At 42.9% G+C, this 57,671-nt stretch carries 52 protein-coding genes (1 of these 52 running past the window's edge); 13 read left to right on the top strand and 39 right to left on the bottom strand.

The genetic code is table 11. The annotated features are described in order from the left end of the window. The 8 genes in view from G588_RS0110490 to G588_RS0110455 are tightly spaced (at most 46 nt apart) and all read right to left on the bottom strand, a layout consistent with a single transcriptional unit that may run on beyond the window. Window positions 1-1,267, bottom strand: the 5' portion of a protein-coding gene (locus tag G588_RS0110490) for an oligosaccharide flippase family protein (RefSeq protein WP_022778694.1). It extends 158 nt beyond the left edge of the window; the window shows 1,267 of its 1,425 coding nt (coding positions 1-1,267); the start codon lies at window positions 1,265-1,267; its stop codon lies off the left edge, out of view. Beyond that, window positions 1,267-2,142 carry an ATP-grasp fold amidoligase family protein gene (locus G588_RS19890; protein ID WP_022778693.1) on the bottom strand — a complete coding sequence of 292 codons (876 nt, stop codon included), beginning with the start codon at window positions 2,140-2,142 and terminating at the stop codon, window positions 1,267-1,269. Before G588_RS19890 ends, G588_RS0110490 begins: the two co-directional genes overlap by 1 nt. 31 nt (window positions 2,143-2,173) lie before the next feature. Beyond that, window positions 2,174-3,469: an O-antigen polymerase gene (locus G588_RS0110480; RefSeq protein ID WP_022778692.1), complete on the bottom strand. Its 1,296-nt coding sequence runs from the start codon at window positions 3,467-3,469 to the stop codon at window positions 2,174-2,176. Window positions 3,470-3,504: 35 nt separating this feature from the next. Further along, complete coding sequence (locus G588_RS0110475; protein WP_022778691.1) at window positions 3,505-4,488, bottom strand: putative nucleotide-diphospho-sugar transferase; 984 nt, start codon at window positions 4,486-4,488, stop codon at window positions 3,505-3,507. A gap of 25 nt (window positions 4,489-4,513) precedes the next feature. Further along, window positions 4,514-5,632, bottom strand: a complete 1,119-nt coding sequence (locus tag G588_RS0110470; protein ID WP_081644316.1) for a glycosyltransferase — start codon at window positions 5,630-5,632, stop codon at window positions 4,514-4,516. Window positions 5,633-5,678: 46 nt separating this feature from the next. Beyond that, window positions 5,679-7,145 (bottom strand): B12-binding domain-containing radical SAM protein, encoded by a 1,467-nt coding sequence (locus G588_RS0110465; protein ID WP_022778689.1) that lies wholly within the window; start codon window positions 7,143-7,145, stop codon window positions 5,679-5,681. Between the two features lie 8 nt (window positions 7,146-7,153). Then, the gene (locus G588_RS0110460; RefSeq protein ID WP_022778688.1) at window positions 7,154-8,224 is read right to left on the bottom strand and encodes a glycosyltransferase; all 1,071 of its coding nucleotides are present in this window, start codon (window positions 8,222-8,224) and stop codon (window positions 7,154-7,156) included. 38 nt (window positions 8,225-8,262) lie between these two features. Next, complete coding sequence (locus G588_RS0110455) at window positions 8,263-9,003, bottom strand: sugar transferase (protein ID WP_022778687.1); 741 nt, start codon at window positions 9,001-9,003, stop codon at window positions 8,263-8,265. Window positions 9,004-9,541: 538 nt separating this feature from the next. Here G588_RS0110455 and G588_RS22750 point away from each other — a divergent pair. Then, the gene (locus tag G588_RS22750; protein ID WP_196804972.1) at window positions 9,542-9,682 is read left to right on the top strand and encodes a hypothetical protein; all 141 of its coding nucleotides are present in this window, start codon (window positions 9,542-9,544) and stop codon (window positions 9,680-9,682) included. A 98-nt stretch (window positions 9,683-9,780) separates the two neighbouring features. After that, entirely contained in the window at window positions 9,781-10,482 is a 702-nt protein-coding gene (locus G588_RS22745) for a DUF6884 domain-containing protein (RefSeq protein ID WP_022778686.1), read from the top strand. A gap of 21 nt (window positions 10,483-10,503) precedes the next feature. Here the strand turns inward: G588_RS22745 and G588_RS0110445 are convergent, their stop codons facing one another. The 6 genes from G588_RS0110445 to G588_RS0110420 form a co-directional block, all read right to left on the bottom strand. Next, the gene (locus G588_RS0110445; protein WP_022778685.1) at window positions 10,504-10,764 is read right to left on the bottom strand and encodes a phosphoribosyltransferase family protein; all 261 of its coding nucleotides are present in this window, start codon (window positions 10,762-10,764) and stop codon (window positions 10,504-10,506) included. Between the two features lie 58 nt (window positions 10,765-10,822). Further along, entirely contained in the window at window positions 10,823-11,143 is a 321-nt protein-coding gene (locus G588_RS0110440; RefSeq protein WP_022778684.1) for a rhodanese-like domain-containing protein, read from the bottom strand. A 187-nt stretch (window positions 11,144-11,330) separates the two neighbouring features. Beyond that, window positions 11,331-12,635, bottom strand: coding sequence for an ATP-binding protein (locus G588_RS0110435; protein ID WP_022778683.1), 1,305 nt, complete (start codon window positions 12,633-12,635; stop codon window positions 11,331-11,333). Window positions 12,636-12,757: 122 nt separating this feature from the next. Beyond that, window positions 12,758-15,229: a glycoside hydrolase family 2 TIM barrel-domain containing protein gene (locus G588_RS0110430; protein ID WP_022778682.1), complete on the bottom strand. Its 2,472-nt coding sequence runs from the start codon at window positions 15,227-15,229 to the stop codon at window positions 12,758-12,760. Between the two features lie 179 nt (window positions 15,230-15,408). Further along, window positions 15,409-16,110 carry a sugar transferase gene (locus G588_RS0110425; protein WP_022778681.1) on the bottom strand — a complete coding sequence of 234 codons (702 nt, stop codon included), beginning with the start codon at window positions 16,108-16,110 and terminating at the stop codon, window positions 15,409-15,411. Window positions 16,111-16,339: 229 nt separating this feature from the next. Next, on the bottom strand, window positions 16,340-17,641 hold the full coding sequence (locus G588_RS0110420; RefSeq protein WP_022778680.1) for a hypothetical protein: 1,302 nt from the start codon (window positions 17,639-17,641) through the stop codon (window positions 16,340-16,342). A 186-nt stretch (window positions 17,642-17,827) separates the two neighbouring features. Between G588_RS0110420 and G588_RS0110415 the strand changes: the two genes are divergently transcribed. The 3 genes from G588_RS0110415 to G588_RS0110405 all read left to right on the top strand — a co-directional run bounded on the left by G588_RS0110415 (window position 17,828) and on the right by G588_RS0110405 (window position 21,555). Then, the gene (locus G588_RS0110415; RefSeq protein ID WP_022778679.1) at window positions 17,828-19,006 is read left to right on the top strand and encodes a hypothetical protein; all 1,179 of its coding nucleotides are present in this window, start codon (window positions 17,828-17,830) and stop codon (window positions 19,004-19,006) included. Between the two features lie 159 nt (window positions 19,007-19,165). Next, window positions 19,166-20,506: a histidine-type phosphatase gene (locus tag G588_RS0110410; RefSeq protein ID WP_022778678.1), complete on the top strand. Its 1,341-nt coding sequence runs from the start codon at window positions 19,166-19,168 to the stop codon at window positions 20,504-20,506. A gap of 179 nt (window positions 20,507-20,685) precedes the next feature. Next, a complete protein-coding gene (locus G588_RS0110405; protein ID WP_022778677.1) occupies window positions 20,686-21,555 on the top strand; it encodes a Uma2 family endonuclease in 870 nt (289 codons plus the stop codon). A gap of 17 nt (window positions 21,556-21,572) precedes the next feature. On the opposite strand, the gene G588_RS0110400 is transcribed toward G588_RS0110405, so the two are convergent. Together G588_RS0110400 and G588_RS0110395 are read right to left on the bottom strand one after the other, a co-directional pair. Continuing rightward, complete coding sequence (locus G588_RS0110400) at window positions 21,573-22,094, bottom strand: cysteine hydrolase family protein (protein WP_026668711.1); 522 nt, start codon at window positions 22,092-22,094, stop codon at window positions 21,573-21,575. Window positions 22,095-22,180: 86 nt separating this feature from the next. Continuing rightward, the gene (locus G588_RS0110395; protein ID WP_022778675.1) at window positions 22,181-22,927 is read right to left on the bottom strand and encodes a hypothetical protein; all 747 of its coding nucleotides are present in this window, start codon (window positions 22,925-22,927) and stop codon (window positions 22,181-22,183) included. Window positions 22,928-23,164: 237 nt separating this feature from the next. Here G588_RS0110395 and fucO point away from each other — a divergent pair, with 237 nt between their 5' ends. Beyond that, entirely contained in the window at window positions 23,165-24,313 is a 1,149-nt protein-coding gene (gene fucO / locus G588_RS0110390) for a lactaldehyde reductase (protein ID WP_022778674.1), read from the top strand. 167 nt (window positions 24,314-24,480) lie between these two features. Further along, complete coding sequence (locus G588_RS0110385; RefSeq protein WP_022778673.1) at window positions 24,481-24,996, top strand: hypothetical protein; 516 nt, start codon at window positions 24,481-24,483, stop codon at window positions 24,994-24,996. Between the two features lie 63 nt (window positions 24,997-25,059). Here G588_RS0110385 and G588_RS21550 read toward each other — a convergent pair whose 3' ends face one another. From G588_RS21550 to uxuA, 3 genes are all read right to left on the bottom strand, one after another. Next, window positions 25,060-26,040: a zinc-ribbon domain-containing protein gene (locus G588_RS21550; protein ID WP_022778672.1), complete on the bottom strand. Its 981-nt coding sequence runs from the start codon at window positions 26,038-26,040 to the stop codon at window positions 25,060-25,062. Between the two features lie 162 nt (window positions 26,041-26,202). Continuing rightward, complete coding sequence (locus G588_RS0110375; protein WP_022778671.1) at window positions 26,203-27,819, bottom strand: mannitol dehydrogenase family protein; 1,617 nt, start codon at window positions 27,817-27,819, stop codon at window positions 26,203-26,205. Between the two features lie 33 nt (window positions 27,820-27,852). Next, window positions 27,853-28,929 (bottom strand): mannonate dehydratase, encoded by a 1,077-nt coding sequence (gene uxuA / locus G588_RS0110370; protein WP_022778670.1) that lies wholly within the window; start codon window positions 28,927-28,929, stop codon window positions 27,853-27,855. A gap of 129 nt (window positions 28,930-29,058) precedes the next feature. Between uxuA and G588_RS0110365 the strand changes: the two genes are divergently transcribed. The 3 genes from G588_RS0110365 (at window position 29,059) to amrA (ending at window position 32,317) form a co-directional block, all read left to right on the top strand. Further along, entirely contained in the window at window positions 29,059-29,952 is an 894-nt protein-coding gene (locus tag G588_RS0110365) for a helix-turn-helix domain-containing protein (protein ID WP_026668709.1), read from the top strand. Window positions 29,953-29,954: 2 nt separating this feature from the next. Further along, window positions 29,955-30,794, top strand: a complete 840-nt coding sequence (gene amrS / locus G588_RS0110360; RefSeq protein WP_022778668.1) for an AmmeMemoRadiSam system radical SAM enzyme — start codon at window positions 29,955-29,957, stop codon at window positions 30,792-30,794. Between the two features lie 116 nt (window positions 30,795-30,910). Beyond that, a complete protein-coding gene (amrA, locus tag G588_RS0110355) occupies window positions 30,911-32,317 on the top strand; it encodes an AmmeMemoRadiSam system protein A (protein ID WP_022778667.1) in 1,407 nt (468 codons plus the stop codon). Window positions 32,318-32,328: 11 nt separating this feature from the next. Here the strand turns inward: amrA and G588_RS0110350 are convergent, their stop codons facing one another. The 5 genes from G588_RS0110350 to G588_RS0110330 form a co-directional block, all read right to left on the bottom strand. Then, window positions 32,329-33,150, bottom strand: coding sequence for a YhfC family intramembrane metalloprotease (locus G588_RS0110350; RefSeq protein ID WP_022778666.1), 822 nt, complete (start codon window positions 33,148-33,150; stop codon window positions 32,329-32,331). Window positions 33,151-33,162: 12 nt separating this feature from the next. Continuing rightward, window positions 33,163-33,360, bottom strand: coding sequence for a PTS ascorbate transporter subunit IIC (locus G588_RS0110345; RefSeq protein ID WP_022778665.1), 198 nt, complete (start codon window positions 33,358-33,360; stop codon window positions 33,163-33,165). Continuing rightward, window positions 33,360-34,409, bottom strand: coding sequence for an SPFH domain-containing protein (locus G588_RS0110340; RefSeq protein WP_022778664.1), 1,050 nt, complete (start codon window positions 34,407-34,409; stop codon window positions 33,360-33,362). The genes G588_RS0110345 and G588_RS0110340 overlap by 1 nt, the downstream gene beginning before the upstream one ends. 181 nt (window positions 34,410-34,590) lie before the next feature. Continuing rightward, window positions 34,591-35,634 carry a 16S rRNA (cytosine(1402)-N(4))-methyltransferase RsmH gene (gene rsmH, locus G588_RS0110335; protein ID WP_022778663.1) on the bottom strand — a complete coding sequence of 348 codons (1,044 nt, stop codon included), beginning with the start codon at window positions 35,632-35,634 and terminating at the stop codon, window positions 34,591-34,593. A gap of 66 nt (window positions 35,635-35,700) precedes the next feature. After that, on the bottom strand, window positions 35,701-36,702 hold the full coding sequence (locus G588_RS0110330) for an asparaginase (RefSeq protein ID WP_022778662.1): 1,002 nt from the start codon (window positions 36,700-36,702) through the stop codon (window positions 35,701-35,703). A gap of 155 nt (window positions 36,703-36,857) precedes the next feature. Here G588_RS0110330 and G588_RS0110325 point away from each other — a divergent pair, with 155 nt between their 5' ends. Beyond that, window positions 36,858-37,799 (top strand): AEC family transporter, encoded by a 942-nt coding sequence (locus G588_RS0110325; RefSeq protein WP_081644314.1) that lies wholly within the window; start codon window positions 36,858-36,860, stop codon window positions 37,797-37,799. Between the two features lie 13 nt (window positions 37,800-37,812). Here the strand turns inward: G588_RS0110325 and G588_RS19875 are convergent, their stop codons facing one another. From G588_RS19875 to G588_RS0110285, 8 genes are all read right to left on the bottom strand, one after another. Next, the gene (locus G588_RS19875) at window positions 37,813-38,700 is read right to left on the bottom strand and encodes an MFS transporter (RefSeq protein WP_242830358.1); all 888 of its coding nucleotides are present in this window, start codon (window positions 38,698-38,700) and stop codon (window positions 37,813-37,815) included. A gap of 345 nt (window positions 38,701-39,045) precedes the next feature. Continuing rightward, the gene (locus G588_RS0110315; protein WP_022778660.1) at window positions 39,046-39,309 is read right to left on the bottom strand and encodes a hypothetical protein; all 264 of its coding nucleotides are present in this window, start codon (window positions 39,307-39,309) and stop codon (window positions 39,046-39,048) included. Window positions 39,310-39,374: 65 nt separating this feature from the next. Continuing rightward, entirely contained in the window at window positions 39,375-40,190 is an 816-nt protein-coding gene (locus G588_RS21545; RefSeq protein ID WP_022778659.1) for a CPBP family intramembrane glutamic endopeptidase, read from the bottom strand. Window positions 40,191-40,202: 12 nt separating this feature from the next. Continuing rightward, window positions 40,203-40,616 (bottom strand): CPBP family intramembrane glutamic endopeptidase, encoded by a 414-nt coding sequence (locus tag G588_RS0110305; protein WP_022778658.1) that lies wholly within the window; start codon window positions 40,614-40,616, stop codon window positions 40,203-40,205. Window positions 40,617-40,637: 21 nt separating this feature from the next. Beyond that, window positions 40,638-41,384, bottom strand: a complete 747-nt coding sequence (locus G588_RS0110300; RefSeq protein WP_022778657.1) for an ABC transporter permease — start codon at window positions 41,382-41,384, stop codon at window positions 40,638-40,640. Continuing rightward, complete coding sequence (locus G588_RS0110295; RefSeq protein ID WP_022778656.1) at window positions 41,381-42,112, bottom strand: hypothetical protein; 732 nt, start codon at window positions 42,110-42,112, stop codon at window positions 41,381-41,383. Before G588_RS0110295 ends, G588_RS0110300 begins: the two co-directional genes overlap by 4 nt. After that, window positions 42,109-42,954, bottom strand: coding sequence for an ABC transporter ATP-binding protein (locus tag G588_RS19865; RefSeq protein WP_022778655.1), 846 nt, complete (start codon window positions 42,952-42,954; stop codon window positions 42,109-42,111). The genes G588_RS0110295 and G588_RS19865 overlap by 4 nt, the downstream gene beginning before the upstream one ends. A 25-nt stretch (window positions 42,955-42,979) precedes the next feature. Next, window positions 42,980-45,145 carry a M13 family metallopeptidase gene (locus G588_RS0110285; RefSeq protein ID WP_022778654.1) on the bottom strand — a complete coding sequence of 722 codons (2,166 nt, stop codon included), beginning with the start codon at window positions 45,143-45,145 and terminating at the stop codon, window positions 42,980-42,982. Window positions 45,146-45,587: 442 nt separating this feature from the next. Here G588_RS0110285 and G588_RS0110280 point away from each other — a divergent pair, with 442 nt between their 5' ends. Next, window positions 45,588-48,956, top strand: coding sequence for a hypothetical protein (locus G588_RS0110280; RefSeq protein WP_155830781.1), 3,369 nt, complete (start codon window positions 45,588-45,590; stop codon window positions 48,954-48,956). Window positions 48,957-49,083: 127 nt separating this feature from the next. On the opposite strand, the gene G588_RS0110275 is transcribed toward G588_RS0110280, so the two are convergent. From G588_RS0110275 to G588_RS0110245, 7 genes are all read right to left on the bottom strand, one after another. After that, entirely contained in the window at window positions 49,084-50,049 is a 966-nt protein-coding gene (locus tag G588_RS0110275) for a carbohydrate kinase family protein (RefSeq protein ID WP_022778652.1), read from the bottom strand. Between the two features lie 3 nt (window positions 50,050-50,052). Continuing rightward, complete coding sequence (locus tag G588_RS0110270) at window positions 50,053-51,534, bottom strand: glycoside hydrolase family 32 protein (RefSeq protein WP_022778651.1); 1,482 nt, start codon at window positions 51,532-51,534, stop codon at window positions 50,053-50,055. An 8-nt stretch (window positions 51,535-51,542) separates the two neighbouring features. After that, window positions 51,543-51,683 carry a hypothetical protein gene (locus tag G588_RS22495; RefSeq protein ID WP_022778650.1) on the bottom strand — a complete coding sequence of 47 codons (141 nt, stop codon included), beginning with the start codon at window positions 51,681-51,683 and terminating at the stop codon, window positions 51,543-51,545. Beyond that, a complete protein-coding gene (locus G588_RS19860) occupies window positions 51,676-52,377 on the bottom strand; it encodes a hypothetical protein (RefSeq protein WP_022778649.1) in 702 nt (233 codons plus the stop codon). The genes G588_RS22495 and G588_RS19860 overlap by 8 nt, the downstream gene beginning before the upstream one ends. 52 nt (window positions 52,378-52,429) lie before the next feature. After that, the gene (locus G588_RS0110255; protein ID WP_022778648.1) at window positions 52,430-54,082 is read right to left on the bottom strand and encodes an ABC transporter substrate-binding protein; all 1,653 of its coding nucleotides are present in this window, start codon (window positions 54,080-54,082) and stop codon (window positions 52,430-52,432) included. A 69-nt stretch (window positions 54,083-54,151) separates the two neighbouring features. Next, window positions 54,152-55,066, bottom strand: a complete 915-nt coding sequence (locus tag G588_RS0110250; RefSeq protein WP_022778647.1) for a carbohydrate ABC transporter permease — start codon at window positions 55,064-55,066, stop codon at window positions 54,152-54,154. 12 nt (window positions 55,067-55,078) lie between these two features. Next, complete coding sequence (locus tag G588_RS0110245) at window positions 55,079-55,999, bottom strand: ABC transporter permease (RefSeq protein ID WP_022778646.1); 921 nt, start codon at window positions 55,997-55,999, stop codon at window positions 55,079-55,081. 239 nt (window positions 56,000-56,238) lie between these two features. Between G588_RS0110245 and G588_RS0110240 the strand changes: the two genes are divergently transcribed. After that, complete coding sequence (locus G588_RS0110240; RefSeq protein WP_022778645.1) at window positions 56,239-57,291, top strand: LacI family DNA-binding transcriptional regulator; 1,053 nt, start codon at window positions 56,239-56,241, stop codon at window positions 57,289-57,291. Window positions 57,292-57,671: the final 380 nt, after the last annotated feature.

Below are 57,671 nucleotides of genomic sequence, written 5' to 3'. Positions count from 1 at the left end.
TTCCAGAAATCAAGTACGGAACTGATTTTCTAAGGTTTTCCCCAATTTTGGCAGTTTTATATACATATGCCGCTTGAACAATACAAACCATAGCCTCTGCAGTAAGCGTTCCTATTGCTGCTCCAATAGACTCATACTTAGGTATTAGAATTATATTAAGTATTAAGTTGATAATAGCTCCTGAAAACAACGATAAAACAAATAGTCTATCTTTTTTCCTAGGTAATAAATATTGTGTCCTTATCACGTTGGCAAATGCTAAGAATATGCAACTAGGCAAAATGATCAGAAAAATCTTGTTACACTTTTCAAACCCTTTTCCAAAAAATACCTGCACAAATTCCTTTGATACAGTCATAATTCCAAAACAAATAGATGATGAAATGAACATATCAAAAACAATCGATTTACTAAATAAATCTTCTGTTTCTTTACTAGATTCTTCATTTGATAACATATTAGATATCCTTGGAAGCATTACAGTTCCAAGAGCAGTTATAAGCGCAAGAGGAACCATAATTACATTCTCACTTGCATGATAATACCCTAATTCTTTATCATTTGACATTGCACCAAGCATTATTTTATCCATAGTCTTATATATACTTACTGCTATTGTAGGCAAAAAAAGAATCATATTTGATTTGATATGTGATAATACTCCAGAAACCGTAGGCTTTATAAAATGAACCTTTCTCATAACAATTGGCAATGATATTAACTGCCTGAAAAAAAAACTCGAGCAATATATTAAAGAATATTTCCAAACATCATCTGAATTCTTCACGAACGCAAATACGCACACTGCCGCACCTATTTTAGTTAATACATCTCGAACAGATGTAAGTCTGAATTCTTCAAGACCATATAGTGCCCATGTTAAATCAATTCCTCCACTTAACACTATAAATGCCGAAATGAAAGCAAGTTCTTTATTTATAGCAAATAAAAAGCAGTACCCCAGATAAATCGCTGTTATTACTATCCCCATGAAAGCTTGAAACACATACAGCTCAAAAAACACTCTTGAAAGAGCAATCTCATCATCCTTGATATACGCTATTGTTCGATTCCCATAACTATGAAGGCCAAGTCTTATAAAAATATAGAAATAATAAGCCACAGAATATGCGAAAGAAAACTCTCCAAGCCCTCCAGCTTGTATTGTTCTAGTTAAATATGGCAGTGTTACTAACGGAATAATTATCCCCGATAGCTCATAAATAGCATTGAATATGAAGTTTGTTTTAATTCGTGTATTTATCATTATATTCCCGAATTTAGATTCCACTGATCACCAAGAATTCTATCAAATTCATCGGGTTCAAACTGACACAATCCACCCGCATTAGTAAATGTCATTTCTCCAAAATACACCTTGCCGCCAATATTATACAAATCTACCCGCACGTGAGAAAAACCAAAAGACAGCTTTTCTGCCAATTCAACCATTAATTCATAATTTTTTGGTTTCTCCAATTGCTTTGTTAAGGGGGCATAATCGCTTCTATGGTACGGCATTAGTTTATAATCTCTATCAAAGAATCCTAATTTCCCATCTGAATGATTTGTATATTCTGTTCGTGTATATGAACAGAATACTTTTCCTCCAAAACAAAAAAACTTGTAATCCGGCATATCAATCATTTCATCCGACAATAAGTTCTCCTCAATATATATCTTGGGCTTTATATCCTTATACTGTAGTTCAAAAAGTGTATAGGCATAATTGCATGATAACCAACCATTCAATTTCTTTTTGACTTTTCTAATATTCACGGTCTCGTTATCATTTACTATTATATTGAAACCACTTCCATTATTAGTCTTTATAACGTATCTTTGAGGCAAGCTATCAAATCTTATATCATCAGCATTAGTGAAAACATCTCCTATAGTCGGAATTAAATATTCCTTACCTATTCTATTTGCTACCCATTCCCTTACAGCTACTTTATCTGTTAACGTCGTCAACAATTCATTTCGCCTATAAAGTTTTGCCCATTGCATCTTTTCAGTATACTTAACTGGATTTTTCAGATTGCATCGTACACCAAATACCTGTTTGTATTTATACTCTATGTACAATGGATATAGTATTTCTGGCATTGCTTTTTTTATATAAAAACTAATCTTCTCCATTCTTTCGAACAATACTCCAAGCATTTGGTTATCAACTATTGTTTGTTATGGTAAACTTTATTCTATTACATAGAAAAAAGGCATATATGAAACATAAGATATAAGGCATAAAAGAGAAATGCCATCTAACTATCGAATATACAAACGAGACAGCGAATAATCCACCTAATATCATTTTTCTTTCAGAATCTTTTCTTTTAAACCATACTTGCTCTATACGATATGTCATTCCTCCATAGAATATGCAACCAACTATTATTCCTACCCACCTAAAATCTAAATACAATTCGTAAAACAAGGTTCCATACGCATTAAAATATACCTTTGGCGCCACATATCTAAAAACTTCTTTTTGATTGAGTATTTTTTCTACAAATAAGCATATATCAGATTTTTTCATTCCCAGCACTACTCTAAACGCATTTATTATCCTTATTATCGGGTAAAAAGCCGCTGCACCATATGTTGTTATTTCTCGTTTGTCTGCATCTTTAATGAACATATCTAATAAAGATATTGGTCCACTTGCATACACATATAATGACCCCAATCCTTTAAATGCTTTATAAACGCCGACCTTCCTATTTCCAAAACTCATATATGTAAGTATCAACACAATAGCTAAAATCATAAAAATAGCTATATAAAAATAAAACTTTTTCTTTTGGTTGATTTCATCAAAGTACACAAAGAAATAAACAAATGCAAAAATCATAATATTAAAAATAGTTGCACGGCTAGCTGTATACAGCATATATGCAACCATATCAACTATATACAAAACGTATACTGAAATCCGAAATCGCCTTTTTGAAAAAAGTGAATAAATGATAACGCATGTAAAAACCATAATCCAAGGGCTAACAAAGTATGACCAAGCTCTGTGCATACCTTGGCCTGTATAGAATCTTACAGAATCATCATATCCTTGGAATATTGCTCTTATCTGACCCAGACTATATCCACTAAGAATAAATGGCACCATTCTACTAGCATATATAATATTGATTACAGTATGTACAATCATTACCCCGAAAAGAATCGGTTCATTTACTACACTTCTAGATTCTATTTTTATACCTACAAAAGAAATTCCACGTAATCGAAATAATAGAATATAACCAATGTTGAAACATACTACGCCAAGAACCAAAATCCAATATGTTCTTATCTCGATTTCATAAAAATTGCATAAATTAAGCCATCTTAGTAATGCCATAATGAACCACATGCCATTAAATGAAACAATCATATTTATCCTAAATCTGCTTAATGTTAGGACGACAATAAAATGAACCCCTAATATTGCTATAGCTAATAGTTCCATAATAAGAAAACCTCTATTATGCTTAAATCATTTCATCATATAAATGGTTCAATAACTAATCGTAGTATTCTCTCTATTCCTTCATACAACACTCTAGCTCTAATTTGTAATAATCTTATAACCTTAAACTGATATGATCCCAGAACTCTATATGCAGCACAATCGTCAGCTATAATATATACATTTTTAAAACCACTTTTTGGATTATTTATGATTTCTAGCAATTCTTTTGAAAACAGGCCTGTTTCCTTATACTGCATAAATAACTGATAATCACATAAACCATATGGCACACTCATCCTTATATCTCCATGTTTATGTCTTGGACTATAGCCAACATAGTGGATAATCTTCGCATTGTGAATATAATTAATCCCTGTATCAACCTGCACATTCCACTCTCCTGGCAACTCTGTGATTATGCCATCGAAGTCAAAATTGGCTTCATTTAAACTAGTTTGGTCAGTAAATATTTTCTTCTTAACAGAATACAAATATAATTCTTTCCACCTTTTAAAAAAATGTCTAGATTCTGCAGTGTCATTTACCCAAAACACACCACTATTATAATGTTTTCCTTGATATCCGACAGAAAACCCCAATCTTTCAGCGTTTTTATAATAAAACTGCTTGTTATAGTACAAATCTATACTTGTATGTTTATCAAGAACCATTCCTATATCGGGAATATCACGAAAACTATCCGCTTCAATTTTTTCACAAAAGACAGTATCAGTATCCACATATAAAAAAGAACCTTCAATCAATTCTCTGATTGACGTTTTCAGTACTCTACTTCTAATTCTTTTTTTGACACCACTTTCAAACGGCAAATGCTTAATTATAGCATACTTCTTAATCTCACTTCTTTTCCCTATTAACCCTTCAAAAGTATCATCGTCCATAACCACGAATATTTCAGCATCTATTTTATTCGTTTTTATCGACTTTATAGAAATCATGCATTCTTCATAATATATATCTTCACTATCTGATACCAAAACATATACAATTCTCATAAGTACAATCCCTATAAAATATTGCTCAAATTCCTGCCATGTATATTCTAGCCAATTCATCTACTTGTAATTCGACATCATACCCAGATCTTCGGACAATACCAGCATACTCCAGCCTATTTCTCTTTCTAGCAGGCTTGTTTAAAATGGAATCTGCGCAACCAGAAACATTCCTAATATCAATATAATGCAAGTCATCAATTATCTTTGCTTCATTCGTAATTGTATCTGACAAGAAACATTCTAATCCAGAGGCCTGTGCCTCAATAGACGTTATTGGGTTCCCCTCAAATAATGATGGCAAAATAAAAATATCTGCAGCAGACATATATTGTTCAACTTTTGGCGTAGTTCCAACAATAATCACTCTGTTTTCTATATTATTATCCTTTATTTTTTTTAATATTGCCTCTTGTAATTCCCCCTCACCAATCATAAATAAATACGCTTCTTGTTTTTGTATGATTTTTTTAAATACATCAAGTAAAAACAGCTGATTTTTTTGATAATTAAATCGTCCGACATTCAAATAGATTATCGTGCTTTCATCTATATCATACATTTTTCGAATTATACGTCTGTCCATTTCATTAAATTGAAATCTATCTGTGTCAACAAAGCATTTAATGATCTTGACATTTTTCTGGTTTTTCTTTGTAAATAGCCATTCACTCGCCATTCTAGAGCAAGCAATTCTTTCATCTGCATATTTTTGGAATATATATTTCCCACCCTCGTGTCCAATTCGCTTTATAATACGATGTCCATCACCAAAATCCGTGTTATGGGAATGAACTATTACATTTTTTACACCTGCTTTCTTTGCCAAATATGCATATAAAAACATTGTTCCATTTGACGCATGGATATGAAGAACATCAGGCTTTATATCTTTCATTGCATTTTCAAAGCTCAATAGCCCTGAAATAACACGCTTTATAGGATCATCATATGCTTTCTCTGAAAGTACTTGTACGCATCCACAGTTTTTTTCGATTTCATCCAAGAACATTGATGTTTTAACTTGCGTTGTCAAGACTACACAAGAGAAAGCATTTATATCAATCTTAGTTGTTATGTCTGATATATATTTTGAGATGCCTCCAGCTACCCAAACATCAGTAAACAGCACTATTTTCATCATTTTTCTCAATTTCAATAAATCACAACAAACAATTGTCGTTTACTATTCACGCTCTCTTGAATAAAAATTCCTTAAACCGTCCGAACGCCTTCAAGCTTCTCTTCATATCATCAAGGCTCTTTACACTCATCCACATCCTATGCCCGATATACCAAGGTCTCAAGTAGAATTTTCGTCTGCAATAATTGCAGAACTCCACCAGTTCCTCTGCTGAAATATCGTCTATGTGCATGCTTGTATTATGGTTGCCATCTTCTTTCAGATAATCTGTATACTTTCCACTTAAATAACCTTGTGATACCGCCCAGTCATAGGCTTCCGTTCCGGGAAATGGCATTAATGGATAAAACTGTGCCGTATCAAGTTTAAGTGTTAATGCGACATTCAGGGTTTCTTTCATTGTATTTCTTGTTTCACCCTTGTTGCCAACTATAAAACAGCCATGCACTTGCATACCGGCTTTTCTGGCATTATCAACAAATGGCTTGAACTGCTCAACTTTAGTACCTTTTTTGATATTGTTAAGAATTTGCTGGCTTCCACTTTCAAAACCTGGCAAAAGCAACCTACAACCAGCTTTTTTCATGAGCACCATAGTCTCATAATCTAAAGTAACTCTGGAATTACACATCCATCTGATTTTCTTGTTGATTCCTTTTTCTCTAATCAGAGAACAGAATTTCTTTACTCTGTCTACATCAGCTGTAAAGGTATCATCCTCGATTACAACCTCTTTTACCTCAGGAAAGTTTTCTACTATGTATTCGAACTCTGCTACAATATTCTGTGGACTTCTATATCTGTATTGATGTCCATGCATTGTCTGAGGATACAAACAAAAGTTACAGTAAAACGGGCATCCTCTTCCAGTAAAAATCTGGATTTCTGGATATGTTGCCACTGGCTGAAAATAATCTTTCACATCCAAATGGCTTTTGATAAACTCTGAAGCAAAAGGAACACTGTCCATATCGGTGATATAAGGCATATCGTCATTACTGATTTTTCTACCATCAGATTCACGATAAGTAATTCCCTTCACAGTTTTCCAATTAATACCTGACTTAAGCGCTTTCGCTATATCTTCAATTGTCAGATCATATTCTTTTCTGGCAACAAAGTCTATTGCCTCATTCAAATCTAAGGTTTCATCAGCTCTTACAGAAACATGTGTCCCCACTAGGCCTAATAAAGCAGAAGGGAACAAATTCTTAATCTTACCCGCAAAAGAAACATCATTATAAATCGATGGTGTTGTTGAATCCACCACAAAAAGTCTCGTATCTGCACCTTTTGCTTTTATAATCTCCAATGCATCTTCTTCCGAAAGCTGCTTGGCTGGTGCATCCAAGAATTCCACTTCAAATCCTTCTTTTTCCAATCTAGCAGCTGCGTAGATAAGCCAAAGAGGATAATAGAAGCACCCAGACTTAGTGATAGCAGGACTTCGTTGTTCTCTCGAAAACTTGCCATATTCAGATTTGAATGGTGGATTTACAAAGAATACTTTCATTTACTTCCTCATCTGGCACTTTTTAGTTTATGAAATAGAACTGGGTTCTTGCTTCTGATTGTATAAATCGTATATCCCATCAAATATGCACCCGGAGTCCAATTCCATCTGATAGGAAGGACAAATACCCTCATCTTTTTTGAACGACATCTTGCGTACTTAATAGCTTCCCTAGTATCAGGATGTTGTACCATACTCTTAATGCTGTCGTATTTCTGCTTGGTTGTCAGATTCTTGCCTGCGTGAAATACATTCTCGATACAACCTGCAATTCTTTCTATGAATTCACGACTGGTATACTCTCTGGACTTGTTGTCCCAAATCCCAAGCTTTTTATAATGCGCAGTAAACTCATTGTATTCCTTATTTCTAATGATAAAAGAATCGTCCCTGTATTTCTCAGTAGTAGACCCTACTCGCTCTCTGACATAGTAATAAAGGCATTCATTTGTAAATGCTATGCTATTGCAATTCTCAATAAACTGCCTATTAAACACTCTGTCTTCAGTATAGACGTGACCATCTCTATAGCGAAGATTCTCTTCCCTGATAAGATCCATCCTATAGAGCTTATTCCATACATTCGATAGTAGATCTGAATCCCACATATCTACTAAATGTTCTTTTATTTCTTCGGGAGTTTTGTAGACACTGGAAGGATAGTACTTTTCCTCAAGATAAGTAGTCTCGGATTCCCCATTGTTTTCTTTTTCCAATTTATAATAGAATCCACATACCCCCATGTCCGCCTGAGTTGAATTCATCAAACTAACCATTTTTTCATACATGTCTTCTTTAATTTCATCATCGCAATCAAGAAAAGTTATATATTTCCCTGTTGCCACATTAAGTCCTGCATTTCTGGCAGTGGCAGTACCACCATTTTCCTTGTGGATTACTGCTACTCTCTCATCCTGTTCTGCTATCTTATCTAGAATTGCCGGTGAATTGTCTTTTGACCCATCATCAACAAAAATAGCTTCCCAGTCCTTAAATGATTGGGAAGCTATACCTTCGTAACACATTTGAACATATTTCTCCCCATTAAAGACCGGAATCACAATAGATAATTCTGGCATACAATACTTTCTCCCATACTGTTCATTTTAATCTGATACTAATACGCGCCATCCCCTGCCTTCAGCGCTCTGAATGTCATAATAATAAGTCCGATATCAGTAGCAACACTTCTCTTTTGAAGATACTTCTGATCAAGTTCCATCCACTCTTCAAAAGGGACTTCGGTGCGGCCCATAACCTGCCAATAGCATGTGAGACCGGGTTTAACAAGATGCCTTGTCATCTGGAATGGAGTCATCTGATCTGTTTCGTATACAGGAAGAGGCCTTGGACCAACTACTGACATTTCACCCTTCAAAATATTAAGGAGTTGCGGAAGTTCGTCTATGCTTGTCTTTCTGAGAACTTTGCCTATTCGTGTAATTCTGGGATCATGCTTCATTTTAAAAGCAGGTCCATCAAGCTCATTCTGCTCTAAGAGAAACTTATGCATCTCAGCTGCATTCTCACACATTGTTCGGAATTTATACATTTTAAACGGCTTATTATTTAATCCGGTTCTTTCCTGAACAAAAAAGACAGGGCCTCCATCTTCCTTTTTGATTAGAATAGCCACAACTAAAAAAAGCGGAGCTAAGATTATCAATCCCAGCAATGACGCAACCACGTCAAACGCTCTTTTTATCATCCTATATACAATTTTTCCTTTAACATTAGCTGTCACAGAGCTTATAGCGTCTGCTTCTGACTGAAAATCCGGGTTATTGATATTAGCTTCACGCTCTAACGCTATAGCCTGACCATTAACAACTTCTGTATTATTGTATTCAACTAGCATATCTCGCCCTCACAAGCTAATTCTAGCATAAAACTCCATGTCTTTAATTGTATATCGGCATATTTTATACTAATTTAAGTAAATGAGATTGAGATTTATAAGAAATTTATCTCACTAATGTTTTATTCATAGTATTATTATAGTCTAAATATTGATATTTGTCATAGAAAAAGCGTAGATTTCGTGCCAATTCCGAAACCTACACCTTTCATGCTAAACAATTTTCAATTCCTATCACTAATTCAATGATCTATCACCACCCGGTCGCCACTAGGGACAGTTCTTGCTGATGCATGAGAAACTGCACCATCGAGAACCGTCCCCATTGGCTTACTTTCACATACGGGAAACGAAGCGGTGCCTGGCTCCACTTACAGGAATCATAAGCAGATAAAGCATTCTCAGCCTAACGGTAGTCATAACAGATTGCAATATGATGATGGTGCCAGCGCACCGCAGTAAATTGCATCACAAAATACAATCGCCGCAGCAGTTGATGCTATATTGATTTATACCGTGCCAGGCACTGTCAACATATATGACCATCACAACATTTACCAGAGCCATGGGGCATTACGATGTAGCGTTGGTGCCAGGCACAGCTGCTTTCCCGGTAGTCGCTGCGTTAAGGTGGGACTGCGCTGATTCCCGCAAGAAATTAGAACTTTCCTGGAAATAGCAATCACTATTCCACACCGAAAAAGTGATATAATAATCTATGGGGATGCCGTGTGCATCCCCTTTGTGTTTATACGGATTCTGAAAGGAGTAACTCAAATGGGCGTCTATGATCCTTTGCATAATTTTCTTAAGAAATGCAGGCAGAACGAAATAACCCTCACGTTTGCGGAGATAGAATCAATCCTCGGCAGAGCATTGCCGGCGTCTGCAAGTAAGTATGATATGTGGTGGGACAATCCGGATGAAAATGCCAAATCCGTGCACAGCCAGGCAGCTGCCTGGACAAAAGCCGGCTATACAGCTCAGGTAAACAGAAGAGGTAAAACAGTTCGTTTTTACACCGCTGCTATGCGTTCCCACGAACGTATAGCCCTTATCTCATGCTCAAAGCTCAAAAAAGACTATGCCTGCAAAGCAAAAGAGCTCTATTCCGCAAGCACTCTTTTTTCCCTATCCTATGAATATGCCAAAAGAAATTCAGACCGTATCTATATCCTTTCCTCCAAGTACGGACTTGTTGGGGAGAATGAAGTTTTAGCTCCCTACGATGAAACGCTTAAAGATAAATCGCCGGCAGAGATACAACGCTGGTCGCAAATGGTATTTGATCAGCTTAATTCGGTCTGTGATGTTCAAAACACCGACTTCATCATCTTGGCGGGAAAAAACTACTATCAGTACTTACTTAATTACCTGCCCCACGTAACCCTCCCCCTCGGAAATCGACCCCTTGGCGATAGAATATCATTTCTTCAGGAATATCTGGCTAAACAAGCCTCACCTATGACAGATTTCTAATAAAAGTGACAGGCACTTTGCTTAACTAAAGTGCCTGTCACTAATTTTGGGTAATACTGGTATAATTTTTTTTAAATCTTTCTTTTTGTTGTCAGGTCTGCTGGCAATAACATACGCCATAGGGCAACTAAAATAATCTGCAATTGATTCTGCAAACAAAAATCCACTTTTAGCAACGAAAATGATCAAATCAGGCTTGTAGCTTTGGGCGATTTCTTCCGCCCATGCAATACAATCCTGCTTTATTTCATTCTCATTCATAAAAAATGCGTCAATTTTCATGCCAGCCCCACATTAATTACGACTAAATTTTCTATAATACAATTTGCAAATAATATTATCACTTCACTATCAGTCCTTTATATGCCATGATCCCGCCAATATTCTTCACATCCTTGTATCCGAAGGTCTGCATGATTTTCACTGCACGGCCGGCTCTTCCGCCTCTAAGGCAGTATACGAAAACGGGGACATTCTTATCGGTAATGACATCCTCGATTTTCTGAATTTCTTCCACGGGCAGATTGATGCTCCCGGGTATATGGCCGTTTTTATACTCTTCCTCGGTCCTTACATCTAGGAGAACAGCACCTGCCGTGGCTTTGTACTTTTCTATTTCAGAATTAATGTCAGTTCTTTTTATAAGATCTTTAAGTCCCATCAATTCCTCCATATCCGCTTACCGCAACAGTGGGCATTCCCCAAGTCAATTCCGCGAACACGCTTTCTCATCAACAATGCAATATTATATAGATTAATTATAACCCATATATTGTTCTTTTCACATAAAAAAGCGTAGATTTTGTATCAAATCTACGCTTTCAGCACTTTATCTTTAAACTGATCTATTACATAAAAGCAGCCATATATAATGGCAAGGTAATTATTCCTTCCACGTCAACACCAATATTTCCATCAATAAACTTATACCCATATTCGATGTCGTCTTTGTTCTTTACAAAAGCTTTAAGAGAAGTAGCTCGCGTATTGCCGCTTTTTACCTCTATCGGGACAACTCTTCCCTCTTTCTGGATAATAAAGTCAAGCTCTCTCTTGGTGGTCTCATTCTTATAGAAAAACAGAGAATATCCGTTCTTATACAGAGCATCTGCTACTGCGCATTCATAAATACCGCCTTTCGTATTCCCTGAAAGAGTATTTTCAACGATATGCCGCTTTAATGTGAAGTCTTTCATGGCAATGAGCAAGGATAGGTCTGTAGTATATGCCCTGAAAAAATCATCCCTGGCATAATCCTCAAGATCATATTTTACATCCGTCACATACTTGCATAGACTGATGATATCCGCTCGCAGGAGCCATTCAATGCTTGAAAAATATTTCTGCGCTCTTCCGCCATGCTCTACTTCTTTATATTGAAATTTATGATTTTCCTTTTCAAGGAGCTGCTTTGCAAGTGATAAGTAACACTTCTCAGCCTTAACCTTCTCTTCCGCATGAGCATAATGGGCAATGTCATACTGATAGCCCTGTAACAGGCTACGTTGGATCTTGTCCACCGCTCTATAATCCTTGGATTCAAGGTATTCCTTTACAGCTTCAGGCATACCCCCGGTCGCAATATAATGCCTGTAATAATTCATCATCTGCGTATTGATTGCTTCCGGAACCACCTCTCTCCTTTCAAAGTAACCACGAAGAGAATCAATCATATCATCGGTGACTCCAAGCCCCCATAAAAACTCTTCAAAATCCAGCCCATTCATCTTAATGTAATCTACGTATCCAACAGGATATGAGGATGCTCTTTTATAATCAATACCCAGAAGTGATCCTGACGCTATAACATCATATCTATTATCTATTGCCCAGAACTTCAGAGAAGTGATAGCTTCCTGACATTCCTGAATTTCATCCAAAAAGATAAGACTCTTTCCGGGAAGTATCTTCTTTTCGGGAAAACGGAACCTCATCGCCATTACCATTGTATCAACCGATAAATCTCCGGCAAAAATGTCTGCTGCAGATGGAATTTCCTTAAAGTTTATTTCTACTACTTCTTCATAGTTCGCTTCCGCAAACCTCTCCACAGAATAAGTTTTGCCGACCTGCCTGGCCCCCTGTACGATAAGGCACTTCTTATCTTTGGATGCGCTCCAGTCCTTTAGTTCTGCTGATATCTTTCTTCTCATTGCTACTCCTGTCAACATTTTAGAATACAATTATGTAGCTTATATCAACATTTTAGAATACAATAATGCACTTGTCATCAACATTTTAGAATTTTACGGCATATGAAGGGAAGGTTACTTTATCAACCTATATTTCCTTCAAAAACAGCTTCTCCAAGGCCTTCACCGGTGATAGTCAGCCTGAACTTTCCGGGCTCATATCCGGAGCGGAGTATTGCCAGAGCGCGGCCCCTGTAGGTGATGGTCTCGCCGTCTGTGTAGTCATCCTCCGTAATGGGATTGGCCGATCCAAAGCCGGCAAGGCTCATGGAACCGCTGCACTCTCCGGTTATATCTATGGCGGCATTGGGAACAATACAGCCCTCGCTGTCCACCACTTCTATTCCAACATATATGAGGTCATGTCCGTCTGCGGCGGCGCTGCTCTTTTCCGGAAGGAGCTTTAAAGCGGCGGGTTTTCCTGTGGTGACAAGCTTATCCCTGCTCACCGCTTTACCTGCCCGGTAGCTTATGGCTTCAACTGTTCCCGGCTCATATTTGGTATCAAATACTGCGCTGCAGGGCATGGGCCTGTCCATGGTCACAGCTTTTTTTCCAAGGGATCTCCCGTTTTGGACAAGCTCGACTTCATCGGCATTGGAAAATACTGCCAGACTTATGTCCCGGCCTTCATATCCCTCGTAGTTCCAGCTTGAGAAAAGCTCAGGGAACCCCCACATGGTGGTGATTTCTTTTTTCCCAAAGTTCGAAGGGTCCTTAGAAAAGAGGTGGGTGCTGCCGCTACCCCAGACAACGCTTCTGTAGGCGCCCTGAGGGGTTCTGTTTCCGGTGATGTCAAAGTCCGCGTCGTTGGCGCATCTCCAGGGATAGGGGGATCCGGAGGGCGGCATGAGCACCCAGCCGTTAGTCCTTTTTATCTCATTATCCTCATCATTTTCATCCACATAGGCAGCCTTGCCTATTCCGGCTTCTCCCAAATAGTCCCAGGCGGTCCAGGTAAAATCGCCTATCACATAGGGAAGCTTCTCCACCATGGGCCATCTGTAGCCTATCTGGTTGGGGAAGTTCTCGGAGCCCAGGATGACCCTCTCCGGGAACATCTCGTGGTCACGCTCATAGATGTCTTCCATGTAGTTGTAGCCCACTATGTCAAGGCCATTGGTAAAGGGCTCTGTTACCGTCTCCCAGGTGGTATCAAAGAGGCCCTCGGAGGAGTTCTGATTCTGGCACTGATGGGCCATCAGTGCATCATCCAAGCCGCTCCAGAGGGTACATATGCCGTTGCTCACAGGCCTGTAGGGGTCGTACTTTTTTATCTCAAGAGCAATGTCGGTAGCCAGGGAATATCCGTTATTCAGGCCGCCCCTTTCCGGTATTTCATTTCCAGTGGACCAGATGATGACGCTGGGGTGATTCCTGTCTCTTTTTATAAAAGAGGAAATGTCCTTTTTCCAGTCGCTGTCAAAAAACTGGCTGTAGTCGCCGCTTCTCTTGGCAATTCCCCAGGCGTCGAAGGCTTCGTCAAAAACGTACATTCCAAGCCTGTCGCAGGCCTCGATGAGGGCAGCTGAGGGAGGGTTGTGGGCGGTTCTTACGGCATTAAAGCCGATTTCCTTTAGCTTTTCGATTTTTCTTTTTTCCGCCTCATAGAGAGATACGGAGCCGAGAAGACCGTTATCATGATGAAGACAGCCGCCCTTCAGCTTCACAGTTTTTCCGTTGATCCTGAGGCCGTAAACCGCATCCGCAGTGATGGTCCTGACTCCAAAAAGGGTTGAGGCTTCGTCCAGGGTACTGTTTTCCTCAGGGATAAAATGGGTCCTGTAGGTGCCAAGGTTCTGCAGGGATACCGTGACGTTATACAGATTTGGCTCGTCACAGTCCCACAAAAGGGGGTCCTTTAGATTGATCGCCAATATGGCAGTCTCTGTTTCCCCTGCGCCGATTCTGATGACTCTGTTTACATCAGTCACAACTTCGCCGGTGGCCTCTTTTGCCAGGGACACTGTCACCCGGGCAAGCCTGTCCTCAAGGGTTGTGTTTTCGGTCTCGATACGGGCTTCGATAAATGCATAGCCGTCCCGGACCTCCCTTGTATGAAGAAGGATCCCGTCAGGAACTATGTGAACTCTGGGGCCGTGAAGGAGCCGGGCTCCCCTGTAAAGGCCAGAGCCCGTGTACCAGCGGGAATTGACCTGCATGGTGGTATTGCAGTTGATGGTGACCCGGTTCTCCTCTCCGAAGGAGATATATTTGGTCAGATCCAGATAAAAAGGGGCATAGCCGTAGTGCTGACCTCCCACCTTGCAGCCGTTAACATCAACTGTCACATTCATCATGGCGCCGTCAATCTGAAGTCCGACGCAGTCTCCCTCCCATTCCTTCGGGATCATTATGTACTTGGTATAGCTTGAAAGATTGCCGACAAAATATCCGCTGTCGGACTTTGCCGGCGCGTCGGGTCTGACAGGGGTTCCGATCATCCCATCGTGGGGAAGGTCCACCTCTTTTCCCGGAATATCCTTAAGAAGTCCCAGCGAATCCACAAAACCTCTTCTAAAGGACCATTTGTCGTCAATACAGATGCTTTTCATGTTGTTTCCCCCTTGTTGCCTTAAACTTTTTTCCGTTTTGTTTACGATACTTATAATTATCAATGCATTTTTAGTATATGAAAAGTACTTTTTTATGCATATTTCAATACCGGCTATGGCACCTTTGAGGCATAGTTAAAGCCCTCGGTGCATCATCACCAAGGGCTTAGTTAGTACTATCAATATGCTCCGTCCTTGCCAAACACGGCGGGGAAGGTTCTGAAGATCAGCTCCAGATCCTTCAGAATACTCATATCCTGAATATACTGAAGATCCAGCTCAACCCATCTGTCCCATTTGATCTTGGCTCTTCCGCAGACCTGCCAGTAGCAGGTAAGACCGGGTTTGGCGATGAGCCTCTGTTTTTCGTAGGCATTACACTCTTCCATCTGATTATAGAGAATGGGTCTTGGCCCCACAATGCTCATGTCACCTTTGATGATATTAAGGAGCTGTGGAAGCTCATCAATGGAGTATCTCCTGATAAATCTCCCCACTCTGGTTATTCTAGGATCGTTTTTGATCTTGAAAGCATGTCCCGTCTGTTCATTCTGGGCCTGCATCCGTTCAAACTGTGATTCTGCATTCTTGTACATGCTCCTGAACTTGTAGATCTTGAAGCTCTTCATATTCTGACCGGCTCTCTGCTGGGTAAAAAATACAGGTCCGCCATCCTCAAGAATAATGGCCAGAGCTGTAATAATAAAGACCGGCGAAAGAAGCACAAGGGCTACACTGGCCGCTATGATATCAAATGCTCTTTTCGTCCATTTGTAAATATTGGGTTTGTGATCAAAGATCTCCTGATAATTGAGTTCGATGATCTTACGGCCCCAGGTGCCGCTTAACGATTCCGCTCTAAGTGTCGCAGTTTTTGCCATATCATAACCCCCTCATAGGCTCTGATTGCGTATCTAATTAATACATCGGCATATTTTGCAATTTATTTATAGTTTTAGTCGTTATAACGTTTATATTTTCTTGAAATCAAGAAACATCCCCAGGCGTACAATCCCCCTTTATATTACAAGTACGCAATAATATTTTATCAATAATGCGACCATTAAACCAATTAAAAAAGGATAAACAAATAACTTATTTTACAGAATCTCACCCCTCCACCAGCCTATCATCATACTCATACTGCGATATCGTAACCCTATGCTTCCCCGCATCATTCACATAAGAAATTGCCACCGAAGAATCAGTTGCAAAAATAACCTTCACATCACTTCCGCCTTTGCACACAAGGCGCATATCTTCATAGCCATGATAATAATTGCTGTCCTTCCACAGGTACACATCTCCGGTGGAATTGTCCCGAATCAGGATGACATCACCTTTTTTGCTTGAAACTATTATGGAAGCGTCGAGAAAACCGCAGGCTCTTTGCTTACTCTCGGAATATCTGCCGTAAACGTAGAGCATGCCGCCATTTTCTTTGGTGCTGAAAAAGATACGGTCATTGCCGGCGGAAACAAACTGAGGATAGACATTGCCCTTTGCTATGGTTGCATATTCTTTATAAAGAGTGTCCAGGCGAACAAGCTTGGTTTTGCTGCCTTCGACCTTTTTGGCATAGATATAATTGGTATTTCTGAAGTCTCTGTTGCAGTACAGCTGAGTTATGTTTTCATCCGCCAGATATACCTTCCCGAACATGGGATCATAGAGGTAGAGACTTCCATCTTTCTTGAGGTAAAAAATATCGCAGTTTGCCTCATATGCATCGACAACTCCCTCAGCGACAACGTAGCTGTCGAGCTCAGGGCCGTAGATTGATAAAACGCCGTCATTCAGAACTGCCATGTAATTGTCCCAGGAGTAGGGCATAAAGAGCACTCCCGTGTCGTCCTCGCCACAGACTCTTACGCTTTTTCCCTCTGAATTATAGATAACGCCGCCTTCAGCGGAGAGCTTGGGGGAAGTGCCGTCGCTTTTGAGAATGTGGTAGCTGACTTCGTAGGGCGCCAAAACTTTAGAAACTTCGGTATATTTGTGAGTACTATCCGCCTTGCCTGTAAGATCCAGTATCGAATAGATTCCCGCCAGGAAGATGAATGACATACAAACTGCGATCAGCGTATACATGATATATCTGACAACAGATTTTTTGCGGACGCCGTCGTAAAAATCGCCTGACCGAATGCTTGCGATCTTCTCAGCTTCCTCCTCTTCTGCCAGCTCCTCTCTGATATCGGGATCGAGGTCCTCACCGATGTATTCCTTTTTTACACTATCGTTCTCTTCATCAAGGATGAATCGCTCCTTGAGCGCTCTGTGTGTATCAAAGCCACTTACGTGGCTGCCGTCCTCCGCATCCTTAACTTCGAAGACGACCACCTCGTCCTTTTCACTGACTTCAAACTCTACCGATTCTTTATCTTCCGGCGCATCCATGTATGCTTTCAATTTGTAAATCTCCTTTGGGTATTTCCAGTTAAACTAAAAATGCAAGTGGAAGATATTATATATGTTTTCACAACTCTCCACAACTTAAACGATTTAATAGTTATTTAAGATTTCCGAACCACAAAACATAGTAGCATTTTAGATGAGGCATAAAAGGAATTCATAATTTATGAGGAGAAATCAATTATGAAAAAGAGAATTGTTGTTTTATGTACTGCGCTGGCACTTACTGCAGGAGTTATCGCAGGGTGCGGTGCAGGTGATGGTGCGGCCTTGCAGGAAGCTACTAAGTCCGAAGCTACTCAGGAAGAAGCAGCACCGGAAGATGCTAACGCTGCTGCGGCAGATTCAGCAGAGACAGAGCAGGCAGTTGGACTGGCTAACCCCTGGGTAACCATCACAGAGGAAGAAGCGAAGGAGCTTTGCACAAGGCTCTTCAAGGCACCTGAAGGAGCTACTGACGTAGAATGGCTTAAGTGCGAGGATCTCGGTGATCCTGAAAAAAGCGTAGGACCTCTTGTTCAGTTAAGCTTTAAGCTGGATGACCTGGAGTTCACTGCAAGAGCACAGCAGGGAGCTGCTGAGGACGCTGATATCGCCGGCAATTATGTTGAATGGACAGTGGGACCTGAGGATGCTACTCTTGCAAACTGGGGCGAAGGACATATGCCCGGCAAGACCTATCGCGCAATCAACGAAACCGGATATGTTGACATGATCACCTGGTATGATATTGAGATTGGAATTGCTTATTCACTTTCAGTTGCAGCAGCCGACCTTGACGGTTTCGATATCCAGGCCGTTGCAGAGCAGATGTACAACGAAGAAAATGAGGCTTTTGCAGATATGCCCAGCGACTTTGTTCAGGAACAGTCCGGCAAGACCTCTTTTGACTCCTATGATGATGTCATTGCTGCATTAACACCCGGTCAGGGCTACGCATACATCGAGCTGTACGGAAGCGAGGAAAAACTTCTTGCGGTAACCGATCTCGTATTTGAAGCAGACCACACAGCCTATGAAGCTTCTATTTATGGTATCCTTGATGGCAAAGTATCACAGCTTTCAGTTGTTACAGGAGCAGGTTCATCCTATCCCTTAAGAGTTGAGGACGGTATCCTCTATGCAGGCACCAACCACAGCTATGAGACCTACTTCATCTCAGCTGATTTTGGCGGACTTATGATGAAGGATTCCATTTCAGACGGTGTAGACACCGGAACAAACGAGTTCTCAGGATTTACCAGAGAAGAAAACACTTTCGATGCTCCAACCACTGATTATACAGGCGGCCAGGAAGAATTCGACAAGCTCCTCGCCGAAAGAGAAAACAAGAAAGCAATAGAATTCACTGTAGTAGAGTAAATCAATAAAGTGACAGGCACTTTAGCAGAGCAAAGTGCCTGTCACTTTTTTACTCGATTTTTTAATTCACAACAGCTTTATACTATTTTAAGATTGTCAATTAACGCATTATAGTACAATTGAACTGGAACAAAAATAGCCAACGGAGGTTCACCAATCATGAAAAGAATAATATCAATGGCGCTGCTTTTGGCCCTCACCGCAGGCACATCAGCAACAAGCTTAAACAGTCCCGCGGCAGAGCTCCCTCAATCGGAATCTGCTCCTGCTGCGGCCACTGCCTCCTATAACATATCCTATGACGGCTACACTCTTGAGCAGGTTGTAGTCCTTAGCCGTCACAACATCCGCTCGCCCTTAAGCGGCGGTGATTCCCTTCTTGGCAAGATCACGCCCCATGAGTGGTTCGAGTGGTCCTCCGCACCAAGTGAGTTATCCCTTCGCGGCGGCGTTCTTGAGACTGAAATGGGACAGTATTTCAGAAAATGGCTGGAATCCGAGGAGCTTATCCCGGAGAACTATCATCCTGAAAACGGTGCTGTCAGAATCTATGCCAATTCCAAGCAAAGGACCATTGCAACAGCCCAGTATTTTACCTCGGGCATGTTCCCAACAGCAGGCCTTGAAGTTGAGCATCACGTGGAGTTCGACAAGATGGATCCCGTTTTCAATCCGCAGCTCACCTTCAGCACCGATGAATACGAACAGGACGCCATAGCGCAGATCTACGAGTGCTATGAAAAAGACATGACAGACCTTGCAGACAATTATGAGCTTCTCTCTGATGTGATAGACCTTGAAGACTCGGCGGCTTGGCAAAATGGCGAGGTGACAGCCTTTACTCCGAATGACGCAGTTTTTTCCATTAAAGAAGGAGCCGAACCCTCCGTCAGCGGATCTCTTAAGACCGCCTGCTCCGTCAGTGACGCCCTTGTACTGCAGTATTATGAGGAGAAAGATCCCATGAAGGCAGGCTTTGGCAATGAGCTGTCCCTTGAAGAGTGGAAAAAGATCTCTGAGATCAAAGACGTCTACGGCGACGTTCTCTTCACCGCTCCCATGGTGGCCGATAATGTAGCCTATCCCCTTATAAACGAGCTCTACTCCGAGATGGAGACAGATGGCAGAGTCTTCTCATTCCTGTGTGGTCACGATTCCAACGTAGGAAGCGTACTGGCTGCCCTTGGCGTCTCGGACTATGCCCTTCCCGATGCCGTTGAAAAAAAGACTCCCATCGGCTGCAAACTCGTTTTTTCCCGCTGGAGTAAGAACGGTGAGGACTTCTGGTCTGTGGATCTTGTATATCAGTCACCTGAGCAGCTCCGGGAGATGCCCCTTCTTAACATAAATAATTCACCGAGTATATACCACCTGAGCTTTGATGGAATCAGTCAGAACGCAGACGGTCTCTTATTTGACGAAGATCTGAAGAAGCTCTTTATTGATTCCATGGACTCCTATGAGAGCCTGTATCAGGAATATGTTGAGAAAGCCGCCTGATTCCTGAATCATATTGAATTCCTCTTGACGAGATCATATGCAAATATATAATTATATATAATAAGATATAATAAGATATAATTATATATATTAAGATGTGAATATATATTGATCACGTTGTATCATGCGATGCCATAATATATTCATACGCCATCGTACACAATCCCGGAGGAATTGCCATGACCATCAAGCAGATGCGTGAAGTAAAAGAAAACCGCGGCTACAGCTATTCTCAGCTGTCGGAATATACCGGAGTTCCGGCCATTACAATACAGAAGATTCTCACAGGAGTAACCAAGTCCCCTAGGAAGGCCACTCTGAATGCCCTGGAAAAGGTCCTTGGAGCAAACGAGGATTCTTACCGCGGTAAGGCCTATGAATATGGTACTGGTGAAAACTTAGTATGCGAAGATACCCCTAAATATAACACAGGCTCTATCACTGCATCTGCTAATCCAGATGGAATCAAGTATGGCAATCCATCCAAACGTCAGGGGGAGTTCACCCTGGAGGATTACTATGCCCTGCCGGACGAGCAGCGTGTTGAACTTATAGACGGTGTGTTCTATGACATGACCGCCCCGAGGATTGTTCATCAGGATATATCATACATAATCCACTCGACCATAGCCAATTTTATCAAGAAGAACAAGGGTAACTGCAAAGCATTTTCTGCTCCGGTGGATGTACAGATAGACTGCGATGATAAGACCATGGTTCAACCCGACGTTCTGGTAATATGCGACCGCAGCAAGATAAAGGGTTTTGGCGTCTATGGCGCTCCTGATTTTCTGGTTGAGATTCTGTCTGTATCTACAAGGAAAAAAGACATGACCATCAAGCTCTCCAAATATATGGAGGCCGGTGTCAGAGAATACTGGATCGTAGATCCAAAGAAAAGAATACTTATAACCTACAATTTCATGGATGAAGATTTTGTTCCGGTGATCCTCCCCCTTAAGGGAGAGGCACCGGTTGCAATATTCGATGGTAAACTTAAGATCAGCCTGGATGAGATCGCCGAATCCATAGATGAATTCGGTGAATAACTCTATCGCATATGATATTACTTAACTGCGATCTGGCAGGATCTCATGGTCTCAAGAGCAGCTGCATGCTTCTTAGGAGTTACGCCTGCGCAGCAAGCAGAATCTACACTGATCGGAACTTCAGGCATGAAGGCCTTTAAAAGAAGTGCATTGGATACTACGCAGATATCTGTGCAGAGTCCGATGAGTTCGATCTCAATCTCCTCTTTTGCTGCAATATCGCTGATTATCTTAACAAGATCTGTACTGCCGAAGGTGGGCTTATTTACGAAGGTTGCACCCTTCACCGCCTCGGCAACTTTTTTGTCCAGCTCCCAACCCTCTGTGCCTTCGATGCAGTGCTCAACGGGGAGGTTATGTCCCTCCTGAGTGTTCATGTAATCGGGCTGATGTGTATCTCTTGTCACAAAAATGTTCTCGGGAGCATATTCAGCTATCTTGGCAACAACGCCGGGTACGATGGCTACTGCCTCTGCGCTTCCAAGTGCTCCGTCAACAAAGTCCTTCTGCATGTCTACTACTACAAGCAATTTCCTCATAACTTCTTTCATTCCTCCTGAATGTATTATTCTGTTATATTCTCATTATTCTATGAGTATGATACCTATATTATTTGCCTGGCATTCTATAGCCTTGCACATTCATATACTTCCATGCCATGGCCAAGAAGCCTTGCTATCTTAAGCTCATCTACGGCATCTATGACTGCGTTATGCACTTCACAGTAGCCGTTCTCCCCGGTTAGCAGCCTCATGATTGGTTCCACACCGTAGCCTGTCTTGAGCCTTCCGGACTTACAGCAGGGAAGTGAATCCGGAATCGCTGAATTATACTGCTTATAAGCCGCCAGCCTCATGATATCGAACCACTCGAAACCAGCCAGCTCCGGCAGATGCCCCAGGTCGAACTTGGCGTTATAGGCCAGGATCCTGGTGACGTTGTTGCTACGAAGATACTCTTTTACCCCTTCCATAGCTTCACGCCTTGAGCACACGATCTCGGGAAGTCCCCTCATATGAACAACGCTGCTGAAATAACCTCCGATCATAACCTCCGGCTCGAAGATATAATATCTCTTATCCTTTAGTTCAAAGCTCTTCTCATCCGCCAGAGCAATTCCAATGGACATCACCTCATCACGCCAGTTAGTCTCGGTGTCGATGACTGCGATTGTTCCGCCATGTACGCTTTTCATCTCTGCCTTTTTGGAACTTGCTTTGATGTCCTTACCCTGAGATGATTCCCTTACCGGTGATGTACTCGCTGTCTGTTGCACACTCCTTGCATTAGTTGCAGTCTCTCTTACAGGCACCTTCCTACTTGTCGTGTCCCCGTTCTTTATCATATTCAAAAAGTCAAGCGAGCTGTTCATCTATAATTCCGCTTCCTTTCCAAATCCGTTACTTCGTAATCCTATTAAGACTTTTTTGCCTCGTAACATTGATACTATCCAATTTTATATGATATTTCAAGGTTGATTTTCCACGGTCGTTTTTGCACGGAATTCAGCCAAAATCTAACTGTCCGGCATTTTCTTTAATGATATAATTAATTCCGAAGGTATTAACGATGGACATCCATCAGCAAAAGTATTATGGAGGACAGGTATATGGCAAACAGAATTTCACTTAACGGCACATCTTATCATGGGGCTGGCGCTATCAATGAGATCACAAATGAAATCCAATCTCGCGGTTTCAAGAAGGCCTTCGTGGCTTCAGATCCCGATCTTATCAAGTTTGGCGTAACGGGGAAGGTTACAGATCTTCTGGAGAAGGCAGGCATTCCTTTTGAGATCTACTCAGACATCAAGCCCAATCCAACAATCGAAAATGTTAAAAACGGCGTAGAAGCCTTCAAAAAGTCCGGTGCTGACTGCATCGTAGCCGTAGGCGGCGGATCCTCAATGGATACCTCCAAGGCCATCGGTATCATAATCACCAATCCTGAATTTGCAGATGTTCGCTCCCTTGAGGGCGTTGCACCCACCAAGAACCCCTGCGTTCCAATCATTGCAGTTCCCACAACAGCAGGAACCGCTGCAGAGGTTACCATCAACTACGTTATCACCGACGTTGAAAAAGAGAGAAAGTTCGTGTGCGTAGATACTCACGACATGCCTATCGTTGCTGTTGTTGATCCCGAAATGATGGCTTCAATGCCAAAGGGTCTCACAGCCGCCACAGGTATGGATGCTCTTACACATGCCATTGAGGGTTACACCACAAGAGCTGCCTGGGAGATGACAGATATGTTCCATCTTGAGGCTATCCGTCTTATCTCACAGAATCTTCGTGACGCTGTTGACAACAAAAAGGAAGGCCGCGAAGGAATGGCTCTTGGCCAGTACATCGCAGGTATGGGCTTCTCCAACGTAGGACTTGGAATTGACCATGCTATGGCTCACACTCTTTCAGCTCACTATGACACTCCTCACGGCGTAGCTTGTGCGATGTTCCTTCCAATCTCCATGGAATTCAACAGAGAGTACACCGGCGAAAGACTTCGCGAAGTAGCAAGAGCAATGGGCGTTAAGGGCGTAGACGACATGTCCCAGGAAGAGTACCGCGACGCAGCCATCGCTGCAGTCAAGAAGCTGTCTGAGGACGTTGGTATTCCGAAGACCCTTGAGAAGATCAAGGAAGAGGATCTTGATCAGCTGGCAACCGATGCCCTGAACGATGCATGCTATCCCGGCAATCCGAGAGAAGCAACCAAGGAGCAGGTTATCGAGATGTTCAGAATGCTGATGGCATGATGACCAGATAGAACTTCATAAGAAACAATAGACCGTCGGAGGCACATTGTATCTGCTTCCGACGGTTTTTTTGCAGATATATGACACTTGCACCATGGAGCATAGTTCAACTATAATCAGTATTGATGTATATTTATCAAACTAAAGTAAAGTTGAGGCATATTATTATGGATGATAACAATAATTTAACACCGGAACAGAATGAAGAAGTTAAGGATTTTGCAGTTACGGAGAACAACTCCTGGGATGAGCATCAGCCCCAGGCAGGCCCCATCCCGCCACAGGGTCCGGGTAACATTCCCCCTCAGAATCCGAATATGGCTGCCCCTTCGAGACCGGGCATGGTTCCTCCTCAGGGGACAATACCTCCACAGGGCCCCGGCACCGTTCCTCCGCAGGCAGCATATCCTATCAACCCCGGTAAAAATCAGCCACCTGCTCTCATTCCTGAAATGTCAGTCAAGGACTGGATGCTGACCCTGCTGCTTGGTTATATTCCAATCGCAGGTCTGATCCTTAAAATCGTATGGGCAGCTGAGCATAACCCAAGGCCTGAAGAAAGAGGCAGAAAGAACTGGGCTATCGCAAGCCTTATCTGGAAACTCATCGGATATGTTATCTCGGTTGTATTATATTCAATATTGTCTGCAGTACTTTTGGGAATAATAGATTATTTCTTCTGATAGTTATTTGCATTAAAACAGCGCCGGTCCATCACGAACCGGCGCTTCTTATTGTCTTAAATATTACATAAGGAACTTGATCTTTCTAACACCAATAGGATCCTTAGCCTTACCCTTGAATACGTTTACAATAGCAGCGATATAAGCAATTATGATAATGAACTCGAAGACCGCTGTTACAAACACACCGGGAATAACGATGATGCAAGGGAGTAATGCAAGTATTGATGCTATCTCAAGTTTGATGGCATTCATCATATGGAATCTTGCAAACTTGGACTCCTTATGAAGGCTGCATACTATAACTCCAAGGAAGAAGAAGAAATAAGGAAGTGCTGCGATCAGCTTGTTCTCCTTGATATCCTCCTCATCAAAATCAGCTGTGTGATCTGATGGATCAAACTTTGGTGCCTGGGGCTTCATCTGAGGCTGTCCCTGAGGCTGCATGAACTGCTGTGGCATATTGCCCTGTCCCTGTCCGAAGGGCTGTCCTGCTGCTCCCTGCTGAGGTGCTCCAAATCCGGGGCGTCCGGGCTGACCCGGCATTCCGGGCTGTCCTCCCATTCCGGGCTGTCCTCCCATTCCGGGCTGACCTGGCTGTCTCGGCTGTCCGGGCTGTCCGCCAAATGCCGGCTGAGGGCCACCAAATCCGGGCTGTGGTCCGCCGAATCCAGACTGTGGACCACCAAATCCGGGCTGTGGACCTCCAAATGCAGGCTGTGGAGCCCCGAATCCGGGCTGTGGGCCGCCAAATGGTGGCATTGCGGGCTTATCTTCTGCAGCCGGCTTATCTTCTGCTACCGGCTTGTTCTCTTCATGTACTTCGTTATCTGACTTGGGCATTGCCATAACCGGAATTGGCTGTGGCATAGGTGAAGGCTCTGAGGAAGGAGCTGTATTAGCTTCAGTCTCAGAAGGCTTGTCTGTTTCTACTTTATCTGATGCAGGCTCGCTTGCAACAGCACTTGCAAGAGAATACCCGCAGTTATTGCAAAACATCACTTCATCTGCAACCTGGTTTCCGCAATTAGGACATATTTTCATATTCATTTACCTCCAACAATGAAATTTTTCACTTCCTCAATTCTACACTTTGAGCGGCTTACATGCAAACAAAATATAGTATTTTGCTGCATTTGACAAAAAGGCTGCGGTAATTTGCCGCAGCCCTTTCAAGTCACTTATTATTTTGCCAAAAATTCATTCTTATCTGCAATATTTATCAATAGTCTTTCTTATTGCTCCGGGACCCTCAATAAGCTCCATGAAATAAGAAACTATGCGGTCTGAAAGGCCAACTGCCTCCAGATCGGTTCCAAAGATGGTAGCGTCCTTAAGAAGAGGAAGTACAGCCGCCTTAACCTTGGCCTCATCCTTCTCTCCCAGTTTGATATCCTTAACAAATCCCATAGCCTTCTCAAGAAGCGGATCCGGACTCGGCTCAAAGGTATTGCCCGCATCATCAACAGCCATGAGATAACGAAGCCATCCCGCATGAACCATAGGAATGAACTTCAGATCGTTGACATCAAGCTCAGAAGATGCAGCATAGGCCTTGATGGTCTCACCGAATCTGATAGGGAGCTTCTGTGAAGTATCACAGGCTATTCTCTGAGGTGTATCGGGCATGAATACGTTGGGAATTCTAACGTTCACAACTGTATCGATAAACTCCTTGGGGCTGATAACTCCGGGATCGGTAACAACGGGAAGTCCCTCAGTGTAGCCAATCTTTTTAACCAGGTTTAAGAGAGATGCGTCCTTCATCTCATCGGAGATTTTGGTAAAGCCAAGAATGCATCCGTATACAGCAAGTGCTGTATGAAGAGGATTGAGGCAGGTGCAGACCTTCATGCGCTCTACCTTATCAACGGTCTCTTTTTCGGTAAAAATAACACCAACCTTCTCCAGAGCTGGTCTTCCGTTTGGGAACTTATCCTCAATAACCAGATACTCGCTCTCCTCTGCGTTTACGAAGGGAGCAACCCAGGTCTTCATGGAGGTAACCACGGGATCCAGCTCCTCCACTCCGTCTTTTCTAAGGATCTCGTCAACGGAATCGTCGGGTCTTGGTGTGATCTTGTCTATCATTGACCAGGGGAAGCTGACCTTGGTCTCATCATCGATATATGCTGCAAAGCCAGTGTCTGCCTTGCCATTCTCAGTCCAAGCCTTGGCAAAAGCGGATACTGCGGCGTAGAGCTTGTCTCCGTTGTGGGAGCAGTTGTCGGTGCTGACCATTGCGATCTTTTTCTCACCTGCAAGGTATCTTGCATATAAAAGAGCGGCTACCTTGCCGATGTAGCTGACAGGCTTCTCCGGGCCGTTTGCAAAATCAGCAGCAACTGCAGGAAGTGTCTCCCCTGCTGCATTTACAAGGCTGTAGCCCTTCTCTGTAATTGTAAAGGTTGCAAGCTGGAGACTGTCTGCGGCAAAGATCTCCTTGAGTCTGGCAAACTCTTTTTCATCGGAAGAATCCAGAATGCAGGACTCTGCGATGCTCTCTATAACGGACTTCTCAACATTGCCGTCAGCCTTAAGGGTTACAAGGATAGACAGGTTGTCGTGGGGGCGATACATCTTCCGGATGATCTCGTAGTCAAAGCCCTCAACAACGGTAAGTCCGGTGTCGTCAAGCCCCTCCTCCAGCATACGCTGTGACAGATTGGCCTGAAATGCTCTGAAAATATTGCCGGCGCCGAAGTGAACCCACTTGGGAGCTGCTATTGTTTTCTCAATCATTTTGGCTCTGTCGTAGGTGGGAAGAAAATAGCCCTTCTCCTTCCAGACTGCGTCTTTGATACTCTCACTGTTTAACTTCATTTTCTATACCTCTCATCAAAAAAATATGTCGGATCAGACTCCGCGCTTGTGGCTCTTGTCAATTGCTTCCCAGAGGCCGTTAAGGTAGGTTGCGCCAAGGGCTCTGTCATAGAGACCGTAGCCGGGCATTGCAACTTCTCCCCAGATCATTCTGCCGTGGTCAGGACGGATAGGGCCGTCAAAATCAGTCTCGTAGAGAGCCTTCATGATCTCGTACATGTCGAAGGTTCCGTCGGAGGACAGATGTGCTGACTCCTCAAAATTGGTGGGTGAAATGAATCTGAGGTTACGAACGTGGGCAAAATGGATTCTGCCCTTCAGTGCTCTTATCATGTGAGGCAGGTCGTTCTCAAGACTTGTGCCGTAGGAGCCTGAGCAGAAGGTTACGCCGTTATGCACGTCGTCAACTGCGTTCATGAGCTTCAGGATATTTTTTTCATTGTTGATGATCCTCGGAAGACCGAATACAGACCAGGCGGGATCGTCGGGATGAATCGCCATCTTGATGTCATATTTGTTGCATACAGGCATGATAGCCTTAAGGAAATATACGATGTTCTCGAAGAGCTTGTCCTCATCGATGTCCTTGTAGAGTTCAAAGAGCTCTTTGACATGAGCCATTCTCTCTGGCTCCCAGCCGGGCATTACGGAGCCGTTGGTGTCTCCTGCCAGGGTCTCAAACATCTTGGCGGGATCGATGGCATCAACTGCCTCCTGGGTGTAGGCAAGAACCGTGGAGCCGTCAGCTCTTTTTCTTGCGAGTTCTGTTCTTGTCCAGTCAAAGACAGGCATGAAGTTGTAGCAGACCATGTGGATGTCCTCTTTGCCAAGGTTCTCCAGTGTCTTGATGTAATTATCTATATGCAGGTCTCTGTCAGCTGTAGCTGCCTTGATGGCGTCGGATACGTTGACAGACTCGATTCCGGAGATGTGCATCCCTTCGGCGGCAACGTCAGCCTTGAGAGCCTTGATCTCGTCCTGCTCCCAGAGCTCACCGGCCTGCTTGTTGTAGAGAGTTGTGATAACTCCTGTTACACCGGGGATCTGTCTGATCTGCCAGAGCTTAACCGTGTCAAATTCTTTGCCGTACCAGCGAAGTGTCATTTCCATGATAAATACCTCATTTTTCATAAAAGATTTAAGTTTCTTTTAATACTGTACAGTGACTGGGCTCTTGGTAGAATAGAATTTCTTGTTGCACACATTGCAAAAGTTGTTGCGTGTACCTATAATTAAATTATGAAGAATAAACTACGATCATCTTTTAACACAAGACAATACATGCTTTCCTCGGATTTCGAGGTTTATTACTATTCAGACAAGGACTTCAAGACGCTGAGCCCCCACGCTCACAATTACTACGAGTTCTACCTTTTTATCGAGGGCGACATCACCATGGAGATTGTAAAAAACGACGGTGAGAAAGTCAGTCGCAAGCTGGAACAGGGGGATCTGATGCTGGTTCCTCCGGGAATCAGGCATCACGGCATCATGGGGGATTCCAAGAAGACCTATAGAAGATTCGTTTTCTGGATCAGCAAGAACTGCTGCAGCTCTCTTATGCAGGAGTCGGTGGACTACATGTACCTGATTCAGAAGGCAGAGGCTTTTCATCAGTATATCTTCCATCTTCCGCCGGCTGCTTTCCACCAGGTTGAGTCCAAGTTCCTGAGACTCCTGGAGGAGATCTCCAGCGAGAAATACGGAAGCGATGCGGTGCGGCACCTGTGCCTGTGCGATCTTATTATCACAATCAACAGGGCAATCTACGACGATGAGCACATGCAGTCAGAGAACGATGAGCTGTCTCTTTTCCAGAATATCCTGTCCTATGTGGAGAACAATCTGGAGGAGTCCCTGTCGCTGGATCAGATTGCCGGGAAGTTTTTTGTCAGTAAATATTACATCGCCCATCTGTTCAAGGATACGCTGGGCATATCGCTCCATCAGTACATTATCAAGAAGAGGCTGGCGGAGTGCCGAAGTGCCATCGTAAGCGGCGGAAGCATTACAGAAGTGTATGAAAAATACGGCTTTGGAGACTATTCCAGTTTTTTCAAGGCCTTTAAAAAGGAGTATGGCATGTCGCCGAAGGAGTACCAGAGCTGCCATATGATCTCGCCGGAGGGTTAACCATGGCTGTATGCGATGTCTGTCACAATAAATGCGATATTTCGGAGGGTAAGACCGGGGCCTGCCTTGCAAGAAAATGTGAGGACGACAAGGTTGTGCCGGAAAATTATGGCATGATCACGTCAATCGCCCTTGACCCAATTGAGAAAAAGCCGCTGAATCTCTTCCATCCCGGTTCCTATGTGGTTTCGGTGGGGAGCTACGGTTGCAATCTTCGGTGCCCTTTTTGCCAAAATCACGAGATTTCCTATGGGGTGCCTAAGCAGCTCCCCTGCAGGTATATGGCGCCGGAGGAACTGGCAGATATTGCAAAAGAGTATGAACCTCAGGGAAATATCGGTGTTGCCTTCACCTACAACGAGCCACTTATTGGCTACGAATATGTTGTGGACACCGCCAAGCTGATACACGAGGCGGGAATGAAGACGGTTCTTGTTTCCAACGGAAATGCGTCGGTGAGAGTATGCGAAGAGGTTTCGGAGCATATCGATGCGATGAATATTGATCTTAAGGGATTCACGGACGAATATTATGAGAAGGTGCTTCGCGGCAGTCGCAAGATGGTCATGGACTTCATCTCCCATGCTGCGACGAGGTGCCACATGGAGGTCACCACTCTCGTGATCCCGGGATTTAACGACAGTGATGAAGAAATGGAGAGGATATCTGACTGGATTGCCGGGCTTGACGGCGGAAGGGGCGCTGAGAATGTGGCGCTTCATATCAGCAGGTATTTTCCGAGATTTCATATGGACAAACCTGCGACTGATGTGGAGGTGATATATCATCTCGCGGAGGTGGCGGGGAAGAAGCTGAAGCACGTATATACAGGGAATTGCTGAGTTTTGTGGGACGGATGTGAGTCAAAGGGGACGGTTCTTTCTGACTCGCTTCGTGAGTCAGAGAGAACCGTCCCTTTTGACTCGCATCCGTCCCCTTGTGATAAAGGAGGTAGCTTATGCCGATTCTAGGTGCATTCATGGTTCCACATCCGCCGATAATCCTGCCGGAGGTAGGAGGCGGCGAAGAAGAAAAAATAGCTCTGACAACACAGAGTTATCAGAAAGTCGCTGATATGATCGCTGCTCTTAAGCCGGAAACCATCATTATTTCCAGCCCCCACAGCATCATGTACGCGGACTATTTTCATATTTCTCCGGGCAAGTATGCCTCCGGGAATATGGGAAGATTTCGCGCATCCCAGGTGAAGTTCCGGGAGGAATACGACACAGAGCTGGTGGATAAGATAAGTTCCCTGTGCGAAGAAGCTGATTTTCCCGCAGGCCCTGACGGAGAGCGGGATCCGGAGCTGGACCACGGGACCATGATTCCTCTTTACTTTATCAGGCAGAAATATAACGATTTCAAGCTGGTGCGTATAGGCTTATCCGGCCTTCCGCTTCCCATGCACTACGAATTTGGACAGATAATCCAGAGGGCTGTGAATTCACTTGGCAAAAAAGTCGTGTTTATCGGAAGTGGAGATCTGTCCCACAAGATGAAGGAAGACGGACCTTACGGCTTTGCTGCAGAAGGGCCGGTATATGATGAGCGCATCATGCAGGTCTGCGGCAGCGGCGAATTTGATAAGCTCCTGGATTTCGATGAGAATTTCTGTGAAAAAGCGGCTGAGTGTGGCCACAGGTCCTTTACCATCATGGCAGGAGCCTTGGACGGTGTGTCTGTGAAGGCTACGGAGCTGTCCCATGAGGCCACCTTCGGCGTTGGCTACGGTATATGCACCTTCGAGCCGGGAATGCCTGATGATTCAAGGCATTTTCTTGATAAATGGCGTGATGAGAAGGTGTCTACCCTTGCCTCCCACCGCGAAAATGAAGACCTGTATGTGCAGCTGGCCAGATTCTCACTGGAGTCTTATATCAAAGCGGGAACACGCATCAGTAGAAGCGATCTTAAGGATGATAAGTGGAAAGCGCTGCCGGCAGAGATCTTTTCCAAGAAAGCCGGAGCCTTTGTTTCCATACACAAAGACGGCGCCCTGCGCGGCTGCATCGGAACCATACTTCCCACAAGGGAGTGCGTTGCCGATGAGATACTGCAGAACGCCATAAGTGCTGCTGTAAATGATCCCAGATTTTCCCCGATCCGCGAGGATGAACTGCCCTATCTCGAGATGAGCGTTGATGTTCTTGATACACCTGAACCAATCTCAGGGCCTGAAGAACTGGATGTCAAGAGGTACGGCGTGATCGTGACCTCAGGAAGAAAACGGGGCCTGCTGCTTCCTAATCTCGATGGGGTTGACACCATTGATCAGCAGATTGAGATTGCCTGCAGAAAGGCGGGGATATATGAAGATGAGGAGTATACGATGGAAAGATTTGAAGTAGTAAGACACGAGTAAAACAATGAAATTCATCGGATGACAGAAGGGACGGTTCTTTTGGTTTCTTTTATCCAGACCTTTCTTGCCAAAAATACTATGCCTATAACCATAATCGCAATAACAACTTCCGTAATATACTCCGCTCCCGCTATTCCGGATTTTGCTATCAATACTGTTACTGCGTCGAAAACGGCATGTATAAGCATCGATAAAACATACATCCGGAGTTTATTGTTTTTTACCCCAAACCATACGAGAACGGACAGTGCCATGTGAATCGTGATGGCCAGTATTCTCTCTACAATTCCCAGAAGAAAAGCTGCAGGTGCTATGGTTGTCAGCGGCTGTATCTGCTCTATAAATACATCCACACTCTCAGCCGGCAAGGCCGATGTAACAGTTCCTATTGTCCCGGAATTGATCATAATCGACATCACGATATTGCTAATCATGGTAATTCCAAGAATTGCCATTGCCTCGAAGCCGCCGTGGCCTGCGCCGTACATAATGGCGTTGATATCCTTGTCCCTGAACTGCTTCATAACAGTCTTGAATGCCACAAGCCTTCCGGTCTCTTCAAAAAGTCCCGCCATCAGTCCGCCATAGATGGCAAACATTAGGATGTTATTCTGAACCGTTTTTCCAACGGGTGTTGGAAGAAAAATATTGTGAACTATGGACTCCAGGATCAGCGCAAACACCAGCATCACCAGGCATCCGATCAGGAATGGCGGCACATCTGCGCCTTTTTTCTTAAGGTATAAAAGAATTAACAATGGGATCGCAATTGAACAGATTGCAGCTACTCCCATCATTACAATCGATATGGTTGAAACTGTTCCGGTAATCATAATGATATCCTCCTAGTGAATATCAAATTCAGGCGGCTCGTCCATGGTCTCTGAGACGTATTTGCCGTCTTTCTTCCTCTGCTTGACACATTCTGTAAGTAAGTATTCTATCTGTCCGTTCACTGAACGGAAGTCATCCTCCGCCCAGGCAGCTATGGCATTGTATAACTTCTCGTTCAGTCGAAGCGGAACCTGCTTTTTTTCTGCCATCAGTACAAGCTTCCTGAGTTAACCACAGGCTGTGCGTCGTGGTTACCACAGAGAACTACGAGAAGGTTTGAAACCATGGCTGCCTTGCGCTCCTCGTCAAGTTCCACAAGTTCTTTTTCATTAAGACGTTCCAAAGCAAGCTCTACCATTCCAACTGCGCCGTCTACAATAAGCTTCCTGGCGTCAACAACTGCTGCCGCCTGCTGTCTCTGAAGCATTGCTGCTGCGATCTCAGGTGCATATGCAAGATATGTGATCCTTGCATCAACGATCTCGATGCCGGCATCTGCAACTTTGCCCTGAATCTCCTGCATGATCCTGCCTGCCACAAGCTCTGTGGAACCACGAAGACTTCCGTCATCTGCCTGTCCGTCGCCGGTGGTATCTACGTTCTCGGTTACGTCGTAGGGGTATAACTTAACTACGTTTCTGACTGCAGTGTCACACTGAAGTGAAAGATATTCCTTGTAGTTGTCTACCGCAAAAACTGCCTTGGCTGTATCTGTAACTTTCCACATAACAGCAACTGCGATCTCAACAGGGTTACCAAGGATGTCGTTAACCTTCTGACGTGAATTGGAAAGGGTCATGACCTTTAGAGAGATCTTTTTGTTTCTTACGGATGTCTCAAGATTCACATTGCCGGTCTGAAGAACAGCTGTGAGCTTGTTCTTGTTGTTGTCGGAAATGTCTCCGCTCTGTCCCAGCTTGGTGTCTGCTGCGGGGTTAACCGATGTGCAGAAGGGATTAACAAAGAAGAAGCCGTCACCCTTGAGGGTTCCCACATATTTACCAAAGAGTGTAAGCACCAGCGCCTCGCCGGGTTTAAGGATCTTAAGTCCAAGATAGAAGACCCAGCCAACGCATAAATAGATGCAGCCGGCAACAAAAATTGTTACATACATTCCCTTGTTGGTGTCGCCGTCAAGCCCCATGGCTGACCAGATAAGTGCTACACAGGCTGCCACATATAGCAATGTGATAAGGATAAGGGCTGCCATTCCGTTCTTGTGTCCCTGAATTTCTCTTTCCTTTATGTTTTCATTCATAATGTTCACCTCCGTTTATTTGAAAGAAACATAATTTGTATTTATTTGATATCATAATGATATCACTCTAATTTCAAAAGTCAACTAGTCTATTTTCCTAGAATGGCAATATATAGAGATGACACGGGGACTCATTGAACCGTCCCCGTGTCATCTACTCTGTTATCTACTTCTTTTTATTTCAACTTCTCACCGCCCACCTCATCTTAGTGGACTTACTTCTTGGATTTATCCTGCACTCCTCAGCTGACGGCCGAATCACATCGCTGGACACATCGCTGTAGATTCCGGCTTTTTTGAGCTCCTTGAAGGACTTTTTAACCAGTCTGTCCTCTCCGGAATGGAAGGTAAGGATTGCTGCCCTTCCGCAGGGATTAAGCACATTCGGGAGTTTCTCAAGGAAGGAATAGAGAACTTCGAATTCGCTGTTCACATCGATCCTGAGCGCCTGGAATACTCTGGCGCAGGACTTCTTGATCGCATCCTGCTTCTCTTCCTTTGGCACCTTCCAGAGGGCATCCTCTATGGCCTTTCTGAGGGCTGTTGTGGTGTCCATGGGATCACCTTTTTTCATAAGGTTAAAGACCTTCTCGGCAATCTCCTGTGCATAGGGTTCATCGGAGTTCTCTATCATCATTCCGATGAATTCCTCTTTGGTTATGTTGTGAAGGCGCTCTGCTGCCGACTCTCCGTGTTCAGGATCAAGTCGAAGGTCCAGGGGTCCGTCAATCTTGTAGGAAAAACCTCTTGAAGGATCATCAATCTGCATTGAGGATACTCCAAGGTCCGCCAGGACAAAATCAAACTTTCCCGCTTCCTTGGCAACTTTATCGATATTGGCGAAATTGATAAGTCTGAACTTGAAATTATCCTCGGAAAAGCCTGCTTTTCTAAGGCGCTCCACTGTCTTCTTGGACTCAATCGGGTCTATGTCAAGGCCGTAGATGCAGCCCTTGCCTTGGAGCTGCTCCAGCATCCTTGAGGTGTGCCCGCCATAGCCCAGCGTGCAGTCAAGGCCCTGCTGCCCCGGCTGTATCTGCAGAAAATCCAGTATCTCCTTAACCATGATGGAAATATGCATTCCCGCAGGGGTTGAGCCCTTGGATATCACATGGGCCACGGTGTCCGCATATTTTTCAGGATCCAGCTCCTTGTATTTTTCCTCAAATTTCCTGGGATATTTTCCCGAGTAATGTACTCTTCGTTTGTGTTTGTTTTCTTCCATAATTTCGCTTTCTGTCGTAATAATCCATTTTTTCAGGCAGTAAGTCTGTATCCCCGCCCATGCCGGCTATTTTCTGACAGTCATCTCGCCGGCCATATTTATTGAATAATAGTCCCGGATCTCATGGAGGTCCTGCGTCATTCCCAGTATCCACATAAGCTTGGTAAGAGCCGCTTCCCCGGTCATGTCATGGGCCTCAAGAGCTCCTATCTCGAGAGTTCTTTTCCCTGTCTCGTAGACATCCATCTTGGAACCCTCGTAGCGGCACTGGGTTCCCACCACCACTGTCATTCCGCCCTTTATAAGCTCATCCAGCGTGGATATGAAGTCGTGCTTTAGAAAAGGCATTCCGCCGATGCCGTAGGCCTCGATATACAGGCCCTTGTAACCCTGATCCGCCAGGGATTCCAGAAGGCTCCTGTGGATGCCGGGGAACATTTTTATCATGCAGACCTTGTCCGAATAGGCGTTGGAGAGCTTGAAGATTCCGGTCCTCTCCGGAACTGCCGCCGTGTCGATCTTCATTCCCAGCGAGCTTATGGTGGCAATATTCGGATAATTGATGCTCTCAAAGGCGTCAAAGCTAAGGGAGCGGACCTTGGAAGCCCTGCAGCCCAGCATTACTTTTCTGTTAAAAGCGACAAATACGCCCGGAATCTGACTTGCAGCCATGTGTATCGCGCATCTGCAGTTCTCCATGGCATCCGCCACCGGATTGGTTATGGACAGCTGCGAGCCTGTGATCACCACCGGGATTCCGATATTCCTCAGCATAAAAGAGAGCATTGAAGAGGTGTAGGCCAGTGTGTCCGTTCCGTGGATCACCACGATGCCGTCATAGCTGTTTCTGCTCTCCCCTATTCTGGCTGCCAGAGCGCTCCAGTCCTCGGGAAAAATGTTTGCACTGTCCAGGGAACAGAAATCCTCGATCTCTATGTCAACATCTCCCGATACCATCCTGAGCTCTTTTTGCATGTCATAGATGGACAGCCCCGGAATAAGGCCGCTCTCCTTCATAACTGCAGACAGAGTGCCTCCGGTATTTATGATAAGAATCTTTTTTCTCACGTAAAACTCCTTTATATTAAAGTCAGTGACCTAATTTCTTGCATGTTCGTAACTATCATACCATATTTGGCATTGCAGCTTCCAATTGTGTCCCGGATTGTTTACAAACAGCGACAATATCGTTAGAATAAGTGACTGACGAGAGGGGAAAAATCATGAGTCTATCGATTATATTGCAGCAGATGGGCGTCATCTGCATATTGGTTTCCATAGGAATACTGCTACAGAAAAAGGGCGTGGTGGATGACCTCACCTCCAAAAAGCTGTCCGCCATCGTTGTGGATGTATGCAATCCCGCACTGATAATGGCCTCTATCCTTGGCGGAAATATCACAGCAGGCCGCAGAGACCTGATATACGCCGCAGGACTTGGTGTGGCATTCTACGCATTCCTGGTGGTCATTGGCATGTTCCTGCCAAGGCTCCTTCATGCTTCTTTGGATAACCGCAAGTTCTACAATCTGATGTGTGTTTACACCAATACCGGTTTCCTTGGTATCCCCATCGCCAAGGCAATACTTCCTGCCAACGCAATAATCTACGTTATAGTTATAAATATTTTTTACAGTCTGCTTTTTTACACCCATGGTCTCGCAGTTCTTGACCACGGGACTTCTAATTCGGGCAAAAAAGAGGGCAGTTCCCTGAAGCAGATCATTAACCCGGGCATAATCATGGCGTGCCTTAGCCTTCTTGTGTTCTGGTTCAGCATCAAGCTTCCGCCGATACTGGAGAACACTGTGATCTACGTAGGAAATGCCACAATTTTCCTATCCATGGTGCTGCTGGGCGTATCCATCGCCAGATCTCGCTTTACGGATTCCCTGAAGGACTGGAGGATCTGGGTATTCATTGCCTTAAGGCTGGTACTGCTGCCAATTCTTGTTGTCCTTATCCTTCACAGCGTATCCTTCGATAAGACCGCAACTTTGGCAATGTGCCTTATGGCTGCGGTTCCTGTGGGAAATCTTCCCATGATCCAGGCGGAGAAAAAGGGCATGGATACCACAATTTTATCCTCTGCAATAGCAGTCACAACGGTTGTGTCCATCGTCACGATAACAATACTGATCGCCGTAGCAACTGCGGTTCTATAAAAAAACAGCCCTGTCACCGGGGCTGTTTTTGGATTGTCCTATATGTAAGTTCAAGCATTCCTATATTGAGCGCTGCAAAGATCAAGAGATATACCGGCATTATTCCGATTCCGATATTCTGCTGAAGATGTCCGAATACCATGGGCATAAAGGTGCTTCCCACATAGGCTGAGGCCATCTGAAGACCTATCACCGCAGCGCTGTGTCTTTTGCCAAAATTTGTTGGTGCCATGTGCTGAATTGCAGGATACACCGGTCCCATCCCCGTTCCGATGATCACGAAGCCTGCTGCCGCCGCAAGATATCCGCCTATTGGCATCGCAACCAGCATTATTCCCACAATTTCAACTATAATTCCTATTCTGATAAGGAGCCTGTCCCCCAGTTTATTAGACACAAATCCGGAGATGAGCCTTCCCAGCATCAGTCCTCCAAATACAAGGGAGCCGAAGGATGCTATCAGCTCGTCGCTAAGTCCTGCCCTGGTTCCGGCAAAATAGCTGGGAGTCCAGAGAAAACAGGTGGCCTCCCCTGCGCAGTAAGCAAAGAAAGCAACCAGCGTAAGCACTACTCCGGGAACCTTCAGCGTCTCCCTGATCCCTGCGCTGTCAGCAATCTCATCACTTCTTGCTTCTTCATTCTTTTTCCAGAGAGGCAGTGATAAGATGCACACAATAAGTATCCCTGTCTGCAAAAAAGCTGTCCATCTATAGCCTTCATTCCATCTTGCATATTTCAGCGCCAGCGCCATGATAGAAGGACTGATAACTGCGCCAACACCGTAGAAGCAGTGGAGGAAATTCATTACAGAGCCTGAATAATTATTGGCCACATAGTGATTCACGGAGGCGTCTATGGCGCCGGCTCCAAGTCCATAGGGTATCGCAAAGAGAAAGAGCATAGCGTACTGCCCCCGAAAACGAGAAGCCCAGTAGCCCAAACACTGTCAGCATTATGGAAAAGATCACTATCCATTTTGTATGAAATCTCTTGATAAGCTTTGGACTTAGAAGTGCCGAAATGATGGTCATAAAGGAAATGGTCATTGACACATATCCTGCATAGGACGAGGGTACGTTAAAGACCATCTGCATTTTGGGCCATCCTGAGCCCAGGAGCGAATCCGGAAGTCCAAGACTAATAAATATCAAATATATAACCGCTAACAACAAACCCATGATTACTGTTCTCCACTATTTTTTTATCAAGTATTTCTCCATTTCATGTGATTCTCCTTATACTGCGACTATTCAGTAAATATTTCCAGCTTAGAAATGAAATCCTCCAGAATGTATCTGGAATCTGCGTCAGTGTATATGCGAATCTTGGGGTTATCCTCTTTTGCCTCTGAGGATGTGTCCTCAAGAATCAGAGGCGCTGTAGCATCGTGATAATGACCACAGCCGGGGTTAATGGCGATGGCAAAGGGATCGTCCGCTTCGCAGGCTGCATCTGTATCTATGATAACTCTTATTTTTTTGTAATCCGGAATAGTGAAATTGAACCCCATTTTTGTGTCCCCCTGCTTCGGACGCATATTATCATCCATCGCACACGGATCAAAATAGCAGTCTTTTACTTTTTGTTGCTCCACTTGATCTTCCATATATTCTCTATTGTTTCCTGTTTAGTCTTTCTGATAAGATAGCATCCTGCTACAAGAAGAGTCACCGAAACCGCCAGTATAATCACATAATACGAAATACCAACATTCCCGCTATCAGAAACTACAACGCCCTTTTCATTGATGGTTGGATCTGTAACAAAATTGATAAAATCATACACAGCGTGAGCAATCATTCCCGGGATTACCGAGCCGGTCCTCAGATATATTCCGGCGAGAACAAAACCGCCACAGGTTGCCATGAATGCCTGTATCAGAGTCATGACAGGATCTGCTCCTACGAATATATTTGTCAAATGGAGCGGTCCGAAGATGACAGATGAGATAATTACTACTGTCACTGCCCTATTCTTCACCTTCAGATATCTCATTCCTATAGGAATAAGCATCGCCCTGAAAATGGTCTCCTCACTAATGCCAGCCATTAGTGCCAGACACACGAAAGAAACTGATGGTTTGAAAGCAAGTCCACTATATATAGCATTTATGATTATGCATCCGATAATAAGGATTGCCATCGCAGAGGATACCATAAGTATCTCTTTTACCGGAACATGAGCCTTAAACACGCCATCAAATTCAGGCGAAAACCACTTATTATAAATGATCAGAAGAACCAGGGACAGAGCGGAGACAATAAGTGCGCTTACTACTCCCTGTGGCTGGCCGCTCAATTGAGTTAATAAACCCAGAGGAACTGTCAGTATCATTGCGATTACAGCATTTTTTTCACATAATGAATGTTTCCTTACTTTTTTGTTTTCCATAACCAATTCTCCTTACCATTCTCGTCTGATCTTTTCAAAATCAATAGTCTTACCGACTTTCTTCCACACAATAAACGTCAGAACTGCATTTATTGCAGCAATTATAAAGTATGTGATAAGGATCCTCACGCCATCTTCACCGGTATTAATATACGATGACCCTGAATCTCCCGTCGGAACAAACAGACCTTCTGTATAACCGGCAAAAAAATCAAACAGTCCGTGAGCCAGGCCGCAGGCCCAGATATTTCTTGTCTTCCAATACAGTATAAGGAGAGCCAGACCAAAAACGCCTGATTCCATTGTTTTGGCGACCGCCTGTCCCCATGCAACAGGCGATGAGGGATCAAATCCCAAAACATGTACAGCCCCGAATACCAGTGAGGAAACCACTGCACTCAGAACAAAGCTAATAATCGATATCATATCTTTTCTCCTTCTATTGAATCAAAAATCCAGCTCTTTTTTTCTAAAGAGCAGATATGCCAGAATAATCGAAATAACACAGATTTTTGCAATGTGCCAAAGGAGTGTAAATATTGCTGTTCCACCGGTTAGCAGCAGATCTACTTTGGCGCATTCAAGGGCATGTGAAAAAACGTGCCTGTCTATATGCCAGAATTTTATCACCGGAATCATGTTCAGACCGTTCAGCAGTGTATCCCCCGCAAAAAGAAGAAATGCATCCACTAAAGTTGCATAGGCAACATTCTTACTCCAGAAAAGAATGATCATGGATATGGTTGCATAACCCAGAATAAGAAAAGCATTGGTCAATATCGTACTATACAAGAAGCTACTCTCTGACATATTCATGTCTGCGCCCACTACCAACCCTGTTAAGGTGACAAAAAGGGTATAGATTCCATAAGAAAAAAAGGTAATGATCACGCAGTTAATGAACTTGGCGATAAGGAGTCTTTTTCTTGAAATTCCTCTTCCAATAAGGCACTGCATGGAATTAGACGAAAACTCATCGGCGTAGACGCTCACATAAATAGCAATCCCTATAAAAAGATTCATTGTATTTATAGCAGTCCCCTGATTAGAGGCAAAAGTAAGCCCGCTTACAGTACCGTCTCTTTTTGCCCCCAAGGTCCAGAAAAGCGAAATTACCAGACATATTGCAAGCACGATCCAATATGCCGGCTTTCTCAGGATTCTTTTTACATCTGCAAAAATAAGATTTTTCAAAAGTCAAACTCCTTTCTCCGGAAGAAATAGGTAGTGATCGCCAGTGCTGCCAAGAGATAGCACGCTGCCGGAAAAAGCTCCCAGGGGAAAGCTCCCATCTCTATTCCGGTATATGCCCAGTCCAAAAGACCATCAAAGGTATAGTCATATAATGACAGTGAGGAAAAAAACTCTATCATATTAAACACAAGTTTAAACACAACCGTAAATGCCACACATACGACTATACCCAGAACCGTAGAGCCCGAAATGTACATGATCATGGCTGAAAAGACAATGTATCCAAAATGTCTAAGCCACCTCAGTATGATAAAAACAACAAGGTTCTTCTGCTGCTGCGAGCTTAATATAATTGCTGATCCTCCGTTTATTACTGCAAGGGTTACCGCAATGATGACCAGGTACACGCAAAGAAGTACAATTGCCGCATCAAGAAGCTTTGCAACTATGAGCTTATCCCTTGTTATGCCATGACCAAGTACAGCCTGCATGGACTTTGAGGACAGCTCATGAGCAAAAACAGCATAGAAAGTTGGAAAAACAATAAAAAGAGCTATAGGTGCCCCGCTAAGCGACTTCTGTACACCTCTGACCAGTCCTATTGAGCCATCATTTACAACACCTTCAAGCACCATATATGAAATATAGATCAGCGCCAGCAAAAGCCCTATATAAATAAGACTCACCTGAAAGATACGCTTCAAATCCGCTCTTAACAAATTTCTCATTCTGCAGATCCTCCAATGAGTTCAAAGTAATAGTCTTCCAGAGTAACTTTCTCTTTTCCTTCTTTAAGAATGTCAATACCATTCTCTGCAAGAATTTTTTTTGCTCTTTCCAGATTTTCGGCTGAAACTGTAAGTTCCACTTCCGGACGCTTTGCAGAAAGATCCTCTTGTGTGATTTCTTTTGCTATAACACCTTCATGTACTATACCGAAACGGTCCGCAGTATTTTCCAGCTCTCCCAGAATATGACTTGAAACTATGACTGTCATGCCAAACTCATCTCTGAATCGCCTTATCATATGACGAATATCTGCTATTCCCTGAGGATCAAGACCGTTGGTCGGCTCATCCAGAATGAGAATATCCGGATTTCCAAGGATTGCATTGCCTATTCCAAGGCGCTGCTTCATTCCAAGGGAATAGCCCTTAGCTTTCTGCTTTTCCTTACCGTCTGTAAGACCAACAACCTTTAGAACACGGTCCACTTCCTCTTTTAGCGCTTTCCCCTTAAACCCCTTGGCTGCTGCGTAGTATTCGAGGTTTGCCCTGCCGGAAAGATAACCATAAAAATTGGATCCGACAAAGAAGCCTACCTTTGATCTGTTTGCAAACAGTTCTTTTCGATTCTGAGAACCGGCTATGGAGACACTACCTGAAGTGTATTCCGACAGTCCCAGGATCATCTTAAAAATAGTAGTTTTACCTGCACCGTTCTTGCCTACCAGACCGTAGATATCTCCCTTATTCACCTGCATGGTGACACCTTTAAGCACGTCATGTTTACCATAGCTTTTTATTATGTTATCAAGCCTTATTGCTGCATTTGAAGTCTCTGATCCCATAGTTTGTCTCCTTCCTAAACAGATATCACCAGACATTGACTCTTTTTTCCGGGCTCAGGTACATTGCGTCTCCCGGCTTTATACCATAGGTTTCTATGAATTCATCAAATTGCTGAAGAACAATATTTACCCTGTGGAAGGGAAGCGGATGCATGTCGCTTTTCATGGTATCAAGTTCATTTTCCTCAGTTGTCTGCTCCGCATACTGCCTTGCATAAGCTCTGAAAAACACATCATGATCAAAATCAGGCATTTCCCTTACCGCATAAAGTACTGATTTGACCCCTCCCATATCAGCAATAGCCTCATCTTTTACGGCATTTCCATTTACCTTCTGCTGTCCCGGGATTGGCCTTGCCATTGAGAAGTATCCTGCCAGCTTTGATGCCTTTTCATCCATCTTTGACCTGTCCTGCGTTGTCATCCAGTCGATGGAGTTTTTATTATCATCAAACTGGCGCCCATACAGATCAAACTTTGTTCCATTTGAATCAAATCCATGGGTTATCTCATGGCCAATCGTAGTTCCTACGATGCCTGCAAACTGCTCAAATGATGCGCCTTCTCCGAAAGCAGCATCGCACATAGCCAGATATCCCGCCATTATATAGATGCCATTTTCGTTACAATAGTACACACAGTTGACTTCAGTAGTAGTTCTGGAAGTGTCATAAATATCCCATTTAAATCTGTTCCAATTTGGATCAGCGCTTTTGACTGCCATGTGAGCTTCAAGCACCCGTCTGCCCTCAGCAGCAGCATCTACAAGATTTCCTCCTTCTTCGTAGGACTTTATGTCTGCAGCTGAATAATCAGCAACATTATCCGGCCTTATGAGGTGCACTGCCATATTTTGCAGCTTCCCCTTTGCAGCTGTCCTTGTTTCTTCTGACATCCATTCTTCTTCACCAAGTATTTGTGCATACGCCTCTATCAGTGCATTTGTAAACTCATTTATCTGAGCTGTCTTTTCGTTATCTGAATGATATTTTTCCAGATACAAAGTATCCAGCAATGGTAAATAACCACAGATTTTAATGTCATTTCTAAAAAGGACACTATTCTGGCCATCTGATATTCCCTCATAGTTCGCGCCTCCGTTCATATACAGCTTAACCATCTTTTCATATGATTCGCGGTCGAGTAGATATTTAACTGAATCAATGGTTTGTACCATGAGGAATGATTTGATATCTTCAAGGTTCTTTTTGGTATAGATCTTATGTAAGGACTTCAGATAGGAATAATCCACATAAAAACTGTCGCATTCCAAATAGCCTCTGCTATCCAATATCTGTGAGAGCGGGTAATTCCCTTGTAATGCAGTAAGACCTTTCCTGTCAGTCTGAGCCTGCGAAAACATCTCCCCAACATTGAAGTTTTCGATATTACTGTTTCTTGCAATAAAAGTTTCTATCCTGTAATTTCCTTTCAGGATAGCCTTGATCTCTTTTTCAGAAAAACCAAGTCTTCCAAAGAAATAGAAGGCCACATCATCTGTTCTTTCTTTAGCTGCCAGTGTGTTGCTTGTATATTCCACATATGAGGAAACAGACCCAAGAGAAAGCTTGGGAGCCTGAAGTTTTAACGTGCTCTTATCCGGGAACTGCATTTGTGTACTCACAGCTTCCGGGTTTAGCAGCCCCAGCCCAAAGGGATTTCTCGTAGTGCTCCCCTGGTACTGCGTAAGCTCACTTATAGAGGATATACTCTGTATATCTGAAATATACTTTTCAAGAGGCTTTACTCCGAGCTTGTTTCGCTCATCCCAATCAGAATGCAGTTTAACCAATGTTTTATATCTTTCTGCATCATCGCCTGACATAGTCTCGTCAGAAGCGATCTCCATATATCTTTCATACATCAGCTTATTTGCATCAAAAACTATACCGGTCTCTTCATATACGGGGTCCAGAACAGCAGCTGCAATATAATCTTTATTGGCAGCCGCTGCAAAATCATCCTGAAACCGTATGTTATCTTCAGGCCTGACTGTGAAGGCAACGTCAGAATCAACCCATTTTCCTCCCCCGGGAACTCCGGAAAGATCAGTACTTCTGCCTTCCTCATTCGAAAGATCAGATTCAGCTGCTTTCCCACCGTTTCCACAGCCCACAGATATAAACACCAAAATGGCTGTAAGAATCATAGCTGTAGTTTTCCTGAACACACTCCATTCTTTGTTTCTCATTAGCTATCCTTTCTCTTATCCGCCGGTATACTATTTTGACACCATTTTTTCCGGGCAATAGGAGCTTTAAAAGAACCGCCCAGGTAAATATCTGTTTTATTTCCTGCCTTTTGTGATTATTTCTCGGATTCTTTCGATACAGTTATGTTGCGAAAAGTTGCATAAATACTCTATTAAAATTATAAATAATTCTGTTTCATATAGTCTACTTATCAGAGCAAACATTTCAATTTTTTAGACAATTTTTATTGTTAATTCGTTTTGTTTTTCTTTACAGCTTCTGTAGTCACAGGCTTTTGGCGCAAAGTCGATCATTTCAATTACAAATATATGCGAATTGCGAAGCAATACACTTCCACTTTATCCTTTATTTCAGCAGAGATTTCATGTATAATTGCGGTGCTTATTTTTTGAAATTCATGTAATGAAAAAGGGAAGAAGTATGAAAAAACGAATTTTAGCTATGATTGCGGCTATTACCATAGCTGCAGGCAGTATGACCGCCGGGGGAAGGAGTTATGCTGCGGAAGAGAGCTCTTTTGAGGAAGAGATAATTATTGAAGAAAATAATATTGAAGAAGAAAGTACTGGCGACAAAGGTATTGACGACGAAAGTATTGACGACGAAAGCGTTGAGGAAGAATACGGCTCAGGTGATGAGACCGATGCTCCTGAAGAACCGTCAGATACCGCTGAACCAGAACCCTATGATGAAATTTCAGATGAATCGGAAGCTTCCGATAAGGCAACTGAGGCCGCCACGACTGATGAAGCTGATGAGGCAGATGAGGCTGACGAAAGCTACGAGGAAATTCTTGTTGAAGAGGACAATACAGAGGCTTCCGATACTGCATCTACAGATACCTCAATCGAAGAGGAGCTTCCCCCGGAAATCGAAATTTCCGAAGGAAGGCTTAATCCCACTCTATACGCAGGGGCTGTAAAGGGCCGCTGGATCAACAGGAAAGATAAATGGACCTACGAAAATGCCAGAGGAGAGGCCAGGGATGACGATGGCAAATCCCTGGATAACAACGTGGCCCATATCGGTGATAATTTCTATTATTTCAAAGACGGCTATATGTGCACCGGTTTCATTTACTTTGATGAAGAAGGAATGTTGACCACAGCCAAAAAAGCAAAGAGCGCAAGATACTGCGATCCTATGTCCGGAGTCCTTAGGACCGGCATGTTTGCTGTGGAGGGCAAAGAATACTACGCACTGTCCGACGCAAAGTTTTATGGCCTTATCAGGTGTAACATCATTTTTTTATACAACGAAAACTTATACTATGCAGATAAAACCGGCGCTGTCCTGAAGGGCAAGGGCTTTAGTCTTGATGGCAAGTCCTACTATGCCTCAGAGGAAGGACCACTTCTTTATAGCGATAGGTACCTGATCATAGACGGAAAATACTACAGGTTCAATGAGGACTATTCTATTAGCAGTGTAGAGGACGAAACGCAGATTTTCTATTACGCTGCAAAGAAGAATGGTAAGACCGAGGCAGCTCAGGCGTATCTTCTTAACAAGAATCCCAATAAGCCGGAGGAAGGCAGATGCTTCTTTGCTGATGCAGATCGTAAAAAGATGCTTACCTCCTGCTGGATATATTGTTCCAACAAGATTGAAGAAAAAAATAAAATGTACTACCTGGACAAGAACGGGGAAATGGCCACAGGCCTGACCAAAATAGGCGGCAAGTATTATCTTTTCGGGGATTCCGGTGCAAATAACAGCACTGTTTACCAGCAGTCCTATAAAGGTATTTATAGGAAGAAGGACGGAACCACATGCTTTATCCTGAACGGAGTCATGGTGACAAAGAAAGGATTTTTCTCATCCCGGCAGGGCAGCTACTACTACGTCCTGAACAAGTCGGGAGAACTGGCCCAAGGTGATGTCATCATAAAAACCAAACAATATCCCAAGGGAAAGAACTACTCTTTTGACAGTTTTAATCGCCTCAGGGTGAATGATTATGAAGTTAAACGTGTGAAGCATGTATTAAACCATAGTAATGATAAGAATCCGGAGGTCAAGGGACCTGAGGATCATTACGTTCTTTCAAATAAGACTGAAGTTGAGAAGTTCCTTACTACAGAGGAAGGTGCAGCCTACAGAAATCTTACTTTTAACTCCGACGGAACCCTTCTTAACGGCATAAAGACTGTTGACGGCAAGAAATATCTTTATTACCAGGGAGAGCCGGCCCATGTCAAATATTTGAATACCAACCACTTAAACATTACCGCTCCTTTTGTAATATTTACAGGTGGAAAAGGATATCTTGTCGGACAGGACAGCGCAGTAATGACCGGATGGTTCAGAACTCCTGCGGATAAACTTATATTAATGGACTTTGACTATGCCTATGGAATGAAAAAAGATATTTACATGTATTTTTCTCCGGAGGAGGAGTGCGCGGTGGAAGGCATTTACACAGCACCTGTTCCAAAGCTGGATAAAAACGGTACAATTGCACTTGATAGCAGCGGAAACGTCATCACCACCGGAAAAAAGGCAGAGCTTTGCTTTACTACAGCAGAAAACAGCGGGACGACAAATTATTACGGCAAACTTGTCAGAAATGATGAATATACCATCGGCAAAAAAGTATATGTTACCGACGGTGCCGGAGTGGCTAAGCTTATTCAGGATGGTCCTGTTTCCAAGGACGGAGAGATTATTTACAGAAATTCTGACGGAAGCACTTCCACCGGAAGGAAAGACAGTTATTATTACGATCCTTCCACCGGCTATCAGCTTAAAAATGTCCTTCGATGCTCCTCCAAAAAGTGGTATTTCTACGGCAAGGACGGCAAAGAGAGTACAGCTCTTACCGAAGTCACACTGGATGACGGCAAAAAAGCTTTTATCATCTATAGCAAAAACGGAAGCATTAACTCTTTTAAATATGAGAACGGCAAAAAAGTCTCCGGAAGGGCCTTCACCTATGGATCAGGCTATTACTTTATTGGTAAAAACGGCAGCCTGACCACAGGTTTAATAAAGCAGAAGCTTGTTTCACAGAATACTGATGTAACTACCTATGTGGACAGCGACGGAAGATGTTTTTACAAAAACCCTGCTTATTCAGACAGAACCTTTATGGTTAAGAGCGGCAAGAAGATATATGCGATGAAAGGCGGCGAAATTGTAAAGGATTCCTCGAAGCCTTATGGTGTAAACGATTTCTCAAGGCTTCCTAAAGCAGACAAAAAGAATATGGAGAAATACTGGGCCATGGCCTGCTATTATGCAGGAGAAGGGTTTTCCGGTAACCCTGATGACTATGAAGTGCCTGTTTATGTCAATGAGGACGGCTCTGTATCCGAAAAAATCCTCACCAAAGACGGCAGGCAGCTCCACATCAACAAGTATGGTATCTGCATGGAGGATATGTCACCCTTTAGAAGAGAGGGAAAAAACTGGTACTATACCCGAGCAACCAAGGCAGGAAGCGCAGTCATTGATGGCATTTACACTACATATGAACGTACCCCGGCTGTAGAGTGTAAAATAGCATTTTCCTGGGATAACAATATGAAAATGGGTAAGCTGGTGGACAATTCCACAGGAAAGCCTATATCCGGCTTGGTGGACTATAAGATAACCGATCCTTTAACCGGAAAAAGAATTCCTGTAATTATTGCTCTCAAGAACGGTCTGTTCGTAACCGGAAAAATCACCACTAAGGAAGGAGGCTTATCTTATCCGATATACTTTGACGCAGACACCGCCATCTTTGACTACATGGCCTATGAAGAACTCGTACGCAAATATCAGAAAAAGTACGGCAACTCATGAACATCTTCCCACTACCCGGTACATACTGTCAATATAATGCTGTATACTATTTAACACAAGGGGACTCCTCCAAGATGATTTAATCATCTTGGAGGAGTCCCTTTTCGCATATTCTTTGTTCTTATCATTACTTGTTTGTTAGAAAAGCTGTTATTTCTTCTTGGGTTGGCATTACAGAAAGTGCACCTTTTCTGGTGGTTATAATAGATGCCGCAGCGTTTGCAAACGACAGGCATTCAAATAATCCGTCTTTTGTCAGATTATCCAGTCCGTTTCTGTGGATGTAATCTATGACACAGGCACAGAAGGTATCGCCTGCTCCTGTAGTCTCTATAGTAGCAGGATTTCTGTACCCGTCTTTTTTGATCACCATATCTTTGTAAAGAGCTATACTTCCTTCAGGTCCAAGTGTGGCAAACACGATTGGAATACCAAAGTCTCTCTTTATTTTCCTTGCTCCTGCCTCTATATCCTTAAGGCCTGTAAAAAGCTCAATCTCATTATCTGAAATTTTCAGGATATCACAGTTTTCAAAGCCATATTTCATAGCATCTATTGCATCGTCTACGTTCTTCCATAAAGGTTCTCTGTAATTTGGATCAAAAGATATGACTGCTCCGCTCTCTTTAGCTATAGTAACAGCTCTGACAGTTGCCTCTTTTGCAGGTTCGTCTGTCATTGACAGTGTTCCAAGATGAAATACATCTGCATTCCTGATAAGATCAGCATTCTTCTCAACATCCTCTGCTGTCAGCATCATGTCTGCTCCGGGCTTTCTGTAAAAAGAAAAATCTCTGTCTCCATTTGGAAGCTTGTTTACAAATGCAAGGGTAGTATTTACCTCCTCGTCAAAGACAAGTCCGGTAGAGTCTATACCCTGCTTTTCAATTCTCTCTTTTAACATTCTCCCAAAAAAGTCGTTTCCAACCTTGCCGATAAAAGCTGTGCTGTTACCTAAATTCTGAAGCATTGACAGCACATTACAGGGCGCTCCGCCCGGATTAGCCTCAAATAAAGGATTTCCCTGGTTGCTGTCTCCGCTTCCTGTAAAATCAATAAGCAACTCCCCCAGCGCAACTACATCTTTTTTCATAAGTTATTTCCTCTCAATTTCATACATAGTAACATCCATAAGAAGTTCTCCAACTGCCTTAAAACTGATACCTTCAGCTCTGACATCTGTAAGGATCACCATAGACATTACCTGCTGTCCATTATTGATGAAGAGCTCCATGCTGTATCTGTCAAGAACAAGTCTAAGTGAAATCTCACCCTTATTTCCTGCAACCTTACATCTTCTCTGATGAACAATGGCTCTTCTGCTTCCTGAATGCTTTCTGTCTATCTTAACAATATTGTCAACAGGATCATATTCAATCGTTGAATAAGCCTTGCCATTATCAGCAAAACGAATTTCAAATTTTTTATATGAAAGTTCTGCCTGTGTAGATCTGACTCTTACTGTCATATCTACGCATCTGCCCTCAATACTTGAAAGTGAAGCACTATCAGAAATAAGTACATTCTGTCTGCTGATTCTTTTGCCGTAATAATTCTCTATCTCTCTGGCAGGCCACTGAATAAGTCTGTTATCCTTAATAGTTATTTCCCTTGGAATACTCATCTGGCCAAACCATGGGAAGTCATCGCGCCTGATTCCGCATGTATCCCAGTTCTGCATCCAGCCGATCATGACTCTTCGTCCATCAGGAGTCTTGATTGTCTGTGGCGCATAAAAATCAATACCATAGTCAACAGCCTGACAGTTTTCTTCGCAGAATTCTCCATTTTCATCGATACTTCCTATCACACACAAGGTTCCGTTTCCGTTGTGGAACTCAAGCTCTTCAGGGAGCATATCCTGAGGGCTTGTGAGAAGGACCTGCTTGCCATCGTGGTTAAAGTAATCAGGGCACTCCCACATTACACCGAATCTGTGGTTGTTCCTGATAACAGTCTTATCGTAGGACCAGTTAATACCGTCATCACTTACAAACTGTAATATCTGTCCATCGATATCCTCAGTTTTATTGCCAACTACTATGTAATATTTGCCATTTTCACGCCATACCTTAGGGTCTCTGAAGTCATATTTGCCGGCGCCCTCAGGAAGCATAGTACTGTCAATTACAGGATTATTGGCATACTTCTCATAATCCTTGCCGTCACCAAAAGCAACACACTGGGTCTGAACCTCTCTGATGTTGCCATCTTCATCTTCCATTTTCTGAACTCCTGTGTACACCAGAAGTTGTCTGCCATCTTCCATTTCAATGGCACTACCTGAAAAGCAACCGTTCTTGTCATATTCCATATCAGGAGCTATAGCAGCAGGATAATACTCCCATGTGATCAGATCCTTACTAACCGCATGTCCCCAGTGCATAGGTCCCCATACTGTCTCATATGGATAATACTGATAAAAGAGATGGTATTCACCCTTATAAAGGCTAAAACCGTTAGGATCATTCATCCATCCACATCTTGGTGTCAGATGAAAAAGAGGCCTCATTTCAGGGGCAATCATCTTTTCCTTTTTCTCTTCATATTCACGTGCTTTGTTTAACTTATCACTCATTTCTATCCTCACTTACCGTAAATCATTACATTTTCTGCCAAAGCATCTGTAAGCTCAATTTTCCAATCCGCTCCCACAGCTGCATAAATTCTGTTTGACAGAGCTTTTATTCCATCTGCATAAATAACTACAATATCTTTTTCAACCACAACATCTATATGATAAATACTTATCTCCCATTTGGAAGACATCCGGGCATTCCATAAAATACAGATCCCGACTGGTATAGAAATCTCCCTTAAAAGTCCAGTTCTCTAAATCCTGTGACTCGTAATATACTATAGCGCTCTCGTTTTCTTTTCTTGCTCCCACAAGCATCAGATATCCATCATCGGTTCTGTAAACCTGCGGATCACGAAAATCGTTTGTACTATACCCTTTTGGTGCATGAATTATATTGTCATAGTCTTTGGTAAAGCTTTTGTTATCTTTACTTGTAGCATGTAACACACATTCTTTATCCAGTCCATATGTGTCGTAGTAATCATTATGTCCTGTGTAGAAACAGTGATAGTTTCCCTGTTCATCCCTGATAAAAGAACCGGTTCCTACTGCAAGATCCTGTATTTCTGAATCCTCTGCAAAAGGAAGAACTTCTCCTTTATCCTCAAAGCTTAAAAAATCCTTGGTATAAAAACGATGAATGGGATGATAGCCCACACCGTTATGATCTGTTTCATATAAATAATTCAGGCATACTCCATTTTCTTCTGAAAGAGCCATTACATCTCCAACATAACTGTCCTCAGCCCTTGGAAAAAGAGTATCTGCATTTTGGCTATCAGCACATCCTGTGAGCATACATGCAAGAAGTGCTGCAATTATGGCAACTTTTCTTTTCATTTTTTAAAAAAGGGAGGAGAAAATCTCCTCCCTGCCTTTCCGGTTATATGAATTAATCATAGAACTGATCAAAATACTTCTGGTAGATAGAGAGATACTCATCAAGGCCATATGCATTAACCTGCTTGAGATACTCATCCCACTCAGCATCTGTAAGACCGTTCATAACGAAGTTACTTCTGCTGGAGTTGATATAGCTGATAAGATCTGTCTGGATAGTTGTAAGAGCCTCTGTATCCTCAGCTGTCATAAATACGTTAGGATATACATACTTGCAGTTCATATCGTTTGTATAGTACTCCTTGATCCAGTCAAGACGATACTGCGCATCATCAGGGCATGTAACATATACGCCGTAGTACTCATCAAGGATTGCAAGAGGACCACCAACACACTCAGCCTCACGAACTTCAACAGGAGAAGCATCGCCAAGAGGTGCATGCTTAAGCATCTTGTCGCCGTTTGCATTTGTTGAAAGCTCGAAGATATCAAACTCATCATCCTCGCCATATGTTCCCCAGTTGTTCTGTGGTGACTGGAATGGATCATACATCTTATCAAGCCAAGCACATACGAATGCAGGGTTCTCACACTTAGAAGTTACAACGCATCTGCCACGGTCAAAACCTGATGTGAAAGAGCTGTTCATAGGAGTTACATTCTTAACATCAGCCTTAAGAGCTGCAAGTGGAACGAAATCTTCAAGGTTATCAATGTTAGCTACGTCCCATGTAAAGCAAACACCATATCTGTGTGACTTACCCTTAGCTACATAAGTTGACCAGTCCTGTGTGAAGCACTCAGGATCGATAAGTCCCTCTTCATAGAGCTTATGAAGCCACTGCATACCTGACTTGAAACCTTCCTGTGTTGCTGTGCAGATAACCTTCTTGTCATCTGTAACTGCAATGTGCTGTCCGATATCATTGTCACCGTAACCTTCGCCAAAGCCGTTAATAAGAAGGCTTGGATCCTGATCGTTCATGATGCATGACATAGGAATGATGTCACCCTCAATACCAAACTCAGCCTGAAGCTCTGAAGCATGCTCCTTGAATGCCTTAAGTACTTCTTCGAATTCATCAACTGTTGTAGGTGTCTGAAGTCCGAGGAAATCAAGCCATTTCTTGTTGATGTAAGTGAAGTTATTACCTACTGTCTGGATAGCTGTCTTGTTAGAACCAAGCTGCTCAATCCATGGAAGTGCCCAGATGTGTCCCTCGGAGTCCTCACACATTGTGCGGTACTCTGGATACTTATCAAATACTGCCTTAAGGTTAGGCATGTTGTTGTCAATGTACTCTTCTACAGGAAGGATAACTCCCTGATCAGCATATCTGATAAGGTCTGAGTTACTAAAGCCTGCATTAAATACAAAATCTGTAAGTGTGTTCTTGTTAGCCATGTTGAGCTTGATCTTGTCGCCCCACTGATCACTTGAAATAGCTGTCCAGTCAACATGTACGTTTGTCTCTTCCTCAAGTCTCTTGAAGATTGTTCTGTTGTTAGGCTCTGACTCAGTTCCTGACGGATAGCTGATTGTACCTGTGATAGTAACCTTGTTTTCCATCGGAAAGCTGATATCATCCGCTGAAACTGATGCTGCCCCACTGCTTGAAGCACCTTTTCCGCAACCTGTCAGAACACTGGCTGACATTGCAAGAACAAGTGCTGCTGAAAATAGCTTTGTTGTCGTCTTTTTCATTTTTCCTCTCCTTATAAAAATTCTTTATTATCTCCTGTTGCCAGGGGAAGTTCTGATTGTTTAAACCTCTCAGCCTTTAACTGAACCAACCATGATTCCTGAATCAAAATACTTCTGGAAGAATGGATACATTACTATAAGCGGTAAGCTTGAAATAATGATGGTTGCATATTTAAGAAGTTCTGCAAGCTGTGCTCTCTGAGCTGTACTCTGCATATCTGCTATCATTCCCGGATCTGGTTCATTCTGGATGAGAATAGCCCTAAGCACCAACTGAAGAGGCTGCTTATCTGCTGAATTCAGATAGATCATTGCATCAAAGTAGCTGTTCCACATTCCTACAAACTGCCACAATATCAGCACTGCTATAAGTGGTGTGCACACAGGAAGAAGTATTCTGAAGAAGAACACCAATTCATTAGCTCCGTCCACATCAGCAGCTTCTCTAAGTTCGCTTGGAATACCTTTGTAGTAAGTTCTTGCGATGATCATGTTCCATACGCTAAATGATCCCGGAAGAATTACAGCCCACATGGTATCAAGAAGTCCCATGTTACTGATAAGAAGGTATGTAGGAATCAGTCCTCCGCCAAAGAACATTGTGATAATAAAGATTGCGTTAAAAAACTTCTTGCCTTTAAAATCATCTCTTGACATTGGATACGCACACAAAAGTGTTATGAATACAGAAATAACCGCAAATAATACGGAATATATAATTGCATTTCTAAATCCAATCCATATCTGAGAATTGGTCATAACTCTCTCATAAGCTGTAAGAGTCCATTTGCTGAAATCAAATACTATTCCCTTGTTCTGAAGTGTTATAGGATCCATGAAGGAAGCTACAATAATATAAACTACAGGGCCTATGATAGCCATTACAAAGGCTGCAAGGAGAATATCACCAACCAAAAGAAATGCTTTATCTCCAATGGAAGCTCTGGCAAATTCGCTTTTTTTAATATTTACTGTCTGTTGCATTTCGCTCCCCCCTTATAGTCCCTGACCGTCGTTAAGCTTCTCAACAACCTTATTAACCACTATGAGAAGAATTACATTTACGATCGTATTAAATAATCCAACCGCTGTTGAATAACTGTAATCACCATTCAAAAGACCTTTTTTGTAAACATAAGTAGCTATGATCTCAGATGAAGCAAGGTTCATATCTGACTGAAGTGCATAGGCCTTTTCAAAGCCGATACTCATAATGTTTCCTGCCTGAAGGATGAATTGGATAACTACCATATCCTTGATAGCCGGCCACTCTACTGCCTTGATCTGTTGCCAGATATTGGCTCCATCAATCTGAGCTGCCTCTTTGAGTTCCTTGCTGGCATTTGAAAGAGCTGCTGTGTACATGATCGATGCCCAGCCGGCGCCCTGCCAGATACCACTTATGATGTAGATTGGTCTGAATGCTGCAGGGATTGTCAAAAAGTTGATGTTCGTTCCCAAAAGCATATTGAATGGTCCTGTAACCGATAAAAGAATCCTGACCATACCACAGAGGACTATGACAGATATGAAGTTAGGCATATACAGAACAAGCTGTATCTTCTGCTTGATCCTGCTACTGGCAATCCTGTTAAGTAGAAGCGCCAGTATTATCGGCATTGGAAATCCCCATAACAGACCAAAAATACTCAGTTTAAGTGTATTTGCAAGATATTGCATAAAATCGGGTGATGATAAGAACTGTTCGAAATACTTAAGTCCTACCCATTCACTCCCCAATATTCCTTTAAATGGGTTGTATTTCTGGAAAGCAATCAGAATGCCTCCCATCGGAATGTACCTGAACACTATTGTCAGTAACAGTGCTGGCCCGAGAAAGAACACATATAGTTGCCAATGCTGTTTAACATATATCAGGGTGTTATGCATCGAATTATCTTTTACCTTTGTGTTCATGTAGCCCCTCCCAAGTTTTACATTTGCATAATTTTCATTTGCATATGTAAAATATAGCACCCATATTTTCAGCTGTCAACATAATTATTTTACATTTGCACAATTAATATTTACATTTGACACTTTAATTTTTACATTTTATAATGATATAGGTGTCAAAAAGTCATAAATACCTACTATCTGGGGCACACCCATCTTTTGACACATTAATCTTTTATTTAGAAAGTGGAGACTACATTATGCCAGCAAAAGTCACCTTACAGGATATAGCAGATGCTCTTGGAGTATCCAGAAATACCGTATCCAAGGCTATAAATAACACCGGAGTTTTAGCCGAAGCTACCAGACAGAAAGTTTTAGAGAAGGCTATCGAAATGGGATACAAGCAATTTTCTTATGCCAATTCCATTTCAGACATTACAAATCCTTTCAGTTCCCAGCCCAAGGCTTCAGGAGAGATTGCTCTCTTTTCAGGCAGTTTCCTTAATAATTCTCACTTTGCTTCTACCATGCTGGATAAATTTCAATATGAAATTTCTCTGCTTGGCTATAGCCTGACAATGCACCGGGTTGATCATCAGAATATAGAGTCAAGAACTCTTCCTCTCTCATACAGACCGGATAACACCAAGGCTATTGTATGCATCGAAATGTTTGATCACTCCTATTGTGAAATGTTGTGCAGCCTTGGATTACCTGTTCTCATGATAGATGCTCCCGTTGCAAGCTACTGGAGACCATTAAACGCAGATGTTCTGCTCATGGATAATTTTTCCAATATATATACAGTCGTTAATGACATGAGCAAAAAGGGAATTACCAAGATAGGATTTGTAGGCCAGGTCACACATTGCCGTTCTTTCTACGAGCGATTCATAGCCTTTAGGGAGGCAATGTATATCAATAATCTGAACTTTGACGAAAAATATTGTCTTACAGAGGTTCATCCTCACGGATTAGAATATAGAGAATACTTATTCGAAGCTCTTACGAAGATTCAAGAAATGCCCGAACTCTTTATCTGTGCCAACGATTTTGTAGCTCTCGATCTGATATCCGGCCTCAAGAGAATGGGAATAGAATGTCCACGTGATATCAAGATATTCGGTTTTGATGATTCCCCCGAGTCCAAGATCATGTCTCCTTCTCTCTCAACCAGCCACATACACAGCCAGATAATCGGTTATTCAGCTGCCAACCTTGTAATCTCAAGGATTGAGCAGCCTGATCTCAATTACAGGATAACCTATACAGAGACTGATCTTATTTACAGAGAATCAACACAGATGTAATAAAATGGTACAAAGAGTCGCCGTTTACCTGCTGCGTACGATAGAAAGCTCAGGGCTACTGTATGCTGCATACGAACCACTCATGAAACTTGCTTCTAATATGCATTTCACAGTCTAAGCCGAATAGATTATGGCTGCTTCGTTGCATAAGTGCATATGAAGAGTGTCAAATGTAAGACGTTTAGTATGCATGAAGTTGTTGCTAATAGTCTTGAGAAAGATGAAAAAGCATACGAAAGAGAATGATAATGAAGCTTTCATATGCACAAGAATGCAAAATGGTATAGATATTAGGGATTATACTCATCTAAAGGCATATTAAGAACCTCTATTTGATTACTTTCGTATGTCTTGAGCACAAATTAGATATAATAATTTCT

Origin of the sequence: Butyrivibrio sp. AE3009, from assembly GCF_000420845.1 — a bacterium.
Lineage (GTDB): Bacteria > Bacillota > Clostridia > Lachnospirales > Lachnospiraceae > Butyrivibrio.
This window is presented reverse-complemented; position numbering and strand designations above follow the sequence as displayed.

Coding starts and splice junctions, on each gene's coding strand:
- amrA (WP_022778667.1), top strand. CDS start 30,911: ATGCCGATTCTAGGTGCATTCATGGTTCCACATCCGCCGATAATCCTG.
- G588_RS22750 (WP_196804972.1), top strand. CDS start 9,542: ATGACCATCACAACATTTACCAGAGCCATGGGGCATTACGATGTAGCG.
- G588_RS21545 (WP_022778659.1), bottom strand. CDS start 40,190: ATGGAAAACAAAAAAGTAAGGAAACATTCATTATGTGAAAAAAATGCT.
- G588_RS0110425 (WP_022778681.1), bottom strand. CDS start 16,110: ATGGCAAAAACTGCGACACTTAGAGCGGAATCGTTAAGCGGCACCTGG.
- G588_RS0110475 (WP_022778691.1), bottom strand. CDS start 4,488: ATGAGAATTGTATATGTTTTGGTATCAGATAGTGAAGATATATATTAT.
- G588_RS0110455 (WP_022778687.1), bottom strand. CDS start 9,003: ATGCTAGTTGAATACAATAATACAGAAGTTGTTAATGGTCAGGCTATA.
- G588_RS0110375 (WP_022778671.1), bottom strand. CDS start 27,819: ATGAAGTTAAACAGTGAGAGTATCAAAGACGCAGTCTGGAAGGAGAAG.
- amrS (WP_022778668.1), top strand. CDS start 29,955: ATGGCTGTATGCGATGTCTGTCACAATAAATGCGATATTTCGGAGGGT.
- G588_RS21550 (WP_022778672.1), bottom strand. CDS start 26,040: ATGAAAATATGTCCTAATTGCGGAAACCAGGTTGCAGATGAAGTGATG.
- G588_RS0110340 (WP_022778664.1), bottom strand. CDS start 34,409: ATGAATGAAAACATAAAGGAAAGAGAAATTCAGGGACACAAGAACGGA.
- G588_RS0110480 (WP_022778692.1), bottom strand. CDS start 3,469: ATGGAACTATTAGCTATAGCAATATTAGGGGTTCATTTTATTGTCGTC.
- G588_RS19860 (WP_022778649.1), bottom strand. CDS start 52,377: ATGAAAAGAAAAGTTGCCATAATTGCAGCACTTCTTGCATGTATGCTC.
- G588_RS0110415 (WP_022778679.1), top strand. CDS start 17,828: ATGAAAAAGAGAATTGTTGTTTTATGTACTGCGCTGGCACTTACTGCA.
- G588_RS0110365 (WP_026668709.1), top strand. CDS start 29,059: ATGAAGAATAAACTACGATCATCTTTTAACACAAGACAATACATGCTT.
- uxuA (WP_022778670.1), bottom strand. CDS start 28,929: ATGGAAATGACACTTCGCTGGTACGGCAAAGAATTTGACACGGTTAAG.
- rsmH (WP_022778663.1), bottom strand. CDS start 35,634: ATGGAAGAAAACAAACACAAACGAAGAGTACATTACTCGGGAAAATAT.
- G588_RS0110435 (WP_022778683.1), bottom strand. CDS start 12,635: ATGAGAAGAAAGATATCAGCAGAACTAAAGGACTGGAGCGCATCCAAA.
- G588_RS0110460 (WP_022778688.1), bottom strand. CDS start 8,224: ATGCCAGAATTATCTATTGTGATTCCGGTCTTTAATGGGGAGAAATAT.
- G588_RS0110350 (WP_022778666.1), bottom strand. CDS start 33,150: ATGATTACCGGAACAGTTTCAACCATATCGATTGTAATGATGGGAGTA.
- G588_RS19865 (WP_022778655.1), bottom strand. CDS start 42,954: ATGGGATCAGAGACTTCAAATGCAGCAATAAGGCTTGATAACATAATA.
- G588_RS19875 (WP_242830358.1), bottom strand. CDS start 38,700: ATGCTCTTTCTCTTTGCGATACCCTATGGACTTGGAGCCGGCGCCATA.
- G588_RS0110305 (WP_022778658.1), bottom strand. CDS start 40,616: ATGATATCGATTATTAGCTTTGTTCTGAGTGCAGTGGTTTCCTCACTG.
- G588_RS0110345 (WP_022778665.1), bottom strand. CDS start 33,360: ATGGCAGAAAAAAAGCAGGTTCCGCTTCGACTGAACGAGAAGTTATAC.
- G588_RS0110445 (WP_022778685.1), bottom strand. CDS start 10,764: ATGAAAATTGACGCATTTTTTATGAATGAGAATGAAATAAAGCAGGAT.
- G588_RS0110410 (WP_022778678.1), top strand. CDS start 19,166: ATGAAAAGAATAATATCAATGGCGCTGCTTTTGGCCCTCACCGCAGGC.
- G588_RS22745 (WP_022778686.1), top strand. CDS start 9,781: ATGGGCGTCTATGATCCTTTGCATAATTTTCTTAAGAAATGCAGGCAG.
- G588_RS0110245 (WP_022778646.1), bottom strand. CDS start 55,999: ATGAACACAAAGGTAAAAGATAATTCGATGCATAACACCCTGATATAT.
- G588_RS0110470 (WP_081644316.1), bottom strand. CDS start 5,632: ATGATGAAAATAGTGCTGTTTACTGATGTTTGGGTAGCTGGAGGCATC.
- G588_RS0110440 (WP_022778684.1), bottom strand. CDS start 11,143: ATGGGACTTAAAGATCTTATAAAAAGAACTGACATTAATTCTGAAATA.
- G588_RS0110395 (WP_022778675.1), bottom strand. CDS start 22,927: ATGAACAGCTCGCTTGACTTTTTGAATATGATAAAGAACGGGGACACG.
- G588_RS0110430 (WP_022778682.1), bottom strand. CDS start 15,229: ATGAAAAGCATCTGTATTGACGACAAATGGTCCTTTAGAAGAGGTTTT.
- G588_RS0110400 (WP_026668711.1), bottom strand. CDS start 22,094: ATGAGGAAATTGCTTGTAGTAGTAGACATGCAGAAGGACTTTGTTGAC.
- G588_RS0110325 (WP_081644314.1), top strand. CDS start 36,858: ATGAGTCTATCGATTATATTGCAGCAGATGGGCGTCATCTGCATATTG.
- G588_RS0110385 (WP_022778673.1), top strand. CDS start 24,481: ATGGATGATAACAATAATTTAACACCGGAACAGAATGAAGAAGTTAAG.
- G588_RS0110285 (WP_022778654.1), bottom strand. CDS start 45,145: ATGAGAAACAAAGAATGGAGTGTGTTCAGGAAAACTACAGCTATGATT.
- G588_RS0110255 (WP_022778648.1), bottom strand. CDS start 54,082: ATGAAAAAGACGACAACAAAGCTATTTTCAGCAGCACTTGTTCTTGCA.
- G588_RS0110315 (WP_022778660.1), bottom strand. CDS start 39,309: ATGGGGTTCAATTTCACTATTCCGGATTACAAAAAAATAAGAGTTATC.
- G588_RS0110465 (WP_022778689.1), bottom strand. CDS start 7,145: ATGAAAGTATTCTTTGTAAATCCACCATTCAAATCTGAATATGGCAAG.
- fucO (WP_022778674.1), top strand. CDS start 23,165: ATGGCAAACAGAATTTCACTTAACGGCACATCTTATCATGGGGCTGGC.
- G588_RS0110280 (WP_155830781.1), top strand. CDS start 45,588: ATGAAAAAACGAATTTTAGCTATGATTGCGGCTATTACCATAGCTGCA.
- G588_RS0110240 (WP_022778645.1), top strand. CDS start 56,239: ATGCCAGCAAAAGTCACCTTACAGGATATAGCAGATGCTCTTGGAGTA.
- G588_RS19890 (WP_022778693.1), bottom strand. CDS start 2,142: ATGGAGAAGATTAGTTTTTATATAAAAAAAGCAATGCCAGAAATACTA.
- G588_RS0110270 (WP_022778651.1), bottom strand. CDS start 51,534: ATGAGTGATAAGTTAAACAAAGCACGTGAATATGAAGAGAAAAAGGAA.
- G588_RS0110295 (WP_022778656.1), bottom strand. CDS start 42,112: ATGAGAAATTTGTTAAGAGCGGATTTGAAGCGTATCTTTCAGGTGAGT.
- G588_RS0110250 (WP_022778647.1), bottom strand. CDS start 55,066: ATGCAACAGACAGTAAATATTAAAAAAAGCGAATTTGCCAGAGCTTCC.
- G588_RS0110405 (WP_022778677.1), top strand. CDS start 20,686: ATGACCATCAAGCAGATGCGTGAAGTAAAAGAAAACCGCGGCTACAGC.
- G588_RS0110275 (WP_022778652.1), bottom strand. CDS start 50,049: ATGAAAAAAGATGTAGTTGCGCTGGGGGAGTTGCTTATTGATTTTACA.